At 33.9% G+C, this 57,671-nt stretch carries 53 protein-coding genes (2 of these 53 only partly in view); 49 read left to right on the top strand and 4 right to left on the bottom strand.

What is annotated here, in order from left to right; translation table 11 throughout:
• The 14 genes from CACET_RS09720 to CACET_RS09655 all read left to right on the top strand — a co-directional run.
• Positions 1–3,282, top strand: partial view of a PolC-type DNA polymerase III gene (locus CACET_RS09720; protein ID WP_082058283.1) — the 3' portion only. Its footprint begins 1,014 nt before the window's first position; only the last 3,282 of its 4,296 coding nucleotides appear in the window; the start codon falls outside the window, past its left edge; its stop codon occupies positions 3,280–3,282.
• A gap of 202 nt (positions 3,283–3,484) precedes the next feature.
• On the top strand, positions 3,485–3,949 hold the full coding sequence (gene rimP, locus CACET_RS09715) for a ribosome maturation factor RimP (RefSeq protein WP_044825907.1): 465 nt from the start codon (positions 3,485–3,487) through the stop codon (positions 3,947–3,949).
• A gap of 11 nt (positions 3,950–3,960) precedes the next feature.
• On the top strand, positions 3,961–5,004 hold the full coding sequence (gene nusA / locus CACET_RS09710) for a transcription termination factor NusA (protein ID WP_044825906.1): 1,044 nt from the start codon (positions 3,961–3,963) through the stop codon (positions 5,002–5,004).
• A gap of 13 nt (positions 5,005–5,017) precedes the next feature.
• Positions 5,018–5,290, top strand: coding sequence for an RNase P modulator RnpM (gene rnpM / locus CACET_RS09705; protein ID WP_044825905.1), 273 nt, complete (start codon positions 5,018–5,020; stop codon positions 5,288–5,290).
• The gene (locus CACET_RS09700) at positions 5,280–5,585 is read left to right on the top strand and encodes a L7Ae/L30e/S12e/Gadd45 family ribosomal protein (protein ID WP_082058282.1); all 306 of its coding nucleotides are present in this window, start codon (positions 5,280–5,282) and stop codon (positions 5,583–5,585) included. Before rnpM ends, CACET_RS09700 begins: the two co-directional genes overlap by 11 nt.
• A 23-nt stretch (positions 5,586–5,608) precedes the next feature.
• Complete coding sequence (infB, locus tag CACET_RS09695; RefSeq protein ID WP_044825904.1) at positions 5,609–7,699, top strand: translation initiation factor IF-2; 2,091 nt, start codon at positions 5,609–5,611, stop codon at positions 7,697–7,699.
• Between the two features lie 21 nt (positions 7,700–7,720).
• Positions 7,721–8,110 carry a 30S ribosome-binding factor RbfA gene (rbfA, locus tag CACET_RS09690; RefSeq protein WP_044825903.1) on the top strand — a complete coding sequence of 130 codons (390 nt, stop codon included), beginning with the start codon at positions 7,721–7,723 and terminating at the stop codon, positions 8,108–8,110.
• The gene (locus CACET_RS09685) at positions 8,091–9,062 is read left to right on the top strand and encodes a DHH family phosphoesterase (RefSeq protein WP_044826000.1); all 972 of its coding nucleotides are present in this window, start codon (positions 8,091–8,093) and stop codon (positions 9,060–9,062) included. Before rbfA ends, CACET_RS09685 begins: the two co-directional genes overlap by 20 nt.
• Before the next feature lie 4 nt (positions 9,063–9,066).
• Positions 9,067–9,951, top strand: coding sequence for a tRNA pseudouridine(55) synthase TruB (gene truB / locus CACET_RS09680; RefSeq protein WP_044825902.1), 885 nt, complete (start codon positions 9,067–9,069; stop codon positions 9,949–9,951).
• 12 nt (positions 9,952–9,963) lie between these two features.
• Positions 9,964–10,905, top strand: coding sequence for a bifunctional riboflavin kinase/FAD synthetase (locus CACET_RS09675; RefSeq protein WP_044825901.1), 942 nt, complete (start codon positions 9,964–9,966; stop codon positions 10,903–10,905).
• 85 nt (positions 10,906–10,990) lie between these two features.
• Entirely contained in the window at positions 10,991–11,254 is a 264-nt protein-coding gene (gene rpsO, locus CACET_RS09670; protein ID WP_044825900.1) for a 30S ribosomal protein S15, read from the top strand.
• 195 nt (positions 11,255–11,449) lie between these two features.
• A complete protein-coding gene (locus CACET_RS09665; protein ID WP_044825899.1) occupies positions 11,450–13,573 on the top strand; it encodes a polyribonucleotide nucleotidyltransferase in 2,124 nt (707 codons plus the stop codon).
• Positions 13,574–13,679: 106 nt separating this feature from the next.
• On the top strand, positions 13,680–14,411 hold the full coding sequence (locus CACET_RS09660) for a polysaccharide deacetylase family protein (protein WP_044825898.1): 732 nt from the start codon (positions 13,680–13,682) through the stop codon (positions 14,409–14,411).
• A gap of 63 nt (positions 14,412–14,474) precedes the next feature.
• A complete protein-coding gene (locus tag CACET_RS09655; protein WP_044825897.1) occupies positions 14,475–15,728 on the top strand; it encodes a M16 family metallopeptidase in 1,254 nt (417 codons plus the stop codon).
• 224 nt (positions 15,729–15,952) lie between these two features.
• Here the strand turns inward: CACET_RS09655 and CACET_RS09650 are convergent, their stop codons facing one another.
• The gene (locus tag CACET_RS09650) at positions 15,953–17,050 is read right to left on the bottom strand and encodes an RNA-guided endonuclease InsQ/TnpB family protein (RefSeq protein ID WP_201777347.1); all 1,098 of its coding nucleotides are present in this window, start codon (positions 17,048–17,050) and stop codon (positions 15,953–15,955) included.
• Between the two features lie 4 nt (positions 17,051–17,054).
• Complete coding sequence (tnpA, locus tag CACET_RS09645) at positions 17,055–17,453, bottom strand: IS200/IS605 family transposase (RefSeq protein ID WP_044826404.1); 399 nt, start codon at positions 17,451–17,453, stop codon at positions 17,055–17,057.
• Positions 17,454–17,574: 121 nt separating this feature from the next.
• On the opposite strand from tnpA, the gene CACET_RS09640 reads away from it, so the two are divergent.
• The 18 genes from CACET_RS09640 (at position 17,575) to CACET_RS09555 (ending at position 37,413) form a co-directional block, all read left to right on the top strand.
• Positions 17,575–17,838: a YlmC/YmxH family sporulation protein gene (locus tag CACET_RS09640; RefSeq protein ID WP_044822858.1), complete on the top strand. Its 264-nt coding sequence runs from the start codon at positions 17,575–17,577 to the stop codon at positions 17,836–17,838.
• A gap of 96 nt (positions 17,839–17,934) precedes the next feature.
• Positions 17,935–18,681, top strand: coding sequence for a ClpP family protease (locus CACET_RS09635; protein ID WP_082058058.1), 747 nt, complete (start codon positions 17,935–17,937; stop codon positions 18,679–18,681).
• Positions 18,682–19,009: 328 nt separating this feature from the next.
• A complete protein-coding gene (locus CACET_RS09630; protein ID WP_052661184.1) occupies positions 19,010–21,250 on the top strand; it encodes an FtsK/SpoIIIE family DNA translocase in 2,241 nt (746 codons plus the stop codon).
• Between the two features lie 60 nt (positions 21,251–21,310).
• Positions 21,311–22,381, top strand: coding sequence for a tRNA 2-selenouridine(34) synthase MnmH (gene mnmH, locus CACET_RS09625; RefSeq protein ID WP_053072941.1), 1,071 nt, complete (start codon positions 21,311–21,313; stop codon positions 22,379–22,381).
• Positions 22,378–23,718, top strand: coding sequence for a 30S ribosomal protein S12 methylthiotransferase RimO (gene rimO / locus CACET_RS09620; protein ID WP_044822860.1), 1,341 nt, complete (start codon positions 22,378–22,380; stop codon positions 23,716–23,718). The genes mnmH and rimO overlap by 4 nt, the downstream gene beginning before the upstream one ends.
• Positions 23,702–24,238, top strand: coding sequence for a CDP-diacylglycerol--glycerol-3-phosphate 3-phosphatidyltransferase (pgsA, locus tag CACET_RS09615; protein WP_044822861.1), 537 nt, complete (start codon positions 23,702–23,704; stop codon positions 24,236–24,238). Before rimO ends, pgsA begins: the two co-directional genes overlap by 17 nt.
• Before the next feature lie 247 nt (positions 24,239–24,485).
• Entirely contained in the window at positions 24,486–25,523 is a 1,038-nt protein-coding gene (gene recA, locus CACET_RS09610; RefSeq protein ID WP_044822862.1) for a recombinase RecA, read from the top strand.
• A 608-nt stretch (positions 25,524–26,131) separates the two neighbouring features.
• Positions 26,132–27,673 (top strand): ribonuclease Y, encoded by a 1,542-nt coding sequence (gene rny, locus CACET_RS09605; RefSeq protein ID WP_044822863.1) that lies wholly within the window; start codon positions 26,132–26,134, stop codon positions 27,671–27,673.
• A 166-nt stretch (positions 27,674–27,839) separates the two neighbouring features.
• Positions 27,840–28,100 carry a stage V sporulation protein SpoVS gene (gene spoVS / locus CACET_RS09600; protein ID WP_044822864.1) on the top strand — a complete coding sequence of 87 codons (261 nt, stop codon included), beginning with the start codon at positions 27,840–27,842 and terminating at the stop codon, positions 28,098–28,100.
• Between the two features lie 128 nt (positions 28,101–28,228).
• Entirely contained in the window at positions 28,229–29,053 is an 825-nt protein-coding gene (locus CACET_RS09595) for a PHP domain-containing protein (RefSeq protein WP_044822865.1), read from the top strand.
• Positions 29,054–29,068: 15 nt separating this feature from the next.
• Positions 29,069–29,443, top strand: coding sequence for a PadR family transcriptional regulator (locus CACET_RS09590; protein ID WP_044822866.1), 375 nt, complete (start codon positions 29,069–29,071; stop codon positions 29,441–29,443).
• 189 nt (positions 29,444–29,632) lie between these two features.
• On the top strand, positions 29,633–30,826 hold the full coding sequence (locus tag CACET_RS09585) for a pyridoxal phosphate-dependent aminotransferase (protein ID WP_479722668.1): 1,194 nt from the start codon (positions 29,633–29,635) through the stop codon (positions 30,824–30,826).
• An 82-nt stretch (positions 30,827–30,908) separates the two neighbouring features.
• On the top strand, positions 30,909–32,342 hold the full coding sequence (gene purB, locus CACET_RS09580) for an adenylosuccinate lyase (RefSeq protein ID WP_082058059.1): 1,434 nt from the start codon (positions 30,909–30,911) through the stop codon (positions 32,340–32,342).
• A 38-nt stretch (positions 32,343–32,380) separates the two neighbouring features.
• Positions 32,381–33,679 (top strand): asparagine--tRNA ligase, encoded by a 1,299-nt coding sequence (asnS, locus tag CACET_RS09575; RefSeq protein ID WP_044822867.1) that lies wholly within the window; start codon positions 32,381–32,383, stop codon positions 33,677–33,679.
• Positions 33,680–33,853: 174 nt separating this feature from the next.
• Positions 33,854–34,558 carry a pseudouridine synthase gene (locus CACET_RS09570; protein WP_044822868.1) on the top strand — a complete coding sequence of 235 codons (705 nt, stop codon included), beginning with the start codon at positions 33,854–33,856 and terminating at the stop codon, positions 34,556–34,558.
• 183 nt (positions 34,559–34,741) lie between these two features.
• Positions 34,742–35,200, top strand: a complete 459-nt coding sequence (locus CACET_RS09565) for a GNAT family N-acetyltransferase (RefSeq protein ID WP_044822869.1) — start codon at positions 34,742–34,744, stop codon at positions 35,198–35,200.
• A gap of 17 nt (positions 35,201–35,217) precedes the next feature.
• A complete protein-coding gene (gene mnmM, locus CACET_RS09560) occupies positions 35,218–35,796 on the top strand; it encodes a tRNA 5-(aminomethyl)-2-thiouridylate-methyltransferase MnmM (protein ID WP_044822870.1) in 579 nt (192 codons plus the stop codon).
• Between the two features lie 216 nt (positions 35,797–36,012).
• On the top strand, positions 36,013–37,413 hold the full coding sequence (locus CACET_RS09555; protein WP_044822871.1) for an oxaloacetate decarboxylase subunit alpha: 1,401 nt from the start codon (positions 36,013–36,015) through the stop codon (positions 37,411–37,413).
• 38 nt (positions 37,414–37,451) lie between these two features.
• On the opposite strand, the gene CACET_RS09550 is transcribed toward CACET_RS09555, so the two are convergent.
• Entirely contained in the window at positions 37,452–38,093 is a 642-nt protein-coding gene (locus CACET_RS09550; protein ID WP_044822872.1) for a hypothetical protein, read from the bottom strand.
• Between the two features lie 114 nt (positions 38,094–38,207).
• Between CACET_RS09550 and surE the strand changes: the two genes are divergently transcribed.
• From surE to CACET_RS09490, 12 genes are all read left to right on the top strand, one after another.
• Positions 38,208–38,972, top strand: coding sequence for a 5'/3'-nucleotidase SurE (gene surE, locus CACET_RS09545; RefSeq protein ID WP_044822873.1), 765 nt, complete (start codon positions 38,208–38,210; stop codon positions 38,970–38,972).
• A 337-nt stretch (positions 38,973–39,309) separates the two neighbouring features.
• Positions 39,310–39,489: a hypothetical protein gene (locus CACET_RS21300; RefSeq protein ID WP_044822874.1), complete on the top strand. Its 180-nt coding sequence runs from the start codon at positions 39,310–39,312 to the stop codon at positions 39,487–39,489.
• 55 nt (positions 39,490–39,544) lie between these two features.
• Complete coding sequence (locus tag CACET_RS09535; protein ID WP_479722667.1) at positions 39,545–40,414, top strand: MurR/RpiR family transcriptional regulator; 870 nt, start codon at positions 39,545–39,547, stop codon at positions 40,412–40,414.
• 166 nt (positions 40,415–40,580) lie between these two features.
• Positions 40,581–41,189 (top strand): histidine phosphatase family protein, encoded by a 609-nt coding sequence (locus CACET_RS09530; RefSeq protein WP_044822875.1) that lies wholly within the window; start codon positions 40,581–40,583, stop codon positions 41,187–41,189.
• Between the two features lie 279 nt (positions 41,190–41,468).
• Entirely contained in the window at positions 41,469–42,143 is a 675-nt protein-coding gene (gene cmk, locus CACET_RS09525; RefSeq protein WP_044822876.1) for a (d)CMP kinase, read from the top strand.
• Positions 42,144–42,185: 42 nt separating this feature from the next.
• Positions 42,186–43,028, top strand: coding sequence for a 4-hydroxy-3-methylbut-2-enyl diphosphate reductase (locus CACET_RS09520; protein ID WP_044822877.1), 843 nt, complete (start codon positions 42,186–42,188; stop codon positions 43,026–43,028).
• Between the two features lie 22 nt (positions 43,029–43,050).
• Positions 43,051–44,217: a 30S ribosomal protein S1 gene (rpsA, locus tag CACET_RS09515; RefSeq protein WP_044822878.1), complete on the top strand. Its 1,167-nt coding sequence runs from the start codon at positions 43,051–43,053 to the stop codon at positions 44,215–44,217.
• 357 nt (positions 44,218–44,574) lie between these two features.
• Positions 44,575–45,348 (top strand): CheR family methyltransferase, encoded by a 774-nt coding sequence (locus CACET_RS09510; RefSeq protein WP_044822879.1) that lies wholly within the window; start codon positions 44,575–44,577, stop codon positions 45,346–45,348.
• Between the two features lie 24 nt (positions 45,349–45,372).
• On the top strand, positions 45,373–46,425 hold the full coding sequence (locus CACET_RS09505; protein ID WP_044822880.1) for a M42 family metallopeptidase: 1,053 nt from the start codon (positions 45,373–45,375) through the stop codon (positions 46,423–46,425).
• Positions 46,416–47,441 carry a M42 family metallopeptidase gene (locus CACET_RS09500; protein WP_044822881.1) on the top strand — a complete coding sequence of 342 codons (1,026 nt, stop codon included), beginning with the start codon at positions 46,416–46,418 and terminating at the stop codon, positions 47,439–47,441. The genes CACET_RS09505 and CACET_RS09500 overlap by 10 nt, the downstream gene beginning before the upstream one ends.
• Positions 47,438–48,433, top strand: coding sequence for a M42 family metallopeptidase (locus CACET_RS09495; RefSeq protein WP_479722666.1), 996 nt, complete (start codon positions 47,438–47,440; stop codon positions 48,431–48,433). The genes CACET_RS09500 and CACET_RS09495 overlap by 4 nt, the downstream gene beginning before the upstream one ends.
• Before the next feature lie 153 nt (positions 48,434–48,586).
• On the top strand, positions 48,587–49,186 hold the full coding sequence (locus CACET_RS09490) for a MerR family transcriptional regulator (RefSeq protein ID WP_044822882.1): 600 nt from the start codon (positions 48,587–48,589) through the stop codon (positions 49,184–49,186).
• A 46-nt stretch (positions 49,187–49,232) separates the two neighbouring features.
• On the opposite strand, the gene CACET_RS09485 is transcribed toward CACET_RS09490, so the two are convergent.
• A complete protein-coding gene (locus CACET_RS09485) occupies positions 49,233–50,429 on the bottom strand; it encodes a pyridoxal phosphate-dependent aminotransferase (RefSeq protein ID WP_044822883.1) in 1,197 nt (398 codons plus the stop codon).
• 215 nt (positions 50,430–50,644) lie between these two features.
• On the opposite strand from CACET_RS09485, the gene uppS reads away from it, so the two are divergent.
• From uppS to mutL, 5 genes are all read left to right on the top strand, one after another.
• The gene (uppS, locus tag CACET_RS09480) at positions 50,645–51,289 is read left to right on the top strand and encodes a polyprenyl diphosphate synthase (protein WP_044822884.1); all 645 of its coding nucleotides are present in this window, start codon (positions 50,645–50,647) and stop codon (positions 51,287–51,289) included.
• Between the two features lie 270 nt (positions 51,290–51,559).
• Positions 51,560–52,780, top strand: coding sequence for an HD-GYP domain-containing protein (locus tag CACET_RS09475; RefSeq protein WP_044822885.1), 1,221 nt, complete (start codon positions 51,560–51,562; stop codon positions 52,778–52,780).
• A 142-nt stretch (positions 52,781–52,922) separates the two neighbouring features.
• Positions 52,923–54,353 carry a tRNA (N6-isopentenyl adenosine(37)-C2)-methylthiotransferase MiaB gene (gene miaB, locus CACET_RS09470; protein WP_044822886.1) on the top strand — a complete coding sequence of 477 codons (1,431 nt, stop codon included), beginning with the start codon at positions 52,923–52,925 and terminating at the stop codon, positions 54,351–54,353.
• 257 nt (positions 54,354–54,610) lie between these two features.
• The gene (gene mutS / locus CACET_RS09465) at positions 54,611–57,223 is read left to right on the top strand and encodes a DNA mismatch repair protein MutS (RefSeq protein WP_144414751.1); all 2,613 of its coding nucleotides are present in this window, start codon (positions 54,611–54,613) and stop codon (positions 57,221–57,223) included.
• A gap of 11 nt (positions 57,224–57,234) precedes the next feature.
• Positions 57,235–57,671, top strand: partial view of a DNA mismatch repair endonuclease MutL gene (mutL, locus tag CACET_RS09460; RefSeq protein WP_044822887.1) — the beginning only. The gene runs 1,423 nt beyond the window's last position; the window shows 437 of its 1,860 coding nt (coding positions 1–437); its start codon is at positions 57,235–57,237; its stop codon lies beyond the right edge, outside the window.

The raw sequence follows: 57,671 nt of genomic DNA, 5'->3' as shown, positions 1-57,671 counted from the left end.
ACCCAAATGTCTTCTATGGATGGTGTCAGTAACACAACTCAGCTAATAAAGACAGCGGCAAAATGGGGTCATCCGGCTATTGCTATAACCGACCATGGGGTAGTACAAGCTTTTCCTGAGGCAATGGAGGCATCAAGAGAGCATGGAATAAAAGTGATTTATGGTATGGAAGGTTATCTTGTAAATGATGAGGACAAATTAGTGAATATAGATGAAGAAATATATTCATTGGAAGATGAATACATTGTTTTTGACATTGAAACCACTGGATTATCTAATAAAAATGATAGAATTACTGAAATCGGGGCAGTGAAAATAAAAAATAAGCAGATTGTAGATCGATTTTCTACACTGGTTAATCCACAAGCCACCATACCTCAAAAAATTATAGAGTTAACAGGAATTACCAATGAGATGGTTCAGGAGGCGCCTAGCATTGAAGAAGTATTACCCAGTTTTCTAAACTTTGTAGGAGGCAGTTGTCTAGTTGCACATAATGCTGACTTCGATATGGGTTTTATTAGAGTAAATGCAAAAAAGCTAGGCTGTGATTTAAGTAGTCCAGTAGTAGATACGTTGAAGTTATCTAGAGTACTATTGACCCAGTTAAAGAGGCATAAATTAAATGTTGTTGCAAAAGAGTTGGGGATTCCATTGGAGAATCACCATAGAGCAGTAGAGGATGCTGAAGCTACAGCAAAGGTTTTTATTAAATTTATAGAAATGATGCAGGATAAAAGTATAGCTACTTTACAGGAGATTAATCAACATTTAGGTAAAAAAGTAGATATATCAAAATTAAACACCTATCACATTATGGTATTGGCACAGAATCAAGTGGGGTTAAAAAATCTATATCATCTTGTTAGTGAGTCCCACTTACATTATTTCTATAAAAAACCTAGAATACCTAAAAGTTTGCTAAATAAATATAGAGAGGGACTCATCATAGGATCTGCCTGTGAAGCAGGGGAACTCTTTCAAGCACTGTTAAATAATGCTGCTACTGAAGAAGTAGAAAAAATTGCTAAGTACTACGACTATTTAGAGGTTCAGCCCTTAGGAAACAATGGTTTTCTTATAGAAAAAGGTATCCTCAATGGACTAGAAGAGATAAAAACCATCAATCAGAAAATTGTTGCTTTGGGGGATCGATTCAGTATACCTGTTGTGGCTACTGGAGATGTGCATTTTTTGCATCAACAAGACGCCTATTATAGAAAAATACTGATGACAGGACAAGGATTTAATGACGCAGACAACCAAGCCCCTTTATATTTAAGAACTACAGAGGAGATGTTAAAGGAATTTCTTTATTTAGGAGAAGATAAAGCTAGAGAAATCGTGATAGATTATCCTAATCAGCTGAACGAGAAAATAGACCCTTTAATTCCTATTCCTGATGGAACCTTTCCTCCAGAAATCGAGGGATCAGAAGAGGAACTAAGGCGTCTATGCTACGAAAAAGCTGAAAGAATCTATGGTCATCCTCTCCCTAATATAGTGAAGGATAGACTAGATAGAGAAGTAAATTCTATTATCAACAATGGTTATGCGGTTATGTATATTATCGCTCAAAAACTGGTAACAAAATCTTTGAAGGATGGTTACTTAGTAGGTTCAAGGGGTTCAGTAGGTTCCTCTTTTGCTGCTACCATGAGTGATATTACTGAAGTAAACCCTTTACCACCCCACTATGTCTGTCCTGAATGTAAATTTTCAGAGTTTATTACAGATGGTTCCTTTGGTTCAGGTGCAGATTTGCCGGATAAAACCTGCCCTAAATGCCAGCATCAACTTATAAAAGATGGACATGATATACCCTTTGAAGTTTTCTTAGGCTTTGAAGCAGACAAGGAACCAGATATAGATTTAAACTTTGCTGGGGAATATCAAAGTGAAGCCCATAAATATACGGAGGAGCTTTTTGGAGAGGGTAAGGTTTTTAGAGCAGGAACCATAGGAACCATTGCGGATAAAACTGCCTATGGGTTTGTAAAAAAGTACCTAGAAGAAAAACAAGTTAGTTATAACCAAGCAGAAGTGAATCGTTTGACAGCTGGGTGTACTGGTGTTAAAAGAACTTCTGGGCAGCACCCTGGCGGGGTTATGATTGTTCCCAGTAACAGAGATATTCATGAATTTTCGCCTATACAATATCCTGCAAATGATTCTAACGCTGGTGTGATTACAACCCATTTTGATTATCATTCTATTAGTGGTAGGCTGCTAAAGCTAGATATTCTAGGCCACGATGTTCCTACCATTATTAAAATGTTGGAGGATATTACGAAACTAAATGCTCAAACGATACCATTAGACGACAAAATGACAATGGGGATCTTTACTTCCACCAAAGATTTAGGTATAGAGGATAAGGATTATCAATGTGAAGTAGGAACCTTGGGTATACCAGAGTTTGGAACAAAATTTGTAAGACAGATGCTGGTAGATACCCAACCTAAAACCTTTGCAGAACTTTTTAGAATCAGTGGACTGTCCCATGGAACGGATGTATGGCTAAATAATGCACAGGATCTCGTAAGAAATAATGTAGCAGAGCTAAAGGATGTTATTTCCACTAGAGATGATATTATGAATTACTTAATTTTAAAGGGACTGCCGGCTAAAGCTTCTTTTAAGATCATGGAGAATGTAAGAAAGGGCAAAGGCCTGAGGCCAGAAGATGAAGAGATGATGGAAGAAAACAATGTACCAAAATGGTATATTGACTCCTGTAATAAAATAAAGTACATGTTTCCCAAAGCTCATGCAGTGGCTTATGTTATGATGTCCTTTAGAATTGCTTACTTTAAAGTACACTTCCCAGAAGCTTTTTATGCCACCTACTTTACTATGAAGGCAGAAGACTTTGATGCTGATTTAATTGTTAAAGGAAAAGAAGCAGTAAAAAATAAGATTATAGAATTAGAGAACATGGGCAATACTATGACAGCGAAGGAAAAAAATCTGCTGACGGTCTTAGAGGTGGTACTTGAAATGTACTGTAGAGGCATAGGACTGCTGCCGGTAGACTTATATAAGTCTGATGCAGATCGCTTCATGATTACAGGTGAAAAGCTGCTTCCTCCACTGAAGTCTCTACAGGGAGTTGGACAAAATGCAGCTAGGAGTATTATGGCGGCTAGAGAAAATGGAGAATTTTTATCTTTGGAGGACTTAAGAGATCGAACTAAAGTAACAAAAACTGTTATAGAAGCTTTGATCCAGCACGGATGTATCCAAGATTTACCTAGAACAAACCAACTTTCGCTCTTCTAACTTGCAACACAAGATAGTTTATGGTATACTCAAGGTAACAATATAGGTTTATTCTATAAGAGTGGGAAGACGCCCACTCTTTCCTATTATTCAGAATGAATATGAAAACACTACATAGAATGATCTTAACGAGGAATAATTATAAAAAAAATTACAAAATATACAAGTATAAATTAAAACTAAATATTAGGGAGGTTATAAAATGGGGAAAGTCAAAGTAGAAAAAATAACAGAAGAATTGGTAACCCCAATTCTAGAAAATGAAAACTTTGAATTAGTTGATATTGAATTTAAAAAAGAAGGACCCCATAAATATTTGAGAGTGTATATCGATAAACCAGAGGGGATCACACTGGATGATTGTCAAAAGGTCAGTGAACAATTGAGCGAAAAACTAGATGAATTAGATCCTATCGAAGAAAATTATTTTTTAGAGATTTCTTCTCCAGGTTTAGATCGACCACTTAAAAAAGATAGTGATTTTGAAAAGTTTCAAGGTGAAAATGTAGAAGTAAAGCTATATGAAGCTATCGATAATAAAAAGATCATAGAAGGTGAATTAATAGGTTTGGAAAATGACACAATTAAATTAAATACAATAGATATGGGTTTAGTAGAGATACCTAGAGAAAAAGTTGCGATTACTAAGCTTGCTATCAAATTTTAGGGGGTATAAGAATGAGTACAGAGTTTATAGAAGCTCTAGAGCAAATCCAAAAAGATAAGGGTATCTCAAAGGAAATACTAATTGATGCAATCGAGGCAGCACTCATCTCTAGTTATAAAAGAAATTTTGGTTCAGCACAAAATGTAAGGGTTGAAATCAATAGAGAAACTGGAGAAGTACATGTATACTCGCAAAAAAGAGTTGTAGAAGAGGTAGAGGATGATCTATTGGAGATCAGTTTGGAAGAAGCAAAAGAAATCCATAGAAATTATGAAGTAGAGGACATTATAGAACGAGAAGTAACCCCTAGAAATTTTGGAAGAATAGCAGCTCAGACTGCAAAACAGGTGGTTGTTCAAAGGATTCGGGAAGCAGAACGTGGTGTGGTATATGAAGAATTTATTAACAGAGAGTCGGATATTATCACTGGCACCATAGCTAGAGTAGCAAAAGGTATTGTTTATGTCAACCTAGGGAAAACAGAAGCAACCTTGAGTCCTACAGAACAGATACCTAATGAGCAATATACACATGGAGAAAGAATCAAAACCTATATTGTGGAGGTTAAGAAAACCACCAAGGGGCCTCAGGTGATGGTTTCTAGAACCCATCCAGGGTTGATTAAGCGATTATTTGAATTAGAGGTACCAGAAATCCACGAAGGTGTGGTAGAAATTAAAAGTATTTCCCGAGAGGCTGGCTCAAGAACAAAAATAGCTGTGGAATCAAAGGATCCTAATGTAGATGCAGTTGGAGCCTGTGTTGGGCCAAAGGGAGCCAGAGTGCAGGCAATTGTAGATGAGTTAAGGGGAGAAAAAATTGATATCATTAAGTATAGTGAAGATCCAAGTGTATTTATAGCTAGTTCTTTAAGTCCTGCAAAAGTGGTTTCTACAGAGGTAAGTGTTGAAAATAAAACAGCCAAGGTAGTAGTTCCCGATTATCAACTATCCTTAGCAATAGGCAAGGAAGGTCAAAATGCAAGATTAGCTGCAAAGTTAACTGGTTGGAAAATAGATATAAAAAGTGAAAGTCAAGTAAAATCTGCTGACTAAAGGTGGTGAACCTATGAAGGTAAGAAAAATTCCACTAAGAAAATGTATAGGTTGTAATGAAATGAAGGGAAAAAAAGAGTTGATTAGGATTGTTTGCAACAAGCAGGGGGAAATCAATGTGGATCTTACAGGAAAAGCTCATGGTAGAGGTGCTTATATTTGCAATAATAAACCTTGTTTTGAAAAGATAAAAAAATCAAAAGCCCTGAATCGTGCATTTCAATCAGAAGTCCCCCAAGAAGTTTACGAAAGATTGGTTAAGGAGATTAGCGACAGTGAAGAGTAAAGTTAGTAATTTGTTAGGGTTGGCTATGCGGGCTGGCAAGATTGTATCAGGGGAAGAAACCTGTAAGAAGGAGTTGAAAAGAAGTTTATACCTAGTGATCGTTGCTGAAGATGCTTCTGACAATACCAAAAAGGTCTTTTCTGACAAATGTAGTTATTACCATGTACCTTTAAAGTTTATGGGTACAAAGGATGAGTTAGGACACTGCATTGGCAAAACTTCTAGAGCTACTATTGGTATTAAGGACAAAAAATTTGCAACAACACTTTTAAACTGTATAGATCATGAGGACTAGATTTCATTTAGGGGGTGATTACTTTGTCAAAGATAAGGGTATATCAATTGGCAAAACAATTAAATGTTAGTAGTAAAGAATTAATTGAAAGAATGAAGGAACTATCGGTAGAAGTTGGAAATCATATGAGTACCATAGAGGATGAAGATGCAAAGCTATTATTAGAGTTATTTACAGAGGGAAGTACAAATAATACTGAAGAAAAGCAAAACGATGAAAAAAATGAAGCTTACCCAGAGCCTGAAGCTACAAAAAGCAATGAAGGTCCATTAAAAAATGAAATAGATAAAAACATAAAAAAGAGTGAAAACAAAAAAAATAACAGTTCTTCTCAAGAAGAACCTAATCCTATGGAAGAAAAAGGTGAACAAGTGATACAAATAGAAGAGAAAATTATTGTTAAAGATTTTGCAGAAAAAATTAAAAAGAATCCTAATGAAGTGATAGGGAAATTGATTAAGATAGGGGTTATGGCTTCTATCAACCAAGAGATTGACTTTGAAACAGCTAAAACAATTGCCGATGAATTCGAAATAGAAATCGAAAAAAACATGGAGATAGTAGAAGAAGCTACTGACTTCTTTATCCCAATGGATAAAGAAGAAGATTTGAGGTCTAGACCGCCAGTAGTAACTGTTATGGGGCACGTTGATCACGGGAAAACTTCTCTGTTGGATGCTATTAGAGAGACCCATGTAACGGAGAAGGAAGCAGGGGGTATTACTCAACATATAGGAGCTTCAGAAGTAGTGATTGATGGAAACAAGATTGTACTTTTGGATACACCAGGTCATGAGGCTTTTACAACCATGAGGGCAAGAGGAGCAAAGGTGACAGATATCGCTATTTTAGTAGTGGCGGCTGATGATGGTGTAATGCCACAAACTGTAGAGGCAATCAACCATGCAAAAGCTGCAGGTGTACCGATTATTGTTGCTATCAATAAAATGGATAAAGAAGGGGCCAATCCTGACAGAGTAAAACAAGAGTTATCTGATCATGGCGTAGTTATAGAGGAGTGGGGCGGAGATGTCATCAGTGTGCCCGTTTCAGCTCTTAAAGGCACCAATATAGATACCTTGTTAGAAATGATTTTATTAGTAGCAGAAATAGAAGAATTAAAGGCAAATCCTAATCGTAGTGCTATAGGGACTGTTATTGAAGCAGAATTAGATAAAGGTAGAGGTCCTGTGGCTACAGTACTTGTACAAAACGGCACCTTAAAGGTGGGAGATTCTGTAGTTATTGGCACAACCTTTGGTAGGATAAGAGCTATGGTAAATGATAAAGGGAGACGTGTAAAACAGGCGACACCTTCTACTGCTGTAGAAATAACTGGTTTTTCGGAAGTGCCAGAAGCTGGAGATCAAATGATCGTTGTAGAAGATGATAAGACTGCTAAGGAGATTGCTAATAATAGAATAGATAAGGTGAAGGAAGAGCAAATGAAGAAGAGTCAAAGGATTTCTTTAGATGCTCTGTATAGTCAGGTGCAGCAAGGGACTATTAAAGAATTAAACCTTATCATTAAAGCAGATGTGCAGGGTTCTGTAGAGGCAGTAAAACAATCTATTGAAAAACTATCTACTGATAAGGTGGTTATTAAGGCCATCCATGGTGGGGTAGGTGCTATTACGGAATCTGATGTTATGCTGGCTTCAGCTTCTAATGCTATCATTATCGGCTTTAACGTTAGACCTACTTCTAGTGCAACAGCCTTAGCGAAGAAGGAAGAGGTAGATGTAAGAAGCTATAGAATTATTTATAATGCTCTGGAAGATATTGAAGCTGCTATTGAAGGTATGTTAGATCCTGAATACAAGGAAGTAGAACTAGGAAAAGCAGAGGTCAGAGCAACCTTTAAAGTTCCTAACATTGGTGCAATTGGCGGCTGTTATGTCATTGAGGGTAAAATTTTAAGAAATGCTAAAGTAAGATTAGTAAGAGACGGTATTGTTATTCATGATGGTGTGATAGGATCATTAAGAAGATTTAAAGACGATGCAAAAGAAGTAGCTACTGGATATGAATGTGGTATAGGTATCGATAACTTTAATGATCTAAAAGAAGGAGATATTATCGAAGCTTATCAAATGCAAGAAATTAAAAGATAAAGAAGAAAGGATGAGGATACCTTGGCATATCCTAGAGTAAGCAGACTAAACGAAGAAATGAAAAAATATATTAGTGATATCATTAGAAATGAACTAAGGGATCCGAGAATATCATCTATGGCAAGTATTATTGCAGTAGATGTGACTAGAGATTTAAGATATGGCACTGTGTATATAAGTGTTTTAGGTACTGAAAAAGAAAAACAAGAGACAATAAAAGCTTTGCAAAAGTCCGCTGGTTATGTAAGAAGAGAAGTTGGTAAAAAAATCAAAACAAGATATACGCCAGAAATTCTCTTTAAGTTAGATGAGTCTATTGAAAAGGGAATAGATATGTATCATAAAATCTCTAAGGTGAGTCAAGAACAAGGTATTCAAGAGGAAGAAAATGATGGGATCAATGAGGAATAATCCATTATCTTTATTAAATATAAATAGTAAAGTTGCCATTTTATCTCATGTATCCCCTGATGGAGATAGTTTAGGCTCTTTAATTGCTTTGGGCTTAGCTATCAAGAAGTTATGCGATGAGGTTTGTATTTTTAGAAATGATATATTTCCTGGAAAATACAAATTTTTACCAGAATATCAACAGGTTGAAGAGTATAAAGAAGATCAACCGCAGATCTTTGATTTTTGTTTCATACTGGACTGTGGAGACGCAAAGCGTTTAGGCTATAGTGAGGTTATTCTGAATAAAAGTAAAAAGATTATCAATATTGATCATCATGTAAGCAACACTGAATTCGGAGATATCAATCTTTTAGATACAAACGCTTCTTCAACCTGTGAAATGGTATACAATCTGCTGAAGGATTTTCAATTACCATTAGATAAAGATATAGCAACTTGCTTATATACGGGTATTGCCACGGATACAGGCAATTTTGTTTATGATAATACTACTGCTTATACTCACCAAGTAGTTGCTGACCTGATGGGATTTCATATAGATCTTCATAAAATTTCTTATCATCTCTATCAAAATAAACCTTTGAGTAGTGTAAAGCTTCTTGCTCATGTATTAAATCATATGGAAATATGTTTTGATGGAAAAGTAGCAATAATAACGGTAGAAGACGAACTGTTGAAGAGTTTTAATATTTCCTCTAATGACGTCGACGGCGTGATTAATTATGCAAGAGACATAGAGGGCATTGAAATAGCTATACTATTAAAGGAAAACACAAACAAAGAAGTAAAGGTAGGTTTTAGGGCTAAAAAGGATGTAGATGTAAGTTTATTAGCAGGAAAATTTGGTGGCGGTGGTCACAAAAAAGCTTCTGGAGCAGCCATTGAAGGTACAATAGAGGAAGTAAGGAAGAAGCTTGAAGAACAAATAACAATAGATTTAGGTTGGTGATGGTTTGAAGGGTATTTTAAATATTTTAAAACCTCCAGGAATGACTTCCCACGATGTAGTGTCGAGGGTAAGAAAAAAAACAAGAATTAAAAAAGTGGGACATACGGGAACTTTAGACCCTAATGCGGCAGGGGTATTGCCAATTTGTATTGGACAAGCAACGAAAATTTCACAATTTTTGTTGGACAGTACAAAGCGATACAGAGCTGAATTAACATTAGGTATACAAACCGATACCCAAGATACTTATGGTAGTATCTTAGAAGAAAAGGAAGTAAAGGTTTCACAAGATGAAATAAAAAAAGCCATCTTAAGCTTTGTGGGAGAATATCACCAAATACCCCCCATGTATTCAGCATTGAAGGTAAAGGGTAAGAAACTTTACGAATTGGCAAGACAAGGGATAGAAATAGACCGTGAAGCTAGAAAAGTACAAATACATCAGATAAATATTATCAGTATGGTGGAAGATAAAGTTTTATTCGATGTAGTCTGTTCCAAAGGAACCTATATTAGGACATTATGTCACGATATTGGAAGGGTATTGGGCTGTGGAGGCGTAATGTCCTTTTTATTACGTACAGCTACCCATAACTTTGACATAGAATCTGCTATTACATTGGAAGAACTCCATGAAACGGAAGAAATTGAAGCTTATCTAAAACCTATTGATTTTCCCTTAGATCATATACTTAAAATTAATCTTGATGCTTCTTATGAAAAAGCAGCTTTAAATGGTAATAGAATATACATAAAGGACAACCTTTATTCTATTCCTACGGAAACAGAAGTAAGGATTTATGTAGAGGATGATTTTATAGGCATTGGTAATATAAAAGAAGATCATGAAAAAAAGAAGTATGTTAAATTTTCTAGACTCTTCACTTAAAGGAGCGTACTTATGGAGGTAATATACAATCATCAAGAAGTCAATAAAAAAATTGAAAAAGGTATAGCTCTAGGGAACTTCGATGGAGTACATATGGGACATCAAAAACTAATTCATCATTTATTGCAGAAGTGCCAAACCAAGAATCTACAACCCTGTGTTTATACTTTTATGAGTCATACAATGCCTGTTATTACCAATAAAGGTACTCTCCAATATATTACCAATATAGATCAAAAGAAAAAAGTGTTTGAGGATTTAGGTATTGAGCTATTGGTTCTAGATACATTTAGTAAGGAATTAATGGCACTTTCTCCAGAGGGGTTTGTAGAAAAGATATTAGTACAGGAGTTAAACTGTAAAGAAGTAGTAGTGGGATTTGATTATCGTTTTGGTTATAAAGCCGAAGGGAATCCTTTGTTACTAAAAAAACTTGGGGAAAAGTATGGATTTGAAGTAAGTATCATCGATGCTGTAATGATGGAAAACGAAAAGATCAGTAGCACTAATATAAGACAATACTTAAAAAATGGTGATATAGAAAAAGTAAATTTGTTTTTAGGCAGATACTTTTCTCTTTATAGTAAGGTGATTCATGGAGATGCTAGAGGAACAAAATTAGGATTTCCTACTGCTAATATTTTTGTTGATATCCTTCAACTAATCCCAAAGGCAGGGGTCTATGCAACCTTAGTTAAGACTGGAGGAGAAATTTATAAAGGGGCTACTGCAGTAGGTATAAAACCTACCTTTGAAGGCAAGACTCCTTCTATTGAAACCTTTATTATGGATTTTCATGGAAACTTGTATGATGAATATATAGAAATTTATTTTGTGAAAAGATTAAGGGATGAAATGAAATTTGATAGTCCAGAGGATTTAGTGAGACAAATCAATAAAGATATAAAAGAAGCAAAAAATCATTTACAATATAACTTAAATATGCTAAAATGATTAAGGTTAAAGAACCTATTCTCAGTAATTTGATTCACCGACGGTTACTTAGAATCAGGGGATATAAAATGAGGAGGTGAAAACCATGGAAAAAGATAAAAAACAATCCATTATTGGGGAGTATAAGACACATGATAGTGATACAGGTTCACCAGAGGTTCAAATCGCACTATTAACCGAGAGAATCAATCACTTAAATGATCATCTTAAGATGCACAAAAAAGACCACCATTCTAGAAGAGGACTTTTAAAAATGGTAGGTAAAAGAAGAAACTTACTTAACTATGTTAAAGAAATGAACATAGAAAGGTATAGAGAGCTTATCCAAAAATTAGGCTTAAGAAAATAATATAGAGCGGGATTTCCCGCTCTATTGTTTAATTTACATAATACTTATAGATGAAGGTACCAAAACTTTAAAAGTGTACATTTATAAAAAATAACATAAAGTAAACAGTAATTTATTCATACATAAAAGGAAATAATAATAATGCAGTAGATTAACATCAATGATGTTGATAATGAAAGGAGGAAACATACAATAATGATAAAAACTTTTAAAACTGAGATAGCCGGCAGTACTTTTGAAGTAGAGGTTGGAAGATTAGCACGGTTATCTAATGGTTCATGCTTGGTGAAATATGGAAACACAGCAGTATTAGTAAATGCTTGCGCTTCACAGGCTCCAAGGGAAGGCATTGATTTTTTTCCATTAAGTGTAGACTATGAAGAAAGATTATATGCAGCGGGTAAGATTCCTGGTGGCTTTATAAAAAGAGAAGGAAGACCCTCAGAAAAAGCTGTGTTGACATCGAGGCTTATAGACAGGCCCATCAGACCTTTATTTCCAAAAGGATACAGGAATGAGGTACAAGTAATTGCAACAGTACTGTCAGTAGACCAGGATTATTCTTCAGATGTTGTGGCGATGATAGGTTCTTCAGTAGCACTTTCTATATCAGATATTCCTTTTTATGGCCCAACCGGTTCTGTAAGGGTAGGTATGGTAGAAGGAGAATATGTGATTAACCCCAATAGTAAACAGAGGGAAGTTAGTGACCTAGATCTAATTGTTTCAGGAACAAAGGATGCTGTGATGATGATTGAAGCTGGTGCCAATGAATTAACTGAGAAACAAATGCTGGATGCCATTGCCTTTGGTCATGAAGAAATAAAAAAAATCGTAGCTTTTATCGAAGAAATTACAGCTGAGATAGGTAAACCAAAGCAAGAAGTGATTCTTTTTCAAGTAGATGCAGAATTAGATAAAGAAGTAAGAGCCTACGTAGGAACCAGAATACTAGAAGCTATTAAGACTGTTGATAAAACAGAACGGAATGAAAAAGTTGAAGTTGTGAAAACTGATACATTAGAATACTTTGCTGAAAAATACGAAGAGAATCAAAAGGATATAAAACAGATTCTAGACAGTATTGTGAAGGAAGAATTTAGAGGCATGATTCTTCGTGAGAAGAGAAGACCAGATGACAGAGGATTAGAAGAAATTCGCCCTATTTCCTGTGAGATTAGTATACTACCTAAAACCCATGGTTCTGCTTTATTTACAAGAGGGGAAACACAGGTTTTAAATGTAGCAACATTAGGTGCACTAGGAGAAGTACAAATCCTTGATGGTTTAGGTGAAGAACAGTCTAAACGATACATGCATCATTACAATTTTCCACCCTACAGTGTAGGAGAAGTAAGATTCCTAAGAGGACCTGGAAGACGTGAAATAGGACATGGTGCCTTAGCAGAAAGGGCTTTAGAGCCTATGATTCCACCTCAGGAGGAATTCCCCTATACAATAAGATTAGTATCAGAAGTTTTAGGCTCTAATGGTTCTTCTTCTATGGCCAGCGTTTGCGGTAGTACCTTATCTTTATTAGATGCTGGTGTTCCAATCAAGAGCATGGTAGCAGGTATTGCAATGGGACTAGTAAAAGAAAACGATGAGGTAGCCATTCTATCAGATATTTTGGGTATGGAAGACTTTTTAGGAGACATGGACTTTAAAGTTGCAGGTACTGAGAAGGGAATCACTGCAATTCAGATGGATATAAAAATTCATGGTATGGATCAAGAGGTAATGGTAAGAGCTCTAGAACAAGCAAGAGTGGGAAGGTTGCATATCATGGGTAAAATGAAGGAAGTTATTGATGCTCCAAAGTCAGAACTTTCACCTTATGCACCGAGAATAATTACTATGAAAATTAATCCAGATAAAATCAGAGATGTTATTGGTACTGGTGGAAAGACCATTAATAAGATTATTGAAGAAACTGGTGTTAAGATTGATATTGAAAACGATGGTACCATCTATATTGTTTCTGAAAATAGAGAGTCTGGAGAAAAGGCATTAAAGACCATCGAAAATATTGTAAAAGAGCCAGAGATAGGAGAAGTCTATAAAGGAAAAGTTGTGAAAATAACAAACTTTGGTGCATTTGTAGAAATTCTACCTGGTAAAGAAGGCCTGGTGCATATCTCTAACTTAGCCCATGAAAGAGTAAATAAGGTAGAGGACGTTCTTGCAGTAGGACAAGAGTTAGAAGTAAAAGTAATGGAGATTGATCAGCAAGGAAAAGTGAATTTATCTCATAAGGCTTTATTACCGAAACCTAGCGTGAATAAAGATAAAAAGCCAGAGGATAACAAGAAAGCATAAACCATAAGGTTTATGTTTTTTTATGAAATTTTATTTCTATAGAATAACTCTAGATTTTTAGAATAATATATTATCAAAGCCATTGTTAAAAAAAGGGGGGGAAGATATGATTGTTATTTTGAGCAAGAAATTTTTTCGTATTATTATTGCAATTATATTAGTACTTATAATAATTATCACAGGAACAATACTATATAGTAAGAAAACTGCTACCAGCACCACAACCAATTATGCCACGGTGAACAGACCAATAGAAAGAGGAAACGAAAATAGTAATTATATAGCAATTGCTTGTAATGTGGACTGGGGTAATGAAGTGATACCAGAAATATTAGAGATTTTAGAAGAAAAAGAAGTGAAAATTTCTTTTTTTGTTACTGGAAGATGGGTAAAGGCTTTTCCAGAGATGTTTGAGGAAATTGTTAAGGCAGGCCATGAAATTGGCAGTCATGGATACCAACATCTTGATTACAGCAAACTAACATTGGAACAAAACAAAGACCAAATAAAACAGACGGAAGAAATTATTATGCAATATAGTAATCAAAAACCTTCCTTATTTGCACCTCCCTCAGGAGCCTATAATGAATATACGCTAATCACTGCTCAAGAACTAGGTTATAAAACTATACTATGGTCTATTGATACCATTGATTGGCGCCAGGGAAGCACCAAGGATGTTATCGTCAAAAGAGTAATGGAAAAGCCTAATCATCATGGTGCTATTGTATTAATGCATCCTATGCCAGAAACAGCAAAGGCCTTGCCTGCTCTTATAGATCAGTTGCAGGAAAAAAGTCTTAAGGTTGGCAGAGTAAGTGATGTGCTGGTGGATTAGGTTGCATATAGGACCAAACTACATTATAATGAATAAGAGAAATCAGTTACATAGGAGGATAAAATGTATAAAAAACATACACTAGACAACGGTTTAAGAGTAGTAACAGAGCATATACCCTTTGTTAAGTCGATTTCAATCGGTGTTTGGATTGAAACAGGATCAAGATATGAAACAGCTGCTAATAATGGGATTTCCCACTTTATAGAACATATGCTGTTTAAAGGGACTGCCACAAAGTCTGCTAAAGAAATAGCTGAAGTAATTGATGGTATAGGAGGACAAATCAATGCCTTTACTAGCAAAGAGTGTACCTGTTATTATACCAAGGTTTTAGATACTCACTATGCCTTAGCTATTGATCTTTTAGCAGATATGTTATTTTCTTCTAAAATTGATGAAGAGGATATAGAAAAAGAAAAAAGTGTTGTATATGAAGAAATTAGTATGTACGAAGATTCTCCAGAAGATTTGGCTCATGATTTATTATATCAGTCTATTTTCAAAAATAGTTCTTTAGGCTTTCCTATATTAGGAACCAATGATTCCCTCGAATCTATAGGTAGAAGTCATATTATTGATTATATGAAAAAGTACTATACTGCTAATAATGCGGTCATATCTATAGCAGGTAACTTCGATGAAGATCGTCTATTAAAAGTGATAGAAGAAAAATTTGGTCATTGGGAAAAAGCAGAGACATTGGTAAAGAAAGATGAAGTACTTCAATATAATTTTAATCATGTGTCAAGATCAAAGGATATAGAACAAGTACATCTTTGTTTAGGTTTTAAAGGAATTCCGATGGGACAAAACAAATTATACCCCTTACTTGTTGTCAACAATATATTAGGAGGAAGTATGAGTTCTAGACTCTTCCAAAATATTAGGGAAGAAAAAGGATTGGCTTATTCCATTTATTCTTACCCTTCAAACTACAAAGGCGGAGGGTTACTAACCATTTATGGCGGTATGAGCCCTAATCAGGTAGAAGAAGTAGGTGGATTAATTTACAAGGAGTTAGAGGAGCTGCGTACAAAGGGACTAACTTCCTCAGAGCTAAATAAATCAAAGGAACAATTAAAAGGAAACTATATTCTAGGGTTAGAAAGTACAAGTAGCAGGATGTCATCTATAGGTAAATCTGAACTGTTACTCAATAAGATCTACAGTCCTAAAGAAATTATCCAAAAAATTGACACAGTGAAAATGGAGGATGTTGAAGAAATAATTAAGGAAGTTATTGACTTAGAACATGTTGCTTCAACGATTGTAGGAAAAGTAGAAAAGGATTTTGTGTTTAATAAGGCTAAATAACTAGCCTTATTTTTATGTAGTAAATATCATAAATAATCTTATCATAAATGATAATGAATATATAGGTAGATAATGAATATATTTAAAGTAAGACAAGTTGACACTCCCACAGCTAAAGCAGTGGGATTCTTGAGTGATTAAACCGAAGTACATTTCTGCTATCGGAGTATGACCTCAAGCTTAGGGTATGCCATTACCCCTCCTAGAGCAGTACATATAGTACCCTAGGCTAGTAGACTTTTACCATCTACTACAGGTGCATTAATTATATTTATAGCACCTACTCTATCCCTATGTGTTTTAAAACCACAGGAGCATTTATATTTTCTATCTCTTGCTTTATTTAGTTTCTTACATTCAGGGCATATTTGAGAAGTGTATTTAGGATCAACATATTCAACCTTTATCCCCTTCAATAGTGCCTTATACTCTATGAATTGAGCTAGACGATAGAATGACCATGTATGTAGATTTTTTTCGTTTCTACGGCTTGTTCTTGCCGTGTTTCTGATATTCGTTAATTTTTCAAGCCGAATATCAGAAACATTATTATTTACTGCAAAATTAATTATTTCTCTACTTACTTTGTGGTCTTGGTCTGTCATCCAACGTTGTTCTTTATCATCAAGCTTTTTAATGACTTTAAGCTTCTTGGCTTTTCCAAGTTTTTTACGTTTCGCTTTATATTTACGTTTGACGTATTTATTTTGCCTACCGTTTCCAAAAAAAAACGTTTTTCCTGAATCGGTTACAGCTACAGCAGGAACTTTTAGGCCTAAGTCAACACCCATTACAACATCACCTTTAACTATATGAGATACTTTTTCAACACTTATTTGAGCGATATATTTATTGCTTTTCTTAGTTATACGCAATGCTCCCAAATGACCTTCTAGTTGTTTTAGCTGATAGTCTGTCATGATAGTTCTAGTTTGAATACGCTGCGATTTCCCATCTATAATAACGGGAAAACTAAGAATACCGTCTTTAAGTGAATAATTTTGATTATTCCATATACAGACAGGTTTTTTAAGGGTAGCTACATTGATTACTTTTTGTTTATCAGTAGGCAGTTTGGAATTAGCCTTGATAGCTTTCTTGTACTTAGTACAGATACTTTTGGCATCTCTAATAGATTGATTTTTCACTGCACTTGGCATATTTGCAAAAACATCTTTAGATGATAGCTTTACTCTTTCTTCTGATTGGAGCGTAGATGAAACAAGGCTATTAACAGTATGGATATATTCTTTTGATATAGATTCTATTAGTTGTACTTGTTCTTTTGTCAAAATAATATTAAATTTTACTGTTATCTGCATTGTTTCACCCCCTTGTTTTTTGTTCTTCAACATATCGTTTTATAGTTTCACTTGATACATTTCCTGCGGTAGATACAAAATAGCTTCTTGTCCAAAGACTTGGCAAATGTCGCAGATGTTTAAATTCCTGCCTTAATAATCGAGAAGTCACTCCTTTCACTTTTGCCATTATGTCTGCTGGACTTAAATGAGGAAGTGCATTGACAAAAAGATGGCAGTGGTCTTTATCACATTCTATTGCCAAAATTTCTATTTCAATGTCTTTACAAATCTCATTGAGAAGCTGTTTAAATTTTATTTCAACTTCTCCAACTAGAACTTTACGTCTGTACCTTGGACAGAAAACAAAATGATAGTTTATTAAAGATACTGTTGTTTGTGTTCTTCTATAATCTTGTCCCATATATTTATAGTATCAGTTTTAAACTGAAACTGCAACAAGAAGATTAAAAGAAACGCCTTTCATCCCACGATTGAAACCGTGGGCTTTCAGGCGAATTTACTGTAAAATAGGGAGGGATATTATGCGATTTAGTGCAATGGGAGGCAAAGAAATTGTTAACCTATGTGATGGAAGCCGCTTAGGTGTTATTGCTGAATCAGACTTGCTAATTGATGAAAAAACAGGAAAAATAGTAGCTTTATTAATACCAGACGACAAAAATTTCTTGAATTTTTTTTCAAATAATTCTGTGTTAGAAATACCTTGGGAAGCTGTAAAAAAAATAGGAAATGATATGATTATCATCGAACTAGAGGATGAGAAGAAGAAAAAATACTCCTTATAAATAAAAGTATAAAGACATATCATAATTCAAGAATACTTGTCTGCTAAAAGGTAAAAATAGTATTAGCGTTAAAAAAATAGCTAGGAGTGAATTATGATGAGTCAATATAGATTAAGATTAAAAAATACAGAAGATACAGGAGAAAACTCTCCAAAACATGAGGGAGGTAATGGAGAAAATCCAGAACTATCAAATATTAATGCTTTAGGTACTCAAAATATACCTACAACAGATCCAGTAGATCAAAAAATCCATACTTTAACCATTATAGGACATATTGAGGGACATACAGTGGCTCCTCCTCAAAACAAAGCTACAAAATACGAACATATTATTCCACAACTTATTGCAGTGGAAGAAAACCCTAATATAGAAGGCTTATTAGTAATATTGAATACAGTAGGGGGAGATGTAGAAGCTGGTTTAGCAATATCAGAACTGCTCCATAGTTTATCAAAGCCTAAAGTTACTTTAGTATTAGGTGGAAGTCATAGTATAGGTGTTCCTCTTGCTACTTCAGGTGACTATTCTTTTATTGCTCCTACAGCTACTATGACAATTCACCCTATTAGGATGACAGGACTAGTGATTGGCGTGCCTCAAACCTTTAAATACTTTGCCAAAATGCAGGATAGAATTACCGATTTTATTATTAGGACCTCAGGAATTAGTAAAGAAACCTTGATGAGTTTAATAAGCTCTACAGACGAACTTGCCAATGATGTTGGCAGTATCCTCATAGGAGAAGAAGCTGTAAAGTATAAGCTCATTGATGAGGTTGGTGGATTAAATAAGGCAATGCAAAAGCTGCAGGAACTAATTCAACAGAGAAAAGAAAATTAATCACCTTGTTTAAAGTGTTAATATTTTATATTAGCACTTTATTTTATTGTAATCTATAGAAAACACTTACTTTGTTTTTAGAGGAAATTTATGATAAAAAATATAAAATTTGTAGTATACTAAATTATGTTGTAGAATGATAGATAGATGTCCTTCTACAAAAGCCTATTTCCCTAAAAAATTCAGCTATGTTAAAAATAGATGTTGGTATTGAAAAAAATCCTCTAGTCAAAAATCAACAGTAGTGTTTAACAGAGCGAAAAATCAAGTAAAAACAACAGATATTATGTTACAATACATGTTGTACATATTAAGAGAGGTGATTCGATTGAGTAGAAAAAGAAAAAAAGGCAAAGATGCTTTTATTTCATTAAAGGAGGAATTTAATAATGAAATATATGGTATCTTTACTATCGCATTAGGTCTTATTCTTCTAACAGCGTTACAGAGCAACAGCGGGGGTAAGGTAGGGGAAGGGCTTAAATATTTATTAATGGGTTTGTTTTCTAATATTGCACTTATTCTTCCTTATGTCATGGTGTTACTAGGTGTGTTGATTTTTATTAATAAGCCCTTTTGGAAAGAATTAAAGGGAAGGTTGTTTTTTATACTGACCTTTTTATGCTTATTAGTATTTAGGACACTTTTAGAACTGTCTCTTATAGAAGCGTTGACGGAGGCAAGTTTTTATGAAGCTATAAAGACTATGTTTGCTAAAGGGACAGAAGGCATTGGTGGCGGTGCTGTAGGAACTGCTATTACTTATTGGCTGGTGAGTTTATTTGGACAAATAGGTACTTATATTATTATTATAACTTTGTCTTTAATCTCCATTATTATTTATACGAAAATTTCTTTATTGGAGTTTACCATTAAACTGAAGGATTATGTAGGAAAAATTTTCTACAGTGCTGGACAGCTTATCTATGGCTTTAAAGTGACTCCTCAGAGTAAGAAAAGGAAGCTTAAAGAAAAGGAAGATCCTTTAGAAAACCAGTTAACAGCTGTAGAAAGTAATGTTGAAGAAAAAATAAAAATACTGGACTACACAGTAGTAAGCAAGGAAGATCTACAGGAGAATCCATTGCCAGAAAAGCAGGAAAATGAACCTCCTATTTTAGAAATGGAAACTTACTCTTCTGACGAACATATTCAATATGAAATACCAAGTATTGATTTGCTAGATGAAATAAATCATCTACCTAACAAAGATGATAAAAGAAAGATCGTATCAAAGGCAAAAACTTTAGAGGAAACCTTGAAAAACTTTGGTGTTCAAGCTAAAGTATTACAGGTAAGTAAAGGACCTGCCATTACTAGGTATGAGCTGCAACCCAGCATAGGTGTTAAAGTTAGCAAAATTGTTAACTTAAGTGATGATATCGCCTTGAACCTAGCGGCACCTGCCATCAGGATAGAAGCACCTATTCCTGGAAAGGCGGCAATAGGTATAGAAATCCCCAATGAAGATGTGACGATTGTTACCTTGAGAGAGATCATCGATAGCGAGTCTTATCAGTCTTTACAATCAAGCTTGCCCTTTGCTTTAGGTAAGGATATCTCAGGCAGCCCTTTTATTACAGATATTGGTAAAATGCCCCACTTGCTTATAGCAGGAGCCACTGGTTCAGGTAAAAGTGTCTGTATCAATACCTTAATCTTAAGTATTCTATATAAGTCCACCCCAGAAGAAGTGAGACTTTTAATGATTGACCCTAAGGTTGTAGAGTTAAATCATTATAACGGTATTCCTCATTTGTTAATTCCTGTAGTAACAGATGCAAAGAAAGCAACCAGTGCCTTAAATTGGGCAGTACAGGAAATGACCCAAAGATATAAAACCTTCAGTGAAAATAGTGTAAAGGATATTGCAGGATATAATAAAAAGTTTCAAGACAATAAATTGCCTTATATTATTATTATTATAGATGAGTTAGCAGACTTAATGTTAGTAGCTGCTAATGAAGTAGAGGACTCTATCTGTAGATTAGCACAAATGGCTAGGGCTGCAGGGCTACATTTAATTATAGCTACACAAAGGCCTTCTGTAGATGTGATCACAGGGGTCATTAAAGCAAATATACCTTCGAGAATTGCCTTTTCAGTTGCTTCTCAAACAGATTCCAGGACAATTTTAGATATGGGAGGAGCAGAAAAGTTATTAGGTAAAGGGGATATGTTATTTTATCCTATTGGTGCTAGTAAGCCTATGAGGATACAAGGAGCCTTTGTTTCTGAAAAAGAAGTAGAAGAAGTTGTGAATTTTATAAAGAATCAAGTAGAAAGACCTAGTTATGAAGCTGAGATTATTGAAAAAATTGATCAAAACAATATTCTTCAAGATAATACAGATTCAGATGAATTATTCGAAGAGGCATTAAAAATTGTTATACAAAGTCAACAAGCTTCTATTTCTATGTTGCAAAGAAGATTAAAAATTGGCTATAATAGGGCTGCGAGACTTATAGATGAAATGGAGGCTAAGGGCATGGTAGGGCCCCATGAAGGAAGTAAGCCAAGACAAGTCTTAGCAGGCAAAGAGGTTTTACAACAGGAAAGTAACTGTTAGAACCAGCTAGAACTTCTGCTTATAAAAGGAAGCTTTACAAAGGATAAAAAAATTAAATTTGTGGGTGATAAAATAAGTATGTTGAAGGCCATTGATGTTAAAGATGCAGTATATAAAGAAAAAAAGATATTTATTGACGTACGTTCTCCCTTTGAATATCATGAAGGCAGTATTCCAGAGGCTATAAATCTCCCATTATTTACGGATGAAGAGAGAGTAGAAGTAGGAAGTGTTTATAAAAACAATTCTGTTGAAGAGGCTAAGGCTTTAGGGGTGAAGTTTGCTTCTGCTAAGCTGAGTAATATTTATGAAACCCTATCAGAAATCAGTAAAAAAAATGAAGCAGTGATTGTATTTTGTGCAAGAGGAGGTCTAAGAAGCGGCTCTGTTGTAAGCTTTTTAAATAATCTAGGTGTAGCTGTGTATCAACTACAGGGAGGATATAAATCTTTTCGGAAGTTTACATTAGACTATCTAGAAAATATGCATAAATATCATGAGTTCATTGTTTTACATGGATATACAGGTGTGGGTAAAACCCAGATTTTAAATAGACTTGAAAGTGAGAAGGTTCCTACACTAGACCTAGAAGCTTTGGCAAAAAATACTGGATCTGTTTTTGGTAATATAGGTTTCGATGAAAAAGACATGACACAAAAAAACTTTGAAGCTTTATTGGTGAATACTCTTATAGAAGCAGAAAGCAAGTTCCTTGTGGTTGAGAGTGAGAGTAAAAGAATTGGCACTGTATTTATTCCAAATAATTTACATGAACAAATTATCAACGGAAGGCATGTATTGATTGAAACTACCATAAATAATAGAATAGACATATTGATAGATGATTACGTAAACAAACCTATAAATTCTGATGAGCTTTTAATAAAGTCTATTCATAATCTTACAAAAAGAATCGGTAAGGAGAAGGCAGGTCGGTATATTGATTATATTCAAAACAAAAAATATGAAGAGATTGCCAAAGAATTGATTATAAATTACTATGATCCTTTGTATAAACATTCTATGGCAAAATATGATTATGATTTATGTATAAATTATGATAAAATTGAAAAGGCGGTAAAGGCACTAAAAGACTATTACAATGAAATAGAAGGGAAGAAAAAAGAATGAATTTAAGTATATACTTAGAGTCCCTTGGATGTTCTAAAAACCTTATTGATGCAGAAATTATGCTAGGGTTACTGAATAAATATGGATATAAGTTAACAAATGATAAATTTAAAGCTGATGTGATTATTGTCAATACCTGCGGATTTATTGAATCCGCTAAAGAAGAATCTATTAATAAGATTATCGAAATGGGAGAACTAAAAAAAGATAAATTAAAGTTATTGATTATTTCTGGATGTCTAGGAGAAAGGTATGCAGAGGAATTAATGAAAGAATTACCTGAAGTAGATGCCATTGTTGGTACTGGAAACTATAACGAAATTATTGAGATTATTAACGAAGGCATAAAGGGAAATAAAACTGTTCGGATAGGAAATGTCGATAGTATTTATGATGAATCTCTACCAAGATATCAAATCACCCCTACCCATAGTGCCTATGTCAAAATTTCAGACGGTTGTGATAATTACTGTACTTACTGTATTATTCCTAAATTGAGAGGTAAATATAGAAGCAGAAAAATAGAGAATATTATAAATGAGGTACAACAGCTAGCAGAAACTGGTGTAAAAGAAATTATCTTAATTGCTCAGGATACCACAAGATACGGGATCGATTTGTATGGTGATTATAAATTTTCTGAGCTGTTGCAGCAGTTAAATGAGGTAAAGGGCATCCATTGGATTAGGCTTTTATACTGTTATCCTGAGATGATTACAGATAAATTAATAGAAACTATTGCAAAATATAATAAAATATGTAAATATATTGATATGCCCATACAGCATTGTAGCAATGAAATCTTAAAAAAGATGAACCGCAGGACCAATAAAGAAAGTTTAATAAAAACAATAAACAAATTAAGAAAGGAAGTACCGAATATTGTTATTAGAACATCCCTTATTGTAGGTTTTCCCGGAGAAGAAGAAAAACATTTTAATGAGTTATTAGCCTTTGTTGAAGAAATGAAGTTTGATCGCTTGGGAGCATTTACGTATTCTAGGGAGGAAGATACAGCAGCTGCTAAACTGCCTGACCAAGTAGCGGAGGATGTAAAAGAACAGCGACAAAAGAAAATTATGGAACTTCAACAAAGAATATCTTTATCTAAGAATAACGAAAAAGTTGGTAAGATACTAGAAGTTTTAGTAGAAGAAGAATTACAAGGCAATGGTGAATACTTGGGACGAACACAGGGGGATGCACCAGAAATTGACGGCGTAGTATATCTCCAAGCAAAAACCCCAGTAAAGATTGGCGATATTGTTCCAGTTAAAATAACAAGTGCTCTAGAGTACGATTTGATTGGAGAGAAAGCGGATGAATTTAGCGAATAAGTTAACTATTTTAAGGATATTTTTGATACCAGTTTTCATGATTTTTTTACTAAATAAAATTCCTTATGGTGTAGAAATTGCGGCCTTTATCTTTATTATAGCGGCTATAACAGATGCTCTGGATGGTTATGTAGCTAGAAAGAAAAATCAAATAACAACTTTAGGTAAGTTCATGGACCCTCTAGCGGATAAACTTTTAGTATCAGCGGCATTGATCTCTTTAGTACAGATGGGAAAACTATCTGCTTTAGTGGTGATTATTATCATTGCTCGGGAATTTACCATCAGTATTTTAAGGGCTGTGGCGGCGGCAGAGGGCGTGGTTATTGCAGCTAGTTGGTGGGGGAAGTTAAAGACAATTACACAGATTATAGCGATTATAGTAGTTTTAATAGACAATTTTCCTTTTAAGTATATTAATTTTCCTTTTGACATGATTATGGTGTGGGTAGCGGTGATTTTCACCATCATTTCTGGCGTAGATTATATTCGACTGAACAGTCATGTTTTAAAACATTAGAGAAATTTTGTCTGTATTTTATTGACTTCTTGATTGGATTACCTACAAAAAAATATATAGCAGTGCATCCTAATATACCTTTAAATTATTAAAAGCTTATGAGCTTTTAATGGTTTAAAGGTATTTATTTATAGATAAAAGGATAAAATTATTATTTGACCAAATAAATGGAATAGGTTATAATAGCTTAAGAACATTTGTTCGAAATTAAGAAAGGTAGGTGAGCCAGACAAGGTTCTGGAGTATTATGGAGAAGAAAAAAGCATTGGAGATGGCGATTAGCCAGATTGAAAAACAGTTTGGTAAAGGCTCTATTATGACATTAGGTGAGGAATCCAAGTTAAATCTTGAGTGTATTTCCACTGGCTCTATTGATTTGGATATCGCACTGGGTATAGGCGGTGTTCCTCGTGGAAGAATTGTAGAAGTTTACGGCCCAGAGTCTTCAGGTAAGACCACGGTTTCTTTGCATATTGTAGCAGAAGCACAAAAAAATGGAGGTGCCGCAGCCTTTATCGATGCCGAACATGCCCTTGATCCTGCTTATGCTAGAAAACTAGGTGTAGATACAGATAACTTAATCGTTTCTCAGCCAGATACTGGTGAACAGGCTCTGGAGATTGCTGAAGCACTAGTAAGAAGTGGTGCTATAGATGTTATTGTAATTGACTCTGTAGCTGCATTAGTACCAAAGGCAGAAATAGAAGGGGAGATGGGAGATAGTCATGTCGGCCTGCAGGCCAGATTGATGTCGCAAGCTCTGAGAAAACTGGCAGGGGCTGTGAATAAGTCTAGGACCACAGCTATCTTTATCAATCAGTTAAGAGAAAAAGTAGGTATCATGTTTGGAAATCCTGAAGTCACCCCAGGGGGAAGGGCACTGAAGTTTTATGCCTCTGTTCGATTAGACGTAAGAAAAATAGATGTGATTAAGCAAGGCAATGATATTATGGGAAATAGAACAAGAGTAAAAGTAGTGAAAAATAAAGTAGCACCTCCTTTTAGACAAGCTGAATTTGATATCATGTATGGAGAAGGTATTTCCAAGCATGGAGATGTTTTAGACGTAGCAACAAACTTAGAAATCGTAAAAAAATCTGGTGCATGGTATAGCTATGGAGATCATAGATTAGGTCAGGGAAGGGAAAATGCTAAGCAATTTTTGCAGGAAAACCCAGACATCTATTTAGAAATAGAAAATACTATTAGAAGACATTATAATTTACCTCAAGTAGAGAACAAAATTAAAAATCAAGCTGAGGAAGTAGAAGTAAATGAAGAATAAGAAGGTATATCTATACCAAAATTTAAAGACAATAAAATTATTATTAAATTTAAAATCTAGTTATAGATAAACAACTACAAAGCTTAACAAAATGCAGACTGGAGTGAATTGCTAACATTGTTCATTTCTGAAACCGCAGGAAGGCGTATTTTGTTAAGGTATAAAATTGGTTATCTATAAACAACATCAGGACTTAATTTTGATATACTAAGGGCTACATTTGCAGCCCACGTTTTGGGGTGAAACCGTAGACCGTGTATATCAAAATTAAAGTTTGAACTTGCTTATCTATATTGTAAAGTAGGAGATTAGAAGAGGATTTAGCAAAAATAGAGTTTTCCACTGAAACTCTATTTTGTTATTCTATAAAGGCAGTGTACAGGTATAATACACTAATAAATGGAAAAAATATAAAATGCCTAGTAATTTATAAAGAATAATGTAACTTGACACAAAATAAAAAAAGATATACAATAAAATCAAATCATTATATATTTAGATGATTTTACCTAAACTTTTAAAATTTAAAAGTTTTTATTCATGTTAATGAAAAAGTATTAATGGAAACGCAGTAGATTTAAAAAACTTAATAAAGGAGGTGTCCACGTATTAATAATGGTCTAATCATACTCATAGTTTTAGTTGCTGCTATAGTAGGATGCCTTATCGGCTATTTTGTTCGAAAAAACATTGCGGAGGGTAAGATAAACAGTGCTGAAGAACTAGCAAAAAAATTAGTTGAAGAAGCAGAAAAAGATGCTGAAACATCAAAAAAAGAGATTTTGCTAGAAGCTAAAGAAGAAGTTCATAGGCTTCGTAATGAATTTGACCGAGAAAGTAGAGAAAGGCGTAACGAGCTGCAAAGAATAGAAAGAAGACTAATTCAAAAGGAAGAAACTTTAGATAAAAAGTCAGATGTTTTAGAACATAAAGACGAAAAGCTAAATAAGAAACTTAAAGAATTAGAAGATCAAGAGCAAGAAATACAACAATTATATGCAAAAGAAGTTCAAAAACTAGAAGAACTATCTGGGTTAACATCTCTAGAAGCACGAGAGCTTCTTTTAAATGACATCGAAAAAGAAATTAAGCATGAAGCAGCAATTATGATCAAGGATATAGAAACAAAGGCAAAAGAAGACGCTGAGAAAAAAGCTAAAGAAATTATTACTTATGCTATTCAGAAATGTGCTGCAGATCATGTAGCTGAAACCACTGTGACTGTAGTTCAGCTACCGAATGATGAAATGAAGGGAAGAATTATAGGAAGAGAAGGTAGAAATATTAGAACACTAGAAACATTAACAGGCATTGATTTAATTATTGATGATACGCCTGAAGCTGTAATATTATCAGGATTTGATGCTATTCGACGTGAAATTGCTAGACTAGCCTTGGAGAAACTAATTGTTGATGGTAGAATTCATCCAGCTAGAATAGAAGAAATGGTTGAAAAAGCTAAAAGAGAAGTTGATAATATTATCAAAGAAGAAGGGGAACAAGCCACCTTTGATACTGGTGTTCATGGTTTACACCCAGAACTGATTAAGTTACTGGGAAGACTAAAATATAGAACAAGCTATGGTCAAAATGTATTAAAACATTCTATTGAAGTATCTTATCTTGCAGGAATTATGGCTGCAGAATTAGGTGTAGATGTAAAGCTGGCTAAAAGAGCTGGGCTATTACATGATATTGGAAAAGCTGTAGATCATGAAATCGAAGGTACTCACGTGGAGATAGGGATGGAACTTCTTAGAAAGTATAAGGAATCCAAAGAAGTGATTCATGCTATGTCTACCCATCATGGGGATTATGAGCCTGAAACAATAGAAGCTGTATTAATTACAGCAGCAGATGCTATATCAGCTGCCCGACCAGGAGCAAGACGAGAAACATTGGAATCCTATATTAAACGACTTGAAAAGCTTGAAGAAATTGCTAACGCATATGACGGGGTTGAAAAATCCTTTGCTATACAAGCTGGAAGAGAAATTAGAATCATGGTTAAGCCAGAACAATATAATGATGAAGAAATCGTAGTGTTGGCTAGAGGTATTACTAAGCGTATAGAAAGTGAACTAGAGTATCCTGGTCAGATTAAGATTCATGTAATCCGAGAAACAAGAGCGATAGAATTTGCAAAATAAAAAAACTGCTAAAGGCAGTTTTTTTTATTTTGCAAATTCACAAAAATAAATTTTAACAAAATTTTATGAAAAATGCAGGTATTTTAAAAAAAAGGTAGAATATTATATGGTGAATCTAATTTGTAGGAGAATACATTACATCAAAATATCAAAGGGGGCTTTATTAATGGAAGTTTTAAAAGTATCAGCAAAATCAAAACCAAATTCTGTTGCTGGAGCGTTAGCAGGAGTTCTAAGAGAACGTGGAACTGCTGAAATCCAAGCTATTGGGGCTGGGGCTCTAAATCAAGCAGTAAAAGCAGTGGCAATTGCACGAGGGTTTGTAGCTCCTAGTGGAATTGATTTAATATGTATACCTGCATTCACTGACATAGAAATAGATGGTGAGGAAAGAACTGCTATTAAATTAATTGTAGAACCAAGATAAAAAAAGAGATAAAAAGCCTACTGTTGAGTAGGCTTTTTTACATAGTTTGGCATTAATCAGTTAAAAATTAGTCAATAATGATGCTATAGAAGGAACAAAAAATATCACTACTTGTAAGGAGTAAAATTATGAGATATATAGATATGCATACCCACACTACAGCTTCAGACGGTGTCTATACTCCAAGTCAACTTATAGATTATGCTATAACAAAAGGACTTAGCGGTATTGCAATAACCGATCATGATACAGTAGAGGGTATTAATGAAGGGATAAGCTATGCCAATAAACTAGAAAATTTTATCCTTCTAGGAGGAATAGAACTTAGCACGGAATATCTAGGAGAAGAGGTGCACATTTTAGGTTATGGCATCAATCATAAGTCTGAGGAACTATTACAGACCCTAAGCTTTATTCAAGAACAAAGAAAAAGCAGGGCAGCTAAAATTGTTGGAAAACTACAAGCACTAAGCCTGTCGATTACTTATGAGGAAGTTTTAAGCATAGCTAAAGAAGGGGCAGTGGGAAGACCGCATGTAGCAAGGATTTTGGTAGAAAAGGGTTATACAGAAAATATACAGGAGACATTTCAACGATATTTAAATAAAGGTTGTCCTGCTTATGTAGCAAGGTATAAGATTACTCCCTTTGAAGCGATAGAGATTATAAGAAAAGTGCAAGGATTTGTTGTAATAGCACACCCTGGTCTTATAAAAAACGAGAAAATATTGAAGGATATCTTAGAAAAAAAGGTGGATGGTATAGAAGTATATCACCCAGAACATGGAAAAAAAGAGCATGAAAGGTTTTTATCTGTGGCAAAGCAATACAATCTATGCATTACAGCAGGATCTGACTTTCATAGTCCACCAAAGGGAGAAGGACGCCATGGAGATTTAGGAAGCGAAAAAATTTCTATAGATAAAATAGATAAATTTATAAAAAGAATATAAAGTGAGGGTTGAGACATGACGACAAAAGGGGAAAGAAATAGGCAGTTTCCATCTAAAATAAGTACCACACAGTTTGTTAAATTATATATTTTACACCTATTGGCCTATAAGAGTTTTTATGGTAATGAACTAATAGAAGAAATAAAAATCAGGATGGACTATAAGTGGGAACCCAGCCCAGGAATGATGTACCCTCTGTTAAGGGATTTGGAGAGTAATAATTACATAAGAGGATGGTGGGAGGAACCAGACAAAAGATCTATAAGACATTACCGTATAACAGACGAAGGATTAGAACACTATAATACTATTAAAAGATTATATAAAGCGAATTTACAAGACTCTTTAACCATCATTAAAAATACCTTAAAAGATATTTATAACAGTTAAAAAACATCTTTGCTTAAAACTTACCGACAACCTTTTTTGGGAAAGACTAATGGTAAGTTTACCTATCATGGAATTGGAAGTTATAAATTATTTTGTATAATTTTACTATCAGTAATGAAAAAAATCTGATAAAATAAAAGGTATGCAAATCATCAATAAATTATACTTAAGTATTGTGGAGGGAAATGAATGAATATTAAACTTTCTGAAAAGAATCTTAAAATTTCGCCATCAGTTACGTTGACGATTGATGCAAAAAGTAAGCAAATGCGGGCTGAAGGTATAGATGTTATTAGCTTTGGGGTAGGAGAGCCGGACTTTCAAACTCCAGATAACATAAAAAGGGCGGCCATCGAAGTCATAGAAAATGGTCCAACAGGGTATACTGCCGCTGCTGGATTGCCAGAACTTAAAAAAGCTATTTGTGAGAAGCTTCTAAGAGACAATGATTTATCCTATAACCCAGAGAATATCATAGTCTCCAATGGAGGTAAACATTCGCTTTACAACATTTTTCAAGCGATTTGCAATCCTGGGGATGAAGTTATTATTCCTACTCCCTACTGGGTAACTTATCCTGAATCAGTGAAAATGGCGGATGCTACCCCTGTATTTATAGAATGTACTGAGGAAAATGAATTTAGGTTAAAGAAGAGTGACTTACTTGCTGCCATTACTCCTAAAACAAAAGCTATTGTCTTAAATAGTCCATCTAACCCCACAGGTTCCGTATATACAAGAGAAGAATTAGAAGATATTGCTGAAATTGCTGTGAAAAATAATATTCTTGTTGTATCAGATGAAATCTACGAGAAGTTAGTTTATGATGGCGAAAAACACATTAGTATTGCCAGTTTAAATGAAGAAATAAAAGAGCGTACCATTATATTAAATGGTATGTCCAAAGCATATGCTATGACTGGTTGGAGAATAGGTTATACAGCTTCAGCACTTGAGATAGCAAAAGTAATGGGGAATATTCAAAGTCATGCTACATCTAACCCTAATACAATTGCTCAGTATGCCAGTATAGAAGGTTTAAGAGGAGACCAAAGTACCATTGAGGAAATGAAAAAAGCCTTCGATGAGCGAAGAAAATATATGATTCATAGAATCAATCAGATCAAAGATTTATCCTGCATTGCTCCTAAAGGTGCTTTTTATGTAATGATGAATATTTCCAAATGGATTGGTAAAGAGATAAAGGGACATAAAATTAACAATTCTATAGATTTTGCAGAAGTATTGTTGGAAAATACCAAAGTAGCTATTGTACCAGGTGCCGCTTTTGGTGCTGACAATTTTATGCGATTGTCCTATGCAACTTCATTAGAGAATATTAAAGAAGGATTAAACCGAATTGATGATTTCTTAAACAAATAAGATATGAGGTCCTCTCATATCTTATTTGCTGAAAAAACAAGAGGCAGTCACATTACTGCTTAGAAGAAAGGAGCAAAAAAAATTGAGTTCATCACTATACCAAAATCCTTTAATTGAAAGATATACAAGTAAGGATATGAGCTACTTATTCTCTTCAGATAATAAATTTATTACATGGAGAAAACTTTGGATTGCATTAGCAGAGGCTGAGCAAGAGCTGGGATTACCTATAACTGACGAACAAATTGAAGAATTAAAGGCCTATAGAGATCAGATTAACTATGATGTAGCAAGAAAAAGAGAAAAAGAAACCCGCCACGATGTTATGTCTCATGTTTTTGCTTATGGGGAGCAATGTCCTAAAGCAAAGGCTATTATCCACTTAGGTGCCACCAGTGCTTATGTGGGTGACAATACAGATATTATTGTTATGACAGAGGCACTTAAGTTAATAAGAAAGAAATTAGTAAACCTACTGCAGACACTTTCCAAGTTTGCTGAAGAATATAAGGATCTGCCTACCTTAGGATTTACACACTTTCAGCCAGCCCAGTTGACAACTGTTGGAAAAAGGGCTACACTATGGTTACATGATCTATTGATGGATTATGAAAATATAGAAATTCAACTAAACAAAATGAAACTTAGAGGTGCTAAGGGAACAACAGGAACACAGGCTAGCTTTATGAAGCTATTTGATGATGATAACGAAAAAGTTAAGGCACTAGATCAAAAAATAGCTAAAAAAATGGGGTTCCAAAAAACTTTTCCTGTAGCAGGACAAACCTACACACGAAAAGTAGATTTTGAAGTTTTATCGGTATTAAGCGGAATTGCTCAAAGTTTACATAAAATGACTAACGATTTGCGTTTATTACAAAGCCTTAAGGAAATTGAAGAACCTTTTGAAAAAGATCAAATAGGCTCCTCTGCTATGGCATACAAAAGAAATCCTATGCGAAGTGAAAGAATTGCTTCCTTAGCCCGATATGTGATAGCTGCTGTTCAAAATGCTGCTATGACAACATCTACCCAATGGTTCGAGAGAACTTTAGATGATTCAGCCAATAGAAGAATTACGATACCAGAGATGTTTATGGCGACAGATGCTATTATAGAAATTGCTATCAATGTAAGTGACGGTTTAGTGGTTTATGAAAATATGATTCAACAACATATTGAAAAAGAACTCCCCTTCATGGCAACAGAAAATATCATTATGGAAGCTGTGAAGAATGGAGGAGATCGACAAGAACTGCATGAAAAAATTAGGGTACATTCTATGGAGGCTGCTAAGCAAGTAAAAATAGAAGGAAAAGAAAATGACCTTATAGATAGAATCTTAAAGGATGAAGGTTTTAACCTTTCTGAGGATGAAATCGGTAAAATCATGAACCCTAAGAACTTTATCGGCAGAGCACCGCAGCAGGTAATTGAATTTCTAGAGGAATATATTGCTCCAATCCTGGAGAAAAACAAAGAATTAATCGGTATAGATATCGACTTGAAGGTTTAATTTTAAACATCATATGGAATTTTTGGAGGTGTAGTAAAGTGGCTACTTTTACAACAATAGAAGAGATAAACAAGTACGAAGGACAAGAAGTTTTAATAAAAGGATGGCTATACAATAAACGATCAAGTGGAAAAATACACTTTCTTCAAATCAGAGATGGCTCCGCTTTTATTCAAGGTGTAGTGGTGAAAAATGAAGTAGCAGAAGAGGTTTTTAAGATATGTAAAGAATTAACCCAAGAATCCTCTATAGAAGTAATAGGCGTAGTACAAAAAGATGATCGAGCTCCTGCTGGCTATGAACTGCTGGTAAAGGAAGTAAAACCTATTCATATTGCTTTAGAGGGATATCCAATATCTTTAAAAGAGCATGGAACAGACTTTTTAATGGAAAATAGACATCTTTGGATGAGAACACCTAAACAAAATGCTATTTTGAGAATACGTGATGAAATTAACTTAGCGATTCGAACCTTTTTCCATGAGCGGGGTTTTGTACTAATTGAACCACCGATCATTACCCCTTCTGCCTGTGAAGGAACAACAGAATTGTTTGAAATCGACTACTTTGGAGAAAATGCCTACCTATCTCAAACAGGACAGCTTTATGCAGAAGCTGCAGCGATGGCTTTTGGAAAAGTATATAGTTTCGGACCTACCTTTAGAGCAGAAAAATCAAAGACAAGAAAGCATCTTAATGAGTTTTGGATGGTAGAACCAGAGATGGCTTTTGTAGACTTTGAAGGAAACTTAAAGGTTCAGGAGGAAATGCTAGAATATATTGCACAAAGAGTTCTTCAAAATAAAAAATATGAGTTAAAAATATTAGGTAGAGATACCACCAGTCTTGAAAACATTAAAGCACCATTCCCCCGCATAACTTATACGGATGCAGTGGAAATGTTGAAAAAAGCAGACTTTGAGTTTGAATGGGGAGATGACTTTGGAGCTCCTCATGAAACCTATATTGCAGAGCAGTTTGATAGACCTGTATTTATCACACACTTTCCAACAAAAATGAAGGCTTTTTACATGCAGCCTGACGAGAATAATCCAGAAGTTATTTTAGGGGCAGACTTAATTGCACCAGAAGGTTACGGAGAGATTATTGGGGGTTCTCAAAGAATTCATGATTTAGATCTGATTTTACACAAAATTAAGGAAGAGAACCTGCCTTTAGAAATTTATGAATGGTATTTAGACCTGAGAAGATATGGTTCTGTACCTCATTCAGGGTTTGGCTTAGGTCTTGAAAGAACAGTTGCATGGATCTGTGGTATTGACCATATTAGACAAACAATTCCTTTTGCACGAACATTAAACCGAGTATACCCTTAATACTAAAATAATTGTCTTATTTATTAAACTAATTGTAGTCCTTCTAGACTGCAATTAGTTTTTGTTCTATAGATATGCACTGTGAATTTAAGTGGTTTTTGTAGAATAATAAGCTAAAAAGAGGGCATGGATATATACAATGAAGCACTCAAGTATGCAAAAGGAGTGAAGTAAATGCGACTACAGAAATTTTTAGCCTCTTCAGGAATAGCCTCAAGAAGAAAAAGTGAAGATTTTATAAAAGAAGGCATCGTAAAAGTCAATGGAGAAGTGATCACTGAAATGGGTTACAAGGTAGACCCTGAAAAAGATGAAATCACTATACGAGATAAAATAGTGAATATAAAAGAAAAATATATTTATGTTTTATTGAATAAACCTACAGGGTATATTACCACTGCTTCAGATCAATTTAATAGAAAGAAAGTTACTGATTTAGTAAAATTACCTTACCGACTTTTTCCTGTAGGAAGATTAGACTATAATACATCAGGATTACTATTACTAACGAATGATGGGGAGTTAACCTTTAAGTTAACCCATCCTAAGTTCAAGGTTGAAAAAACCTACATTGCTAAGGTAGAAGGAAAGCCTTCTGAGGAGGAAAAGAAAGCCTTTGAAAACGGTTTACGGATAGAAGATTATGTAACTAGTCCGGCGAAGCTTAAAATTATTAAAGAGGAACAACAAAATAGTATTATAGAGGTTAAAATTAGAGAAGGAAAGAACAGACAAGTTAGAAAAATGTGTGAAGCTATTGGACATCCTGTTATTAGTTTAAAGCGGGTTGCTATGGGGGAGATCAAGTTAGGAAAGCTGCCTCTTAGCGAGTGGAGGTATTTAAACATTGAAGAACTTCAATATCTAAAGAAAATATAATATTCTTGAGTTGTGTAATTATGAAGGTTGTTACAATACTTTCAAATGCTTTTCCTTAATATATTTAATTTTCTCTCGATATAGCCTGAGAAATTGTACAAGTGGAGTAATATCATGTTTTTTAACAGGAAATAAGCTGTTTATGAGATAGTAATGAGTAGAATACATTAAAGGAGGGAAAAAATGATTACTATTAGAAAGGCACTAAAAGAAGAAATTTTATTATTATCTGATATTTACAAAGATGTGTTTATATTTGAAGATGCTGCTGATTCAGAGGAATATATCGTTGCATTAGATGGCAAGATTCCCTTTGGTTTTTCTAAAATAAAGTTTTATGATGGAGATTTAGCAGAAATATCAGCAATTTATGTAAGTCCACAGGAAAGAGGAAACAGGTTTGGCGATGGTATTTTAAGGGCTACATTAAACTATATTGAAAAACAAGGATATTTTTGGGCAGTTATACAAGACACTGAGAATAAAGACTTATTTGAGTTTCTGAAAAAGGAAGGCTTACAGCTGTTAAAGCAGCTGGATACTCCCCAAAATATTCAGGAGCATTTATTAAAATATAATGTAGAAAACACTTTTTTCTGTGATATTCCTTTATTTTTTAACCAAGGGTGTAAAAGTAAATAGATTTGTTGAGGTGAAAGATGCGTAATCAGGGAATATTAAAAGCAACCAATTTTGTACAAGAATTATTGAAAAATAAAATTCCTACAGGTGGTACCGTTATAGATGGTACGATGGGCAATGGCAATGATACTCTTTTCTTATATAAGCAAGTTGGTGACTCTGGAAAGGTTTATGCTTTTGACCTTCAAGTCATGGCTTTAGAAAATACAAGACGAATTTTTAGAGAAAATAATGTTTTCATCGATAATAAACCTATCCAACTAATTCTTGATGGTCATGAAAACATAGGGAACTATGTGAAAGAAGCTATTGATGGTGCAATGTTTAATTTAGGCTATTTACCTAGCGGTGATAAAAATATTGTTACTAGACCAGAGACTACACTACAAGCAATAAAGTCAACCTTAGAATTATTAAAAAAAGGAGGAATGATGTCCCTTGTTTTATATTATGGACATCCAGGAGGTATAGAAGAAAAGAACAGTATTTTAGATTATGTAGGACAGTTGGAGTCTAAGAAGTATCTAGTGATGGAATGTAGTTATATAAATCACGAAAATAACCCTCCTATTATTTTACTAATAGAAAAAAAGTAATATTGCAAAAAAGTAAAATTTTTATTGCAACTTATCTATATATTATTGATATCATTACATAATCATATCAGTAATACTAAATATAAAGGTCATGAGGGTAGTTAAAGATCTGTAAAGGGAAGGGTCAAGAAAAAAACAATTAAACTGTCTTCTTGGTATTTCATGTACTTAGAGGAATCTATATGAGTTTTAAATTGCACTGGAGGGATATACAAGGTGAAACCAAAGTTGAAGATTACAGAAACTGCTTTTAGAGACGCACACCAATCGCTGCTGGCAACCAGAATGAAAACAGAAGATATGCTGCCTATTGCAGAAAAGATGGATGAAGTAGGCTATCACTCCTTAGAAATGTGGGGGGGTGCAACCTTTGATGCCTGCTTAAGATTTCTAAAGGAAGATCCTTGGAAAAGACTAAGAAGTATAAGAAAAAAAGTAAAAAAAACAAAACTACAAATGCTATTAAGAGGACAAAATCTTCTAGGTTATAAACACTATGCCGATGATGTGGTAAGTGAGTTCGTTAAAAAAGCAATTTATAATGGCATAGACATTATCCGAATTTTTGATGCATTAAATGATATAAGAAACTTAGAAACGACTTTAAGGGTAACAAACCAAGAGGGAGGGCATGCACAGTGTGCAATTTCTTATACCATCAGTCCTGTACATAATTTATCCTACTATGTGAAAAAGGCTAAAGAAATGGAGGACATTGGAGCCGATTCAATTTGTATCAAAGATATGTCGGGAATATTGACCCCTTATGTAGCCTATGATCTAATAAAACAATTAAAAGAAGCTGTAAGTATTCCTATCCAATTACATACTCATTATACCAGTGGTATTGCTTCTATGACCTATCTGAAGGCGATTGAAGCTGGAGTCGATGTTGTGGATACAGCCATCTCTCCATTGGCTTTAGGAACTTCTCAACCTCCTACAGAACCTATTGTGGCTGCTTTAAAGAATACGCCTTATGATACAGGGATGAAGCTAGAACTACTAAGTGAAATAGCTGATTACTTTAGGCCTTTAAGAGATAAGTATTTAGACGAAGGACTTATTGACCCTAAAGTACTAGGCGTAGATGTAAATACTTTAATTTATCAAGTGCCAGGGGGAATGTTATCTAACTTGATTTCTCAACTAAAACAGCAAAATAAGCTTGATAAATTTGAAGAAGTATTAGCAGAAGTTCCAAGGGTAAGAGGAGACCTAGGTTACCCACCTTTAGTTACTCCTATGAGTCAAATGATTGGAACCCAAGCACTATTTAATGTTATCATTGGTGAAGATTATAAAATGGTACCAAAAGAAATTAAGGACTATGTTGCTGGATTATATGGGCAAGCAACAACACCTATCAAGGAAGAAGTAAAACAAAAAATTATAGGAGAAAAAGAGGTAATGACAGAAAGACCAGCGGATTTTATTCCACCTCAATTACCTTTTTTAAGAGAGGAAATGAAAGAATATCTAGAACAAGAGGAGGATGTTCTTTCTTATGCACTATTCCCACAGATTGCTATGAACTTCTTTAAAGAAAGATGGGCTGAAAAGTATAAAATAGAATCTGCTTTATATAATGAAGAAGAAAAAACCCATCCTATATAAAGTAAATAAGTCGAAGGCTCCTAAAAAGTAGGAGCCCTTTAGATACATTCGTTGTGAACAAATACTTTATGAAGTTTATTGCTGTAATAGGTAATTGCTGTTACCGTAGTATTTTTAGGAATGACTTCATAGCATTTTAAACAAATGATGTTATTACTTTTAATAGACTCTTTATTATATTCTATAGATAAATTGCCGAACTTTTTCCAGCTTTTCCATCCAGTTTTGCAAAGCAGACTTCGATTTTCATAGTCAGCATAAACCCATTTTAATATCCTATGAAAATGAAAAGGGTATTTTGTATAGCTTATAAACTTTTGAGGCAGTCCTAATTGTATGGCATATCCCTCAAAAGCTGTCTCTATCTTACTTTGAAGAGGTTCTTTGATTTCTGTTCTAGTGAACTTATAACCATTTTCACTGAGCCACAAATCTAGCACATCAAACATATAACCACGACATATTTCAATCTCCTCTTCTTTTTTAACATGTAAATTTTGAAAGATTTCTTCTACGATTGTAACAACATAATTGATATAAGATTTATTATCAAAGTTTTCACCCTTATAATATTCCAAGGGAATAACGTCATATTGAAATTCACTGGTTTCTGTTCTTATTACACCTATTACTGTTCCACCTAGTAAGCTGCCGCTGCCTGCATCATCTATTTGAATCAAAAGATCACCTCATATATAAGATTCTGGTTATTAAGTATGTTTAAGTTACTATAGTATTTGTAATACATGCAGGATATATAATTAAATTAATTTATTATTTAGAGGAGGAAGTTTATGAGAATTTTAATTACCAACGATGATGGGATATTTGCAGAAGGTATCTATGTACTAGCAAAAACACTGCAAAGTGTTGGAGAAGTCATTGTTGCAGCACCTAATACGGAAAGAAGTGCAACGGGACATGCTATTACTATTCACCATCCCTTAAGAGTAGATAAAGTTAAATTTTTTGATACTTCTATAGAGGCCTACTCTATCAATGGAACACCAGCAGACTGTGTAAAGCTGGCGGCGGAGGCGTTATTAAAGGATAGAAAGCCTGATATTGTTATTTCAGGTATCAATAATGGTCCTAATCTAGGGACAGATGTAATTTATTCTGGTACTGTGTCGGCAGCAGTAGAAGCAGCTATTATGGATATTTCTTCGATAGCAGTGTCTATGGGCAGTACAGATATTACACAGTATGAGGATGCAGCACAGTTTATTTGCAAGATTGCAGAAGAAATCTTTCATCATCAAGATTTAAAGGATACCATTGTAAATATTAACTATCCTACTTGTTCAAAAAAAGAACTAAAAGGGGTTAAAGTAACTACACTAGGTGTTAGAAAGTATGAGAATTCCTTTATCGAAAGAAAGGACCCCAGAGGTAATTCCTATTTCTGGATTTCTGGTACAGTGATGGATTTAGAACAAAATCAAACCAGCGATATTATAGCACTGCAAAACAACTACATTTCTATTACACCTATACACTTTGATCTAACACACTTTAAAACATTTGAAAAAATAAAACAATGGAATTTTGAAGTATAGCCTAATATTAAAGGCTATCTTCTTTTTTGCAAAAAATCTGCAATAAATGAATTGAATATTGCAAAAAAAATAAAACCCCCTTGAATCTGAAATTTAAATTGCAAATCCTGAGGAAATTTGTTATTCTTAAATTAATAGAAACCTTTGATTTAAGAATAAGAACTTTTAATATACAAAGGAATATTTAAAAATCACTGATAATATTAGTGCTATCAACAAATAACTACTAATATCCCCTACGTTAAAGAAAAAGACGCAACAAAAGGTTATACCCAATAGTTTTGGTGACAAGGGTTAATTTTAGGAGGTATTATCTTAGCAGAGGCAAGGATTTTAGATGGAAAAAATATTATCCAATCTCAATCCTATAGACCAGAAGCTATATGATAAATATATTAACACCTTGAAGGAGGATGGTATTTTAATTATAGTGACAAATATTGTTCTAAAAGGTACAGGAGATCTAAGTAAATATACATTAGCAGAGGGGTGTAGATTAGCAAAAGAGAGTAAATAATTAAAAAACTAATGTAAAAAATACTTTAAAAATAATAAATAGGATGATGAGGTCAATGATGATAGAAGAAAAAAAAGACTTAATACTTGAAATTCAAAAGAACTTTACCAAATTAAGCAAGGGACAAAAGCTAATTGCTCAATATATTATAGATAATTATGATAAAGCTGCTTTTATGACTGCATCTAAACTAGCTAAGACCGTAAATGTTAGTGAATCCACAGTAGTTAGATTTGCAAATGCCTTAGGATTTGATGGTTACCCTCAGCTGCAAAAAGGATTACAAAATATTATTAAAATTAAGCTTACAACTGTACAAAGGGTTGAGATGTCTAGAGATTATTCTGATGAAGAAGTAATCTTAAAGAAAATGTTTAAGTCTGATATAGACAATATTCGTGCAACGCAGGAGAACATGGACTATCAAGCATTTCAATCAGTTGTAGATAAAATATTATCTGCTGAAAAAATCTACATTATTGGTTTAAGAAGCTCCACTGCTTTAGCACAATATCTTGGCTTCTATTTAAACTTAGTTTTAGATAATGTAAAGGTAGTAGGTTATGGTATTAGCGATATTTTTGAACAAATGCTTAGAGTATCAGAAAAAGACTTAGTTATAGGAATCAGTTTTCCTAGATATTCAAATAGAACTGTAGAAGTCCTTAAATATGCAGAGGAACAAAAGGCAACCATTGTTTCTATTACCGATAGTATCATGTCTCCAATCTATGAACTATCTGACCATTGTCTAACAGCCAAAAACAATATGGCTTCTTTTGTAGATTCGTTAGTAGCTCCTTTGAGCTTAATCAATGCACTCATCATATCAGTTGGAATGAGAGAAAAGGAAGAAATCACAAGATATTTTAATAAACTAGAAGGTTTATGGGATAAGTATCATGTTTATGATAGAGAAAAGTAAAACTCTACGTTACTAGGACACTCTAAAAGGTGTTCTAGTTTTTTTTGAGTTCTTAGGAAAATTTGATCCATAATGAAAGATTTGTAAGGATTACATGAAATACTGTAATAATTTATTTCTTTTTTGAGCATAAATAAAATGAAAACGAAACTGTGGAGAGAAAAATATGAAAAAATTATATATTGTAAGACATGGGGAAACCAACTGGAACCTGTTGGGAAAAACCCAAGGAATACAAGACTCTGAACTAACAAAGAAAGGTTTAATACAAGCACATTTATTGGCGGATAGGCTATTAAAAGAAAACATTGAAATTATTTATACCAGCTATTTAAATAGGGCAAAATCTACAGCGATGATTATAAAAAGTCAACTCAAGGTGCCTTGTTATTATGAAGAAGGTTTAAATGAGATGAATTTTGGAAAGTGGGAAGGACTTACCCATGAAGAAATCTTACAGTCTTATCCTAAAGAATTTAAAAAATGGCGAAATTTTCCGCAAGAAGCCTCTATTCCTGAAGGTGAAGATTTAAAATTTGCTCAAAAAAGGATTGTGAAATTTGTAGAAAAGCTTTTGATAACTACAGAAAAAAATAGAATACTGCTGATTAGTCACAGCACTATTATTAAATTACTGTTACTGCATGTTTTGAATATGGATTTAAGTAATTACTACAGACTAAAACAAGACAATTGCAGTATTAATATTATAGATTACAGGGAATATGGTCCAGTATTATTGCAATATAATGATACTTGCCATATAAAGGCTTAATTACCGGAATAAATTTAACTGTTACTATAGTCTATATTATGCTCAGCAAGAAAAAAATTATAATTTTTTTGTTTCTTCTACTATTAAAAACAACATTTTTTACAAGGGGTTCACAATAGATAGTAATATAGAAATTTTGTCTTTTATCCAAATTTAAGAATACTTGAGTAATTGTTAAAATTAATGTATAATTTTAATAGTGTATGTCATCATTAGACAGGTTAACGTTACAAGTAACCACCTTTTGGTGGTTTCAACACTTTCATAGGAGGAATATAATTGGGTAATTTACAAATAGCCATTGATGGTCCAGCTGGAGCAGGGAAAAGTACCATTGCTAAAAAACTAGCTGAAAGGCTAAATATAACTTATATTGATACAGGAGCCATGTATAGAGCTTTGACTTATAAAGTTTTAAAGGAAAAGATAGAAATAAATAGCAAGGATAAAATTATTAAGTTAGCCGAAGATACAAGTATTACGCTTCTTCATGAGGACGTATACATAGATGGTCACCTTGTAAAGGAAGAAATTAGAAGTCAAGAAGTAACAAAACATGTTTCATATGTTGCACAAATCCCAGAGGTAAGAAAAATTCTTGTCGATCTACAAAGAAAAATTGCTGCTGATCATAGTGTTGTAATGGACGGAAGGGATATTGGTACATATGTTTTGCCTAATGCCCACATAAAAGTGTTTTTAACTGCATCTATTGAAGAAAGAGCCAATAGAAGATACACTGAACTTCTACAAAAGCAACAACAGATCAATTTTACTGATGTTATAAATTCAATTAAGGAAAGAGATAAAATTGATACAGAGAGGGAATTTGCACCTTTAGTAAAGGCAGCAGATGCTATTATAATAGATACTACTGGGTTAGATGTAGAGGTTGTTGTAGAAAAAATACAACAAATAACAAAGAATAAACTTGAAAATCAAAAAAATCTTTAGATACATAGAAAAAGTTATGTTATATCTAAAGGGAGGTAAGTGATGAAAGTAACTTTAGCTGACTACTCAGGATTTTGCTTTGGGGTGGAAAAAGCAATTACTACTACCTTTGAAGAGCTAGATCACAAGGACAAAAGTCAAAAAATTTTTTCTCTTGGACCTTTAATACATAATGTACAAGTTGTAAAGGAGTTGGAAGAAAGAGGGGTTATGGTAACTGAAGACATAGGGTCTATACAAGAGGGTTCTGTTATTATTAGGTCTCATGGTGTCCCTAAAAGCGTATATGAAACTGCCGATAAAATGACTTTAACCCTTATAGATGCAACTTGCCCCTTTGTAAAAAGAATACAAACGATTGTAGAAGAGTATTATAAAAAAGGTTATGCAATTGCTATCATTGGAAATCCTCAACATCCAGAAGTAATAGGAATTAATGGATGGTGTGACAATAAGGCTTTAATTATCCAAGAAGAAAAAGAGGTAGAAAATGTTCCTGATGTTGATAAATTGTGTATAGTGGTGCAAACGACAATGTCAATTGCTCAATTTGAAAAAATTTCTGCTGTATTAGAGAAAAAAGCAAGACTGGTTACTAAGTTTAATACAATTTGTTCAGCTACAAAACAGAGACAAAAAGCAGCAAAGGATTTGGCAGAAAAGGTAGATGCGATGATTGTTATAGGCGGCTACCACAGTTCTAATACACAAAAACTGGTTTCTATCTGTAATGATATTAGACCTGAGGCTACATTTCATGTAGAAACTTCTAAGGATTTACCTGTTGAAGCATTGAAACAATATGATCTTGTAGGTGTTACTGCTGGAGCATCTACACCTAAATGGGTTATAAATGAAATTATACAAAAACTAAGAAATATATAATGAATTTAAGGAGGCAGATGTAATGAGTAATGAAATGGAAAACTTTATGGAAGAAATAGAAAAATCTATGGTGAGACTACATAGAGGTGATATAGTAACTGGTAGGGTAATTAATGTTACTGATGACGAGATTACTGTAAATGTTGGTTATAAATCTGATGGGATTATACCAAGAAATGAAATATCTAACGATACTTCAGTAAATCCTCATGATGTAGCTCAGATTGGGGAAGAAATTAAAGTTTATATTATCAAAGTGGATGATGGTGATGGTAATGTGCTATTATCTAAGAAGAAAGTAGATGCTGAAAAAGGATGGGAAGACTTAGAAAAGATTAAAGAATCACAATCTTTAGTGGAAACAAAGGTAATAGAAGCTGTTAGGGGTGGTGTAATAGCCATATGCCGTGGAATTCGATGTTTTATACCTGCTAGCCAATTATCTGATAAATATGTAGATGATCTAAGATCATTCATAGGCAAAAGCTTTAATACAAAGATTATAGAATTAGATCGTAGAAAGAATAAAGTAGTATTATCTAGAAAAGTGGTATTAAGGGAAGAGTTTAAAGAAAAGAAAAATGAAGTTTTTAGCAATCTTCAAAAAGGTGATAGAATAAAAGGAGAAGTGAAACAGATCACAGATTTTGGAGCATTTGTAGATATAGGTGGAATTGATGGACTAGTCCATATTTCAGAAATTTCTTGGGGAAGAGTGAAGCATCCTTCAGAGGTTTTAAAGACTGGAGAAGCAGTGGAAGTAGAAATTTTAGACTTTGATAAAGAGGCAGGAAAAATTTCTTTAAGCATAAAAAATACACAACCTCAACCATGGAAGCATATTGAAGAAAACTATAAGGTTGGAGATGTTGTTGAAGGTAAAGTAGTAAAGATGGTAGAATTTGGAGCGTTTGTTGAATTGGAACCTGGATTAGATGGATTGGTTCATATATCACAAATTAGCGAAAAACATATCGCAAAAGCCAGTGATGTTTTAAGCATCAATCAAAGCGTAAAGGTAAAAATACTAGACATTAATAAAGAAGAAAAACGAATTAGTTTAAGTATCACTGCTGCAGAGGAAAACAAAGAAGAAATTGTTAATGAATATACTAGTCAAGAGGATCATGTGACTATTGGTGATGTGGTAGATACCTTAGATGCTTCAAATGAAAATAAAGAGTCCTAGACTCTTTATTTTTTAATCTAAGATATTTTCAATAATTGATAACTTGAGTTGTACAATTATTTAGGGTAGTGGTGAAAATTAAATATATTTAATTTTCTCTCAAAGTAGTTAAAAAGTTGCACAAGTTAAGTTAGGTGTATAACTTAAACTATTAGGTTGATAGTTTATATAGATAACCAATTTTATGCCTTAACAAAATACGCCTTCCTGCGGTTTCAGAAATGAACAATGTTAGCAATTCACTCCAGTCTGCATTTTGTTAAGCTTTGTAGTTGGTTATCTATAGAATAAGGGTATGATAAAAACATAGGGTTAATTTTTAATTGTCAAGAATATGATATCCAAGGGGGAAAATAGATGGAGGGCTATAGTATTTTCAAAGATAAAATCTACAAAAAAATTGGCATCAATTTATCTAGCTATAAAGAGAGGCAGATGAAAAGAAGAATAGAGTCTCTCATTAGTAGAAACAACTTTAATTCCTATGAAAAATATTTTGAAGCTTTGAATACCAATGCCAAACTGCTAGAAGAGTTCATCAATTATTTAACGATAAATGTATCAGAATTTTATCGAAATCCACAACAGTGGGAAACCCTAGAAAAAGAAATTTTACCCAATTTATTTAAAAATAAAAACAAACTAAAACTATGGAGTGCTGCTTGCTCTACTGGAGAAGAGCCTTACTCCTTAGCGATGCTTTTGACAAAGTTTTTACCTTTAAAAGATATACGCATTATAGCTACAGATATTGATGAAGGAGCTTTAAATAAAGCAAACGTAGGAATCTATTCAAAAAAAAGTTTGGAGAGTCTTCCAAAAGAGTTTGTTGATAAATACTTTCAAAAAATTGCAGAAAGTTATAAAATATCAGAAGATATAAAAAATACTATCACCTTTAAAAAACACAATCTTTTAGAAAGTCCTTATCCAGATAATTGCGACTTAGTTATATGTAGAAATGTCATGATTTACTTTACTGAGGAAACAAAAAACGAAATGTATCATAAATTTTATAATTCGTTAAATAATAATGGTGTACTATTTGTTGGAAGCACCGAGCAAATTATATTACCACATCGATATAAACTTACTCCCCTAAAAACTTTTTTTTATTCGAAAATGCCTTAAATTAGAGAGAGAGGATGTCTATAGATGGAATTAAAGGAATTGGTTCAAAAACTTTCAGAGGTTGCTGGCGTTTCGGGATATGAAATGGAAGCTGCGGAAGTAGTAAAAAAATACTTTAATGATTTTACGGATGAAATGAAGACAGACGCTTTTGGGAATTTGTTATGTATTAAAAAAGGAGCCGGTAATGCTAATAAGAAAATTATGCTGGCAGCTCATATGGACGAAATTGGTTTAATGGTAAAAGAAATCGATGAAAAAGGATTTATTAAGTTTACAAATATTGGTGGCATAGATCAAAGAACGCTGTTATGTCAAGAGGTGATTATTCATGGAAAAGAAAAAGTCTATGGAGTAATTGGAGTAAAACCCCCTCATTTAACAACAGAGCAAGAGAGAAGTAAGGCTTATAAGATGGAGGACTTGGTGATCGATGTAGGTTTTTCAAAAGAAAAGGCAAATCAAGTCATAAGGGTAGGAGATATCATTACTTTTAAAAGAAGCTTAACCTTTTTATTAAATGATTGGGTAGCAGGAAAGTCTTTAGATGATCGGGCAGGGGTAGCAGCCCTATATGTATGTTTAAAGGAATTACAAAACCTAAAGCATGATATAGATGTTTATTGTGTAGCCACTGTACAGGAAGAGGTAGGCACAAGAGGTGCTATCGTTTCTACTTATGGGATTAATCCAGATCTAGGCATAGCTATTGATGTAGGATTTGGAAAAACACCAGAATTAAATAAGTTTGACACAATAGAAATGATGAAGGGTCCAGGAATTGCAATGGGGCCGAATATTCATCCTAAAGTATTTAAAAAGTTAAAAGAAGTGGCAAAAGACAATTATATAGATTACCAAGTAGATATTGCTCCCGGCGTCACTGGAACAGATGCAAGGTCTATACAGGTGTCAAGAGAAGGCATTGCCACTGGTCTTTTATCTATCCCCTTAAGATATATGCATACCTCTGTTGAAACCATCAGCTTATCGGATATTGAAAAAACTGGAAAGTTGTTGGCGAAACTTATTGTTTCTTTAAATGAAATAGATATGGAGGAATGGTTATGCTATTAAAAAAACTAACTAGTGCCTTCGGTGTATCTGGAAACGAAGGAGAAGTTCGTAATATTGTACTAGAAGAAATAAAAGATGTTGTTGATACAGTAAAAGTCGATAGAATGGGTAATGTAATTGCAGAAAAAAAAGTGCTTAATTCCCCCTATAATATTGTGGTCACAGCTCATATGGATGAAGTAGGATTAATGGTAAAGGGAATAGATGATAGTGGACTGATTAGGTTTGCTCCGATAGGAGGAATAGACAGCAGAATTTTAGTATCTAAGGTAGTTTTAATTGGAGAAAGAAATATTCCCGGCGTGATTGGGGCTAAGGCCATCCATATGCAAAAACCAGAGGAGAGGCAAAGAGCACTAAGGATTGACGACTTATATATTGACATCGGTGCAAAAAACAAGGATGAAGCTGAAAAACATATTTCTATTGGGGATTATATCCATTTTCATAGTGAATATATGGAATTTGGAGAAAATCGGGTAAAGGCAAAGGCATTGGATAATAGAGTAGGCTGTTATGTTTTAATAGATTTATTAAAAAAACAACTACCTGTAAATATCACTGGAATTTTTACTGTACAGGAGGAAATAGGGTTAAGAGGAGCTGAGGTTGCAGCCAATCAAGTGAATGTTGACTTAGCTGTGGTATTAGAAGGAACCACATGCTCTGATGTTGCAGATGTGGAGCCTCACTTACAAGTAACAGAACTGGATGGCGGGCCAGCTATTTCTATTATGGATCAATCCTCTATTTACAATAAAAAGTATATCGATGCAGTTATTGATACTGCTAAAAAATATAATATACCATGGCAATATCGTAAAGCAGCCTTCGGCGGCAATGATGCAGGAAAGTTCCACCTAGCTAAAGCTGGAACGCCTTGCGTGTCCATCGCTGTCCCTTGCAGATATATCCATTCACCTGTATCTGTACTAAGTAAGAAGGATTTGGATTATACTAAGGATTTGGTTGCTAGGTTTGTTGAAGAGATTAGCAAAGGAGGTATCATTTCGTGATAAATACACAATTATTAAAGGAAATGCTAGAAATTTATTCTCCAGCAGGTAATGAAGGGAGAATATCTGAGTTTATCAGGAACCAAATAAAAGACTATGTTGACGAAATAAAGGTAGATGCGCTAGGTAATTTAATTGCTAGAAAAAAAGGTAATGGTAAGAAAATCATGTTGGCGGGCCATATGGATCAAATCGCACTGATGGTTACCTACATTGATGATAAAGGATTTTTAAGATTTACAAATGTAGGAGGCATTTCTCCAACCATCAGTTTATCCCAAAGGGTCATCTTTGAAAATGGAACCATAGGGGTAATTGGAAGTGAGAAAATTGAGGATCTAAAAGACTTTAAACTAGAAAAGTTATTTATCGATATTGGTGCTTCCAGCAAAGAAGAAGCTGAAAAAAAAGTTACCATAGGTGATATGGCAGTGTACTATACAGAGGCACTTTATGATGACAAAAAAGTAATGTCTCAAGCTGTTGATGACAGAATTGGTTGTTTTGTTATGATAGAGGCATTAAAAAAGCTATCTACTACTGCAAATGATCTATACTTCGTATTTACAGTGCAGGAGGAAGTAGGTACTAGGGGAGCAAAAACTGCCGCCTATGACATAGCACCTGATATGGCAATCGCTTTTGATGTTACTGCAACTGGAGATACGCCTAAAGCCAAATCTATGGCAGTGGAATTAGGGAAGGGCCCAGCGATTAAAGTGAAGGACAATTCTATTTTATGTCATCCAAAGGTTAAAAATTATATGATTAAGCAGGCGGAAGAAAATAATATTCCTTATCAATTAGAGATATTAGAATTTGGCGGTACCGACTCTGGGGCAATTCACTTAACCAGAAGCGGGGTGCCTTCCGGCGTATTATCTATTCCTTGTAGATATCTTCATAGTAATTGTGAAATGGTATTCTTATCAGATGTAAAAGAAGCTATTGAACTTACGGTTTACATGCTTAAAAATTCCATCGAAATATAATAGCAAATAAAAAAAGACATGAACTCATGTCTTTTTTTGTCTGCATTTTTATTTTTTTAGAGCAGATTGACCGAATTTGTATGACGAAACTTTTGATTTTTAAAAGGAAATTTCCTAATAGATATGGAAGAAGTCTATACAGGAGGTGGAGATATGGAGGTTGTAAATGAAGTATATTCTATAAAAGAGATTTCGGATATTATTGGCTTTAAACCCCATGTGATAAGATATTATGAAAAGGAATTTGAACTGGAAATTCCAAGAGACGAGGGAAATAGAAGGTATTTTACTTATAAGGAACTTGAGGAGCTTCGTAACATTAAAATACTGCAGGATAAAGGTTTAACAAATAAGCAGATCAAAAACTTAATGAAATCACCTGAAGTCATGATGAATGGCAACGACAATGCTTTACAGGAGATTGCTGTATCCAGTAGTGATTATATACAGTATGCCATCGAAAACAGTAGTGCTCTAATACAAGAGGAGTTTCAGAACTTATTAAATCAAACACTAGCATCTATTCAGCAATTAGATTACAGGAAAGAGATTGAAGTCCTATCGGAAAAAGTAGACGAGTTGAAAAACGAACTGGTAAACCAAGAAAAAGATATTTTAATCTGTGAAAATGCAAAACTAAAAATGCAAGTGAAAGAAAAAGCCTATGAGTTAGCAGAGCTAAAGGAAAAAATAAAAAGAGAAGAGAATAAGAATAAATCTATTTTCAAAAAAATATTTGGTGGAAAACAATAAAAGCTAGGGAGATTCCCAAGCTTTTATTGTTTTTATCTATTTTTAATTAAATTGTTCTGTTTGGATAATTTTGTAAGGCTAGTTTAAGTATATTCATCGCTTTAGTAAGATCACCTTCATTCAATATGTATGCGATCCTAACTTCATCTCTACCTAAGCCAGCTGTTGCATAGAAGCCTTCAGCAGGGGCTAGCATAACAGTACCGCCATCTACATCGAAATCCTTTAACATCCAGATAACAAACTTTTCTGCATCATCCACTGGCAACTTTGCAACAACATAAAAAGCACCTGTTGGTTTTTTGCATAATACACCTGGTATATCATTTAAGGCACTGTATACGAGGTCTCTACGTTTTTGATATTCTTCATTTACTACTTGGAAGTATTCTTCAGAGGTTTTATATAACTCTACAGAGCCTACTTGTTCTAAAGTAGGTACACATAATCTTCCTTGGCAAAGCTTTAGAACTTGTCTTATTAACTCCTTGTTTTTGCTGGCAATAGAGCCAATTCTTGCACCGCAGGCACTATATCTTTTTGATACACTGTCAACAATAATCACCCTGTCTTGAATCCCTGGTATATTACCAAAGCTTGTATACTCTAGGCCATCATAAACAAACTCTCTATAGACTTCATCAGCAATAATAAATAAGTTATATTCTTTGGCTAAAGATGCTAACATTTCGATTTCTTCTTTTGTATAAACAACACCTGTTGGATTACCTGGATTGGAAAGTATAATGGCTTTTGTTCTTGGGTTGATTAGATTTTCAATACTTCGTTTTGATGGTAAGTGAAAACCGTCTTCTGCTTTACAGGTGATAGGAGATACTTTAACATCTACAGCAGAGCTGAATCCATTGTAGTTTGTATAGAAGGGTTCAGGAACCAACATTTCATCTCCAGCATCTGCTATAGCGATAATAGCAAATAAGAGAGCTTCAGAACCACCATTAGTAATTAATATTTCATCTTCTTCATAATGCATATCATATTTTTTATAGTATTCAATAATTGCTTGGATCAATTCAGGCATACCTTGAGAGAAGGAATATGCCAATACTTTTTCATCAAAATTACGGATGGATTCCATAAAAGATGAAGGGGTCTCAATATCAGGTTGCCCAATATTCAAATGATAAACATGTTTTCCATTGGCTTTAGCTGCTTGAGCATAAGGTACAAGTTTTCTGATTGGAGATTCTTGCATAGCTGTGATACGCTTAGATAAATTCATACACATACCTCCCATAAATTTGATTCATATCTACAATTATATAATAACACATATTCAAAAAATTAAACAAGAAAAAGCTTTACTATAAAAATTAATAAGAATATTGAAATATTTTATCTTATTTTTAGGAAATAAACGATATAGTTTGAATGATTATCAGTAGAGATGTTAATAATGGAAAATATATATTTATCTATACTAGGAGGACTAAAAAAATGAGAGTTCCAGCACATATTGGAATTATTCCAGATGGGAATAGAAGATGGGCAGAAAGTAAAGGCTTGTCTAAAGAAGAAGGTTATGAAAAAGGCCTTAGGCCAGGACTAGAAATATTTAAGCTTTGTCAAGAAATTGGTATCAAAGAATTAAGTTACTACGGTTTTACTATGGATAATACCAAAAGACCTTCAGTTCAAACCTTAGCTTTTAGAAAAGCTTGTGTTGATGCAGTAGAAATGCTTTGCAACGAGGATGCTTCTTTACTGGTTCTTGGCAATGCAACTTCTCCTTTATTTCCAAAAGAATTGGAAACCTACACAAATAGAAAAAACTTTGGTAAAGCCTCTACAAAAGTAAATTTTTTAGTAAACTATGGGTGGCACTGGGATTTATCAAAAACCCCAGAAAATACCTCTACAAATAAGAATAACTTAATGGAAAGTCTATACTCTTCAGATGTATCTAGAATTGATTTAATTATTCGTTGGGGAGGAAGACGCCGTTTAAGTGGTTTTTTGCCTGTGCAGTCAGTGTATTCAGATTTTTATGTGATCGATGATTACTGGCCAGACTTTAGACCAGAACATTTATATGAAGCCTTAGAGTGGTATAATCAACAGGATGTAACATTAGGAGGGTAAGAAAATTATTTTACAGGGTGGCTGTTACCCTGTTTTTATATTTGATTTAAATAAGGTAAAAAAGCAGTAATGAATATCACAATAAACTTTGTTGTAAATGATAAATAAAATATAGGTCCATGGTCTCATTTTATCATTTTGGACTACAGAAAATGTTTAATTAAGTCGATAACACTATAATTATTTTATTGTACTTTTTTATAGTGTAGACAAAAAACTTCTATCTATAAAAACAGGATGAATATATAGAGAGATATTGGGGGGATTATAGTGGAAAGTAGTTCGTGTAAAACTATCACGACAAGGGAAATGACCATATCTATAGAAGACTTAGACAAGGGAATGATCATTGGGAAAGATATCGTTGTAAATGATACAAATATCTTAGTAAAAGAAGGATACAAAATAAAAAACGAAGATACAATCAGAAAGGTACAGCGTCTTTTACAACAGTATAACGTAGAAGATGTGTTTGTAAAGATCGAAGAGGAAGCAGCAATAGAAGTGAAGATTCCTGAAACAGATAAGGTTCCACAAGACAAGGAAATTATAGAAAATAATGTAGAGAAAAAAGATTTTTCTCAACAAGCATATTCAAAGATTTTAGAGATTTCCAATAAAAAAGATGCAGAGCTGATTGATCGACTAATTCCAGATGCTAAAAAAAATATTACTGAGAAAATGCTTTTACTATTTAATAACGCTGATGCTTCCGAAACGAATTCTATAGAAGAAGATTTAAGGAAAAGTATGGAGGTTATTAATGCTTCTATTAATGTTCCCCAGTTGCTAGAAAAGATAAAAATGACAGATGATTCCCTTTTTTTTTATAGCTATAGTACCGCTTTAACGGCCTATATGCTAGGAAATTGGATGGGCTGGGATCAAAAGAAAAGAGAAAACCTATACATAACAGCTATGTTGGCGGATATAGGTATGTTGAATTTACCAGAGGATAAAAGGCGTAGAGAGCAATGGGCAAATGAAGATAGTAATGAGTATTATCAGCACGTTATTCATAGTCAGCGTTTACTAACAAAATGTTCATTCATAACTACAGATATGTTAAAGGGGATATTACATCATCATGAAAAGTATGATGGATCAGGTTACCCTAGAGGACTTACAGGAAAAAGTATTCCATTATTATCAAGAATGATTTATATTGCAGATCTATATACCTTTTATACTGTAAGTAAACGTTACAATGCCTTATACACCATAAATACTATTAGAGAACACCATCTTCGTGAAGTAGATGCGGATATATTTTTCACCCTTTCTAAAAGAATTTCTGATTATTTTATCGGTCAAAAATTTCAAAGTAGGAATCCTGAACTTGCAGAAGGAAGAATTATTACCATTGATCAAGGAACAGGAAGTACAGTTTTTGATCAGACTAATATGAACGTGTATGTTCAGCAAAAAGATCAGTCTATTGTCAGTATACCTTTAAATAGTTTTTGTAGAGATAATGTGGAATTTATATAGAATACATAATTTTTTTTCTTTTAGCAGGGTAATTTAACCCTGTGCTTTTTTTATCTATTAAATTAGGTTATAATATACTAATGAAGAAAAAAGGCAATAGAAATATATGGAAAAGTTGTTTTACTACAAGGAGGAAGCAGGTTTGAAGAGAGAAAAAAACTATGAATTTAATTCACTGGATCTTCAAAGACAGCAAGAAATAATAGAAGAAATTTCCTATAAAAATGAGGAACTATATAGAACAACAGGAAAACAAAAAAAAGTCTTGATTGTTACCTACGGTTGTCAAATGAATGAACATGATTCAGAAAAACTACTTGGTATGCTTAAAGATATGAACTATGTTGAAACCTCTGAAAAAGAAGAAGCGGATTTAATTATCTATAACACTTGCTGTGTAAGAGAAAATGCTGAGTTAAAGGTTTATGGAAACCTAGGGGCCTTAAAGCCATTAAAAAAGAAAAACAGTGATTTGACTATTGCTGTATGTGGTTGTATGATGCAGCAACCAAAGGTAGTAGAAGCAATAAAAAGAAAATATAGACATGTTGACTTAGTTTTTGGTACCCATAATCTACATAAGTTTCCTGAACTTCTAGCAAACTGCAAGCAAGCAGATAACATGCTGGTGGAGGTGTGGGAGGAAGAAGGAGAAATCATTGAGGGTATACCTTCAATGAGAAAGTATGGCGTCAAAGCCTTTGTCAATATTATGTTTGGTTGCAATAACTTTTGCACCTATTGTATTGTTCCCTATACAAGAGGTCGTGAGCGCAGCAGAGAAATAAAAGAGATTGTTCATGAAGTTATTGATTTAGCCAATAATGGCACCAAAGAGATTACGCTATTGGGGCAAAATGTAAATTCCTATGGTAAAACGTTGGAAAACAAAACCGAATTTGCTGATTTACTTAAGGAATTAAATAAAGTAGAGGGTATAGAAAGAATTAGATTCATGACTTCTCACCCCAAAGATTTATCAGAAAGCTTAATCGAAGCAATTGCCCAGTATGATAAGGTTTGTGAACACATTCATTTACCTTTCCAAGCTGGCAGTAATCATATATTGAAAGAGATGAATAGGAACTATACCCAGGAACGTTACTTAGAATTGGTAGCAAAGCTTAAAAGGGCGGTACCAGATATTGCACTAACAACAGATATTATAGTAGGTTTTCCAGGAGAAACCGAAGAAGACTTCATGGATACCTTAAAGGTAGTAGAAGAAGTTAAATTCCACTCAGCTTTTACTTTCCTATATTCTGTTAGAGAAGGTACACCTGCTGCAAAAATGGAGACACAAATTTCAGAAGAAGTGAAACATACAAGATTTAATAAACTAGTAGAAACAGTAAATCAAATCAGTGCTGAAATCAACAGCAGCTACTTAAATAAAGAGGTAGAGGTTTTAGTTGAAGGATCAAGCAAAACAGATGCATCGAAGCTAATGGGAAGAACAAGACAAAATAAACTGGTTAATTTTTCAGGCGGGGAAGAGCTTATAGGTAAGCTAGTAAAAATAAGAATTACAGAACCAAAAACCTTCTCCCTTAATGGAGAAATTATCGACTAAGATTGAAAAACCCAGAATAGTAGCGTAGGATATATACGCAAAGTCACTGGGTTTTTTATATTTACAATAAGTATCATATATAATGTTATCATAAATGATAAATACTTTTATAAATCACATTTTCCTATATTCGTTGATTTTATCTATCTTATCTACAACTTCAATTAAAATGAATATAAATTAAGATTCTATGTTTCAAATAAAGTGATATTTGTTATAATGAAGCTATAGCTTTATTTAGTTTAGGAGGTATACAATTGAGTAAATTAACACCTATGATGCAACAATACACAGATATTAAAAATTTATATAAAGATACATTATTGCTGTTTAGACTAGGGGATTTTTACGAGTTATTTTTCGATGATGCCATTACAGCATCTAGAGAATTAGAAATAGCCCTTACTGGCAGAGATTGTGGATTAGATGAAAGGGCTCCTATGTGCGGGGTGCCTCATCATTCGGTAAATAATTATATTAATAGGTTAATTACAAAAGGATACAAAGTAGCTATATGTGATCAAGTAGAAGACCCTTCTGAGGCAAAAGGAATTGTAAAAAGGGATGTTGTAAGGGTTATTACCCCCGGTACTGTCATAGATACGGACTTGTTAGAAGAGAAAAAAAATAATTATTTGATGTGTATTTATGGAGAAAATGCAGGAATTGGCATAAGCTACGTTGATATTTCTACTGGAGAATTGTTCTCCACAGAAATTACCCAAGGAAATCTAAGTCAACACCTACAGGATGAAGTTTCCAAAGTACAGCCTAAAGAAATTCTTTACTATGCAAAGGATAAAAACACCTATGAAGTTCTTTGTGAATATCAGAAGAAGCTGGACTTCTACATGAATGAATATGATGATTGGAGATTTGAAGGTGAATATGCCCGCAATCAACTACAAAAACATTTTCAAGTAATTGCATTGGACGGACTAGGGTTTTCTAACAATCATTTAGGAATTCGTGCGACAGGTGCTTTAATTGATTACCTAAAAAATACCCAAAAACGTACCCTAAACCATCTTAGCAAAATTCAAATATATACTTTAAACACTACGATGATTTTAGATTTCACTACTAGAAGAAATCTTGAGTTGGTAGAAACCATTAGAGATAAAAAGAAAAAAGGTTCTTTATTATGGGTGCTAGATAAAACCATGACCTCTATGGGAGGAAGAATGCTTCGAAAATGGCTTGAAGAGCCATTGCTAGAGGTAAAGAAAATTCATGATAGACTAGATGCAGTTGAAGTACTAAAGGAAGATCTTTTATTAAGAAAAGAGTTGAAGGAAAGCTTAAAAAATATTTATGATTTAGAGAGACTCTCAGGTAAAATTTCTTATGGTAGTGCCAATGCCAGAGACCTAATAGCCTTAAAAAATTCTTTGACCAATATCCCTAAATTAAAAGAAGTTTTATTCAATCAAAAATCTTTTTTACTACAAAACTTAGCATCTCAGATTGATGAACATAAAGAAATTACCTCTTTAATCGAAACAGCCATCTTAGAGGAACCTTCTGCTGGTATAAAAGAAGGAAATATAATAAAAAATGGATATAATGCAGATGTTGATGAATTACGGAGAGCTTCTAAAGAAGGTAAGCTATGGATCAGCAACCTAGAAGCAAAGGAGCGAGACAAAACAGGAATCAAGTCCCTGAAAATAGGATACAATAAAGTTTTTGGATATTTTATTGAGGTAACAAAGTCTAACCTCCATATCGTTCCTCAAGAATACATACGCAAGCAAACCCTCGCAAATTGCGAAAGATATATTACCCCTCAACTAAAGGAGATAGAACTAAAGGTCTTAGGTGCTGAAGAAAAGGTAATTTCATTAGAATATCAGCTTTTTTTGCAGTTGCGAGAAGTCATTGAAAAAGAAGTTCCCCAAATTCAAACGACAGCTCATGCAATTGCCCAGCTAGATACTTTGTATTCCCTAGCAGAGGTTGCTGCTGAAAATGGTTATACAAAACCAGCTATTAATGATGGTAATGCAATTGATATTCTCGAAGGAAGACATCCTGTAGTAGAAAAGATGTTAGACCATAATATGTTTATATCTAACGACACCCATCTAGATCAAAGTCAGAATGAAATAGCTATTATTACTGGACCAAATATGGCAGGTAAATCAACTTATATGAGACAGGTGGCACTTATTGTCCTAATGGCACAAATAGGGTCATTTATACCAGCTAAAGGAGCCACCATAGGGATTGTGGATAGGATTTTTACTAGAGTGGGAGCCAGTGATGATTTGGGGCAGGGCCAAAGTACCTTTATGGTGGAAATGAGTGAAATGGCAAATATTCTAAACAATGCAACCTCTAAGAGCTTATTAATATTAGATGAAATCGGCAGAGGTACCAGTACCTTTGATGGTTTAAGTATTGCGTGGTCTGTAGTGGAGTATATTAGCGGGTTTTTAAAGTGCAAAACCTTATTTTCTACCCATTATCATGAACTGACAGAAATAGAGGGAAAGATGAAAACCGTTAAAAACTATCGTATTTCTGTTAAAGAAGAAGGGGATGATGTCATCTTCTTACGAAGGGTTGTAGAAGGAAGTGCTGATAAAAGCTATGGTATTCAAGTTGCAAGGTTGGCTGGGCTTCCTAAAAATGTTATTCAAAGAGCACAGGAAATCCTCTTAGGTTTAGAGAAGCCGCAAGATCCACCACAATATAAAACAGTAGATCAACCTGCTATAGATGAAATCAATGAGCAGTTGAATTTTATAGACATGAATAAAGAAGAAATTATTAGAGAGATTAAGGAACTAAAATTATTGGAAACTACACCGATAGATGCCTTAAACATACTTTATCAACTACACAAGAAGGTAAGTGATTTATAGGGAGGCAAAAAATGCAAAAAGCAATTAAACTATTAGATAATTTAACGATTAATAAAATAGCAGCAGGGGAAGTGGTAGAAGGCCCACAATCTGTTGTAAAAGAGTTAATTGAAAATGCCATTGATGCCGGTGCCACCAATATCGTAGTAGAAATAAAAGAAGGTGGTCAGAAGTTTATCAGAGTCACTGATAATGGGGCTGGTATTTATGAAGAGGATGTAGCGGCAGCTTTTATGCGTCATGCTACCTCTAAAATTCAATATTTAGAAGATTTAAATGCAGTATTGACCTTAGGGTTTAGAGGAGAAGCCTTGGCAAGTATTGCTGCTGTCTCTCAAATCCAAATGGTTACAAAACCTAGGGATCAATTGCATGGCATATCAATCGATATGGTTGCAGGCAACATCACAAATAAAAAACAAGTAGGTTGTCCTGATGGTACCACCAT

It is taken from the genome of Clostridium aceticum (assembly GCF_001042715.1).
In the GTDB taxonomy this organism is placed as follows: Bacteria; Bacillota; Clostridia; order Peptostreptococcales; family Natronincolaceae; genus Andreesenella; species Andreesenella acetica.
The sequence above is the reverse complement of the archived record's forward strand: the minus strand, read 5'-3'. Positions and strand labels throughout refer to the sequence as shown.

Bases quoted from the DNA above. Each gene is read 5' to 3' on its own strand.
- nusA (WP_044825906.1), top strand. From the start codon at position 3,961: ATGAGTACAGAGTTTATAGAAGCTCTAGAGCAAATCCAAAAAGATAAG.
- spoVS (WP_044822864.1), top strand. From the start codon at position 27,840: ATGGAAGTTTTAAAAGTATCAGCAAAATCAAAACCAAATTCTGTTGCT.
- rpsO (WP_044825900.1), top strand. From the start codon at position 10,991: ATGGAAAAAGATAAAAAACAATCCATTATTGGGGAGTATAAGACACAT.
- CACET_RS09665 (WP_044825899.1), top strand. From the start codon at position 11,450: ATGATAAAAACTTTTAAAACTGAGATAGCCGGCAGTACTTTTGAAGTA.
- CACET_RS09640 (WP_044822858.1), top strand. From the start codon at position 17,575: ATGCGATTTAGTGCAATGGGAGGCAAAGAAATTGTTAACCTATGTGAT.
- CACET_RS21300 (WP_044822874.1), top strand. From the start codon at position 39,310: ATGGAAAAAATATTATCCAATCTCAATCCTATAGACCAGAAGCTATAT.
- CACET_RS09520 (WP_044822877.1), top strand. From the start codon at position 42,186: ATGAAAGTAACTTTAGCTGACTACTCAGGATTTTGCTTTGGGGTGGAA.
- recA (WP_044822862.1), top strand. From the start codon at position 24,486: ATGGAGAAGAAAAAAGCATTGGAGATGGCGATTAGCCAGATTGAAAAA.
- CACET_RS09585 (WP_479722668.1), top strand. From the start codon at position 29,633: ATGAATATTAAACTTTCTGAAAAGAATCTTAAAATTTCGCCATCAGTT.
- mnmM (WP_044822870.1), top strand. From the start codon at position 35,218: ATGCGTAATCAGGGAATATTAAAAGCAACCAATTTTGTACAAGAATTA.
- pgsA (WP_044822861.1), top strand. From the start codon at position 23,702: ATGAATTTAGCGAATAAGTTAACTATTTTAAGGATATTTTTGATACCA.
- CACET_RS09660 (WP_044825898.1), top strand. From the start codon at position 13,680: ATGATTGTTATTTTGAGCAAGAAATTTTTTCGTATTATTATTGCAATT.
- CACET_RS09485 (WP_044822883.1), bottom strand. From the start codon at position 50,429: ATGAATTTATCTAAGCGTATCACAGCTATGCAAGAATCTCCAATCAGA.
- CACET_RS09590 (WP_044822866.1), top strand. From the start codon at position 29,069: ATGACGACAAAAGGGGAAAGAAATAGGCAGTTTCCATCTAAAATAAGT.
- CACET_RS09490 (WP_044822882.1), top strand. From the start codon at position 48,587: ATGGAGGTTGTAAATGAAGTATATTCTATAAAAGAGATTTCGGATATT.
- tnpA (WP_044826404.1), bottom strand. From the start codon at position 17,453: ATGGGACAAGATTATAGAAGAACACAAACAACAGTATCTTTAATAAAC.
- CACET_RS09565 (WP_044822869.1), top strand. From the start codon at position 34,742: ATGATTACTATTAGAAAGGCACTAAAAGAAGAAATTTTATTATTATCT.
- surE (WP_044822873.1), top strand. From the start codon at position 38,208: ATGAGAATTTTAATTACCAACGATGATGGGATATTTGCAGAAGGTATC.
- CACET_RS09505 (WP_044822880.1), top strand. From the start codon at position 45,373: ATGGAATTAAAGGAATTGGTTCAAAAACTTTCAGAGGTTGCTGGCGTT.
- rnpM (WP_044825905.1), top strand. From the start codon at position 5,018: ATGAAGGTAAGAAAAATTCCACTAAGAAAATGTATAGGTTGTAATGAA.
- CACET_RS09685 (WP_044826000.1), top strand. From the start codon at position 8,091: ATGGGATCAATGAGGAATAATCCATTATCTTTATTAAATATAAATAGT.
- CACET_RS09655 (WP_044825897.1), top strand. From the start codon at position 14,475: ATGTATAAAAAACATACACTAGACAACGGTTTAAGAGTAGTAACAGAG.
- CACET_RS09595 (WP_044822865.1), top strand. From the start codon at position 28,229: ATGAGATATATAGATATGCATACCCACACTACAGCTTCAGACGGTGTC.
- rpsA (WP_044822878.1), top strand. From the start codon at position 43,051: ATGAGTAATGAAATGGAAAACTTTATGGAAGAAATAGAAAAATCTATG.
- CACET_RS09570 (WP_044822868.1), top strand. From the start codon at position 33,854: ATGCGACTACAGAAATTTTTAGCCTCTTCAGGAATAGCCTCAAGAAGA.
- CACET_RS09650 (WP_201777347.1), bottom strand. From the start codon at position 17,050: ATGCAGATAACAGTAAAATTTAATATTATTTTGACAAAAGAACAAGTA.
- CACET_RS09510 (WP_044822879.1), top strand. From the start codon at position 44,575: ATGGAGGGCTATAGTATTTTCAAAGATAAAATCTACAAAAAAATTGGC.
- uppS (WP_044822884.1), top strand. From the start codon at position 50,645: ATGAGAGTTCCAGCACATATTGGAATTATTCCAGATGGGAATAGAAGA.
- rimO (WP_044822860.1), top strand. From the start codon at position 22,378: ATGAATTTAAGTATATACTTAGAGTCCCTTGGATGTTCTAAAAACCTT.
- rimP (WP_044825907.1), top strand. From the start codon at position 3,485: ATGGGGAAAGTCAAAGTAGAAAAAATAACAGAAGAATTGGTAACCCCA.
- CACET_RS09530 (WP_044822875.1), top strand. From the start codon at position 40,581: ATGAAAAAATTATATATTGTAAGACATGGGGAAACCAACTGGAACCTG.
- CACET_RS09500 (WP_044822881.1), top strand. From the start codon at position 46,416: ATGCTATTAAAAAAACTAACTAGTGCCTTCGGTGTATCTGGAAACGAA.
- CACET_RS09535 (WP_479722667.1), top strand. From the start codon at position 39,545: ATGATGATAGAAGAAAAAAAAGACTTAATACTTGAAATTCAAAAGAAC.
- CACET_RS09635 (WP_082058058.1), top strand. From the start codon at position 17,935: ATGAGTCAATATAGATTAAGATTAAAAAATACAGAAGATACAGGAGAA.
- CACET_RS09675 (WP_044825901.1), top strand. From the start codon at position 9,964: ATGGAGGTAATATACAATCATCAAGAAGTCAATAAAAAAATTGAAAAA.